Source organism: Rossellomorea yichunensis (assembly GCF_032337515.1).
GTDB classification, from domain to species: domain Bacteria; phylum Bacillota; class Bacilli; order Bacillales; family Bacillaceae_B; genus Rossellomorea; species Rossellomorea yichunensis.
In genome coordinates, this window is the sequence record NZ_JAVYAD010000004.1 from 115071 (window position 1) to 172741 (window position 57671).

Here is a 57671-nt window from a genome sequence, read left to right on the forward strand (position 1 = left end):
GCAGGACGAGCTGTAACGGGTACAAATCCCGGTCTTCAAGGTAGATCATCGCATCGAAATATGAATTCCATTGTGCGATGAACGCATAGAGCGCGATGACAAAGATGATCGGCTTTGACAACGGAAACACGATGTTCAAGAAGATCTTGAACTCCGATGCCCCGTCGATCCTTGCTGCTTCCTTCAACTCATTCGGAATCGATTTGAAGTAAGTTCTTGCAAGAATTATGAACCAAACGTTGATGGCATTGGGAAGGATGATCGCCCAAATCGTGTTCAGCATCCCTAAGTCCTTCACCACCATATACGTCGGGATCAACCCTCCGTTGAAGAACATCGTGATGAGAAAGAACACCATGATGAACTTTCGTCCGACAAGCCCTTCAGCCGAGAGGGAATAGCCGGCAAAGATGCAGACACTCACGGTGATGAGCGTGAATCCGACAGAATAGAGAATCGAGTTGATGAATCCTTTGACGATGGTACCGTCCTCGAAGATCCGTTTATATCCCTCGAGTGTCCAATCCGAACCGCTGATGAGGAATCCTTTTTTCACCAGAACATTCGGCTCAAGAACCGAGGATAGTAGAACGTATATCAAAGGGAATAGAACAATGATCACGATTCCTCCAAGAAGGATTTTGTTAATGAAAAGAATGAGTTTATCACTCCTGGTGTATTGGTACATCTCGTTTCCCCCTTTCTATAAAAGACCTTCGCCTTCGTTTAATTTCTTGACCACACGGTTTACGAAAACCAATAAGATGACATTGATGACGGCATTGAACAACCCTACTGCCGTGGCGAATGAATAGTCACCTGCCTGCAGCCCCCGCTTGTATACATAGGTAGAAATGATTTCCGAGGTTGGAAGGTTCATAGACGTCTGTAACAGATAGGCTTTCTCAAATCCAATCGCCATGATGCCTCCTGCAGCCAGGATGAACAGGACCGCCATTACAGGCTTCAGCGTCGGAAGATCGATATGCCGGATGCGTTGCAGAAGGGATGCCCCATCTACGGTTGCTGCATCGTGAAGCTGGGGATCCACATTGGCGAGTGCCGCCACATAAATGATCGATGCCCACCCCGCGCCCTGCCAAACTCCTGACCAGATATAGATGCTTCTGAAGGCATCAGGATCAGACATGAATGAAATCGGCTTATCCGTAAAAACCGACAGCATCGCATTAATCGGTCCTGTAGGTGATAGGAAGAGAAAGATCATCCCGGAGATGACGACGACTGAGATAAAGTGTGGTGCATAAAGGATGAGTTGAATATTCTTCTTCACCCCTGCTTTCCGGAGCTGATTCAGCATCAGTGCAAGTATGATCGGGATCGGAAACCCGATCAGAAGCTCGAAGGAACTTAATTTCAGAGTATTGACCAGGATATCCATGAAATTCGGAGACGATAAAAAGTCCGTAAAGTGCTTGAACCCCACCCATTCACTTCCATTGATCCCCCTGATGGGACTGAAATCCTTAAATGCGATGGATGCCCCATACATGGGAACATACTTGAAAATGATCGTAAGAATGATGGCAGGTGCAAGAAACAAATAGAGAATATAGTTTTTCTTCATATAATGGAGCTTGGTTTTGAGCTTCGAATTTTTCTTTGTTTCCGTTATGACTGGTGTATCTGCCTTGGCAAGTTCTTGCAATCTTTTGACCCCCTTTATATAAATCACTTTGTTCAGAAACAATGATCCTCCCCATTTAGGTGAGGATGTCCGTTGAGTTCACTTTACTAGAATCCCGGAATGAAAACGTTTACTATTTTCGGATGAAACAGTTTAAATTTTTTGGAAGTTTACTGCACACAAAAAAAACCTCTGGCAGCTGCCAAAGGTTTTTATTCCAAATCATTCAGTTCTTCATTGATCTTTTTGACCGCTTCTTCTGCCGAAGTTTTGACATCCTTCCCTCCGATACCCACATCTTCAAATAGCGCTTTGACTGCTTCGCTCACGACAGGATAGGCTGGGGTGATCGGTCGATTCCTTGAGTACTTTTGTGCCTGTTCCACGAAAATATTCTTCGGATACTCATTGAACTCGGGAAAGGCTTCTGCAACAGAATAACGAGCCGGAACATCCCCGGTGATCTCCACATACTTCTTTGCACCTTCAAAGCTGGTGACATACTGGATAAACTCCCATGCTTCATCGGGATAGTCAGTTTCAGACGAAATCCCGAGGGACCACCCTCCGTTTGGAACCGCCTGTTCGCTCCCTTTCGGCAGGGCGGTAATCCCGAAATCCTCACCCAGCCGGAAATCAGGGTTCATCATACTGAGACTCTCCACCATCCAGGAACCGAGGACCGTCATACCGAGCCTATCGGTCTCCAATGCTTCCTCGGGGAGTTCAACCTTGGCTACCCGGTGTTTCTGATAGAGATCCTGATAAAACTGTAGTGCTCTTAATGAAGCCGGGGAGTTCAAATAACCACTCGCTGTCTGATTGCCCGGATCCAGTACATCTCCGCCAAATTGCCAAAGGATAGGCATCTTGAAGTAGGATGGCGACTCCCCATCCGGAAATCCCTGGCCCGGGTCTATTCCCGTGATGTCAGTTGCTAAAGCAGAGATTTTCTTAGCAGCCTCGAGAACCTCATCCCAAGTCAGCGGGTCATGTGGATTTTTGGAAGGGAGGGGAACCCCTGCTTTTTCAAACAAATGGATGTTATAAAAGAGAGCCACACTTGATTCTGCAATCGGTGATAAATAGATTTCATCCTCGTATGTGATCCCCTTCAACGTAGGGGTTGCGAGATCCTCAATATGACCATCTTGTCTCATATAATCATCCAAAGACAGAAGACCACCCGCACTTGCATAAAGGGCAAGAGTCGGCGTATCGATTGTCAAAATATCAGGTGGGTCACCTGCTGCCATCTCAGTTCTAAGCTTCAACTCATAATCCCCATAAGGGATGGGGACCATCTCCACTTCGATCGCGGGATGCTCCTTATTAAAGTCTGCCACCAGCTCTTCATACGCCTGATTCTCAAGTTCTGTCCCCTTGTTTCTCCAGAATGTCAGTTGGATCTGGGCTTGTTCATCCAGCTTTTCTCCGTCCTTATCTCTGCTGGTTTCCTGGAATGAGGTAAAAGTGAAGATGCTGTAGATCCCTGCTGTCAACATGAGTAGCGCAGCCAGTACATAGATGGCAGTTAACTTATACTTCATCGTGCCTCCCCCTTATCCACTGTCATGGATTTCCTGTAATCAAGTGGCTTTAGCCCAAATCGCTTCTTGAATACAGTGCTGAAATAGCCGGAATTGGAATAGCCGACAAGATGTGCAATCTCGATGATCTTTAACTGTTCATCCATCAACAGGGTACGGGCTTTGTCCATTCGGAGGTTGACGAGATAATCACTGAAATTCTGTCCTACCAGTTCTTTGAACATCTCCGATAAATAGGCCGAGTTGATATGGAATTGATCAGCAAGGGAGGAGAGTGAAATTTCATTGGTGTAATGCTTGTCCATATATCGCCTTACATTTTCCACGATGGCAATTCCATTAGAGGAATGCCGGGTTTCACTCACCTTATCCGCAATCATTCTTGAAAGGTCCAGCAGTTGTCCTTTCACCCGGTACCGGGAAGTCAGTTCCCATATACCCAATTGACAATTCCACATCTTCTTCTCTAAATCATCGGTGTACAGATCATATTTCCTTGCCATTGATCCAAGCATAAAGAGCACCCGGCTGGCTGCAAAGGAATAAGACATCACCGATTGCCGGTCGCATTCAGCAAGGGTAGTCAGTAGATGTTTCTTGAAAGTCTCATAATCGCCCTGCTCCATGCTGTTTGACAACTTCCATTCCACATCGTCAGTGAATTCCACCGTCTGTTTACTCGTTGACCCGTCAATGAATTGGGACGTGGCATCAGCGGAACTTTGGCTCCAGGAGAGAAGGGAGGATATGTATCCGTTCTTTAATTGAGATAAACCAATGACTACTTTCCCCACCCCAATGACCGTTTCAACATTCAGATAGCTGCTGACATTCCGTTGCAGTTCCTGAACAAAAGTATGGATTGAATTCCCTCCCGTGTTTTGTAAACATAAGAAATGAATCATATTCTGATAGCTCGTGTCGTAGAAGGACATGATTCCTTCATGCTCATAGGATAATTCCCGGCACAACATCCTGAAGGGCAGAAACAAATCCCTAACCTGTTCGGGGTCACTACTTCGAATCTCTACGGTGATGAACTGAACAACCGTGTCCTCACCTGCCAGCACATCAAGCTTCAGCTGACTCAGTCTCTCCCCGGAAATATTCTTCCCTGCCCATTCATCCTTCACCAAATGAAGCAGGTACTGCTCTCTCATTTCCTCGGCGTGGAACTGGTTCATTCTGACCGTTTCCATTCTTCTCTGCTTCTCCGCTTCAATCTCGCCCCTGATCTTCCTGAGGGCAGCCGTCAATTCCTCGGGATCGACGGGCTTAAGCAGATAATCCTTCACTCCTTCGACCAAAGAGGAACGTACATATTCGAAATCCGCGTATCCCGACAGGACGATCACCTTGATATCAGGATACTTACCCGATAACGCTTTCACAAGCTGCATTCCATCCAAGACCGGCATCCTGACATCGGTCAGGACAACATCAGGCATCACTTCTTCGATAACCTGTAACGCTTCCTTGCCATTGGAGGCTTCGCCGGCAATAACAAAGCCTTCTTCTTCCCAGTCCACTTTCCACTTCAACCCTCTTCGGATTTGAATTTCATCATCGACCAGAATCACCTTCAGCATGAAGATCCCCCTCTCCACTTTTTATGCGTAAGACAATGGTTGTACCTTGATACTCTTTTGATGAAATATGATAGGTGAAATTTTCTCCGTAATACAGCTTTAAACGCCCCAGGACATTTTTAAGTCCGATGCTTCGTCCTTTGCTTTCCAGTACATGACTGGATTCATGAGGACCGTGGTCACGCTTCAATTCTTCCACAATAGACTCAGGGATCCCGATTCCATTATCCTCAATCACAATCTCCACCCAGTCATTCACTTTCTTCGTCGAAATACGAAGAACGGCCTCCGTTTTCTCTATGAAACTATATTTAACCGAATTCTCCACGAGTGGCTGGATAACGAACTTAATGATCGGGAGCGGAGAGGCTGCAGGATCCTCCTGAATGGAAACGGAAAGCGCCTCTTCATATCGCAGCTTCAGAATTTCCATAAACCTCCGTATATAGGTCATTTCTTCCCCGAGGGTCACCATGTCAGATTCCGTATTGAGGGAATATCGCATGATCCTCCCCAAATGGATCGTGACATCGATCACCTCTTTGTTCTTCCCTTGAGCTGCGAGACCACCGATGGTTTCCAAGGTATTATTTAAGAAATGGGGATTGATTTGCAGTAGCAGTGCCTTGTATTCCGCATCCCTCCTGCGTATGTTGGCTTCATATTCTGTTTCAATCAGGGTATCGAGGTGGTTGGCCGTCTGGCCGAACACATCCACCACATAACCAATCTCATCATTCGCTGTCTTAATGGAAGGAATCAATTGCTTCGCTTTCTTAAATTCTCCCTTTTCAACAAGCTTCATGGCACCGGTCAATTTCCCCAAAGGCTTTACGATGGTAGAAGAAAAGAGATAAGACGCCATGATCGTCAATAAGAATATCCATCCACTCGTCAAAAGGAGATTCCTCTGAAGCTCATTAACCTGAGAGAACAGTTCGGACTTGGTAATTTCACTGACCAGCACCCATTCTCCTACCTTTGCCTTCTGATAGAAAATCATATACTCTTCTTTCTCGAAAGGGACCTCTATTAATCCCGAGCTGTTCGTCTCTGTCTTAATAGTCTTTAAGCTTTCCTTTACTACATTCTCCGGTGTATCGACGCTGCCCGTCAGCACATTTCTTCCGAGGCTGTCCAGGAGATAGACTCTCCCGTTCTCACCCAGCTTGATCTTGCTTAAGGCATTCTCAAGAAGGGACGATGGAAAATTTACCTTGATCACCCCGGATAAATCAAGAGTATTGATATCAAAGAGTGGCAGAAGGTAACTGTTCACCTGATCCGCCATCAGATCATTATGGGATCGAAGCCAGCGTTGATCGTCTTTATAGAATTCATCGAACCAAATGGTTTTCTCCAGAGGAGGAAGATTCCCGGCAGTCCCGGTCCCATCGTTCAGGTAAACCGATGCGGACATCGACTTGGAATTGTTGATCATCATCGAAGATAACTCCGCCTTTAACTGGTTCTTCATCAAAAGACGTTCAGCATCTGTTGCCGCCCTTTCATCCTCCTCGGACTTGATCCATTCCTGAGTCGTTGGGTTCACCAGTACCTGCTTTCCTAAATCCTCTGCCTGTGACGTGATTGAATCAATATACAGCGAATACTGCTCCATCATTTCAATCGTCGAACCCGTCGTACGTTCTTCCATGATCGACGTAAACCAGTTGGGAATGAGAATCGATAGAACGAGAAAGGGAAAGGTCAGCAGCAAGGTGAAAATCATAAATAATCGGTTGCGAAGTGAGAAAAACATAGTGCCTCCAAGGTTAATGCAGAATAGGATTCTATTGTTTGAAAAGTGAAACTACTATTCTACTAAATTTACCATAGAATGGGTGGGGTAAAAAGGTAGAAAAATGTGGAGAGGCGGGAATACGAGAAAGTATCCCAGGAAGTATGAAAAGCGTTGCCTGCCCCCGCTACGTTAAAGATTTACCATGCTGGGGAGCAAGGCAACCAATTACAAGGCGTTTAGTTAAATCATCTGGGTTTAACCCATCACCACATAAGCAAAATTCTACATGGATCACTATTTTCATTGAAAGAAATAATAAAAAGAAGAGCCAAATCATTGCTCTTCCTGTCCAGGGTAAGTCGTTTTCATCTTCAATTGGGCTATTCATTCCCCGCCCCAGAACCAATCCACCCCTTCATCCTCGCAATCATCACCGCATCGAGACGATTTTTCGCTTCTACTTTTTGGATGATTTCAGAGATGTAATTTCGTATGGTGGGAGGAGAAAGATATAAGAGTTTACTCATTTCGCCTACGGAATATCCTTCCTCGAGATGGCGTAGGATGTCTTGTTCCCTTTTCGTAAGCGGATTCATTTCTTCGAACATCGAGTGGGAGAGTTGCGGACTGAATACTTTTTGACCTGTTTGGATGGTTCGTAAATTCACAGCCAATTGGGAAACGGGGGAATCTTTCAGGAGATAGCCATAGACCCCTGCCTGGATCGCTCGTTGCAAGTAACCACTTCGTGCAAAGGTTGTCACAATCACAATGCGACAAGGATGCCCTTCGTCTTTCAATGTCTCCGCCGCTTCAAGGCCGCTCACGATGGGCATTTCAATATCTACGATGGCAATGTCGGGTGACTTCTCTCTTATTAGGCGCAAGGCTTCGTCCCCATTTTCAGCTTCACCCACCAGTTCTATATCAGGTTCTAAGGATAATAGCTTTCCGAAAGCGCCTCTCACCATACCTTGATCTTCTGCGATTACGATTCTCATGCTTTCACCTCTATTCACTAAATGGTTTTTCGATTTTCGGTACAGAGATGGTTATGTTCATCCCCCGGTCGGCATTGGATTTCCAATGTAACGTGCCTTCAATCATACGGAGGCGCTCTTTCATCCCCATCAAACCGCTCCCCTCATGGGTTCTATTCACACTTTCCATGCCTACTCCATCATCTTCAATCTCCAGGATGAACGAGTCACTATTTTCATGAATGGTCATCCAGCAGTTTGCAGCTTGACTATGCTTCACGATATTGGTCACACATTCCCGAAGACACAAACCGAGTATTTTGCCATTCACGAGGGGTATTTTCTCTAAATCCAACGAATTCAGATGTGCATCTATACCTGCTGATTGAAGGAATTGCGATGCCTGAACCACTTCTTCTGATAGTCGGACAGACTGCATATCACTGACCAATTTCCGCACTTGAATCAACGTATTTCTGGAAATGTGTTGAAGCTCGCGTACCTCCTGGATCGCTTCATCAGGATTTCGCCGTATGAGCTGCTCCACCAGTTCACCTTTCAACGTTAACAGGGATAATGTATGACCAAGCGTATCGTGAAGGTCCCTGGCAATCCGTTCTCTTTCCTCTATTTTGATCAGTCGTGCAATTTCTTCATTTGCCCCCAGAAGCTCTGATTTCATTTGATTCGATATCTGTTGATTACGGAGGAAATACGGCAACCCAATGAGAAGGATGAGGATTGGGATCCAGGACAAATCCTGTGTTCCTAAGTCAAATTCAACATGATACCATACGGAAGCGATATAAAAGGCGACCATCGATCCAGTATAGACCGTGATCCGTGTAAACGAGGGAAGGAATCCGGTCACAATAGAAGGGTATAGTCCGAACCAGATATTCCACGGGTTAAAGAGGACGATCAATACCATCACACACATATGCTGCATTACTATGCCTAGTTCACGATATTTTACGTGTGAGGTGCTTCTCCAAAAGGCAAGGGCAAGCAATAGAAAAAGAACATACCCATACCACTTATCTCCAAAAGGCAGAAGCAGCATATAGAAAGAAGGAATAATGAGCAGCCTTGACCAGTTAAATTTGACGATAGATGGCATCGGTCATCCCCCTCTCCTCATACGTATTCTTACATCTCAAGCTTTTGTTCTTCTGACCGTCCTATCCATCCAGCCCGGAAGCCATGCAATGGAAAGAGTAGCCACAAATCCATGTAACGTATTCGCTACACCTGCTATGCCAGGCTCTGCAGGAAACGCCCAATCAAATAGGGAAAGGGCCAGTGCCACCCCAATCGTGATGAAAGCATACATCCATCGTGGTCTCGTCGTTTGTTTCTTTAATTTCATATAAATCACTGCCCCGATCATATTCACGACAATCGACATAAAGAGGATCGACCCGGGTGTTATCTTTTCAAATGTAACGTCTAACACAAAGCATAGCAAGTAATACACCACGATCGCTGCCACACCGGAAATCGCCCCCACCATAAAGCCAACCTTTAAACCATTCTTCATACATGCACCTACTCTCATAAACTAAAAATCTGCTTAAATCGTAGCATGTAGAGGTAGGAGGAAATAGTTATATATATCATTTGTTTGGAAGCGTGGGGACGGTTCTCGTGCTTCCGTCGGCACCCTTATACTATCGTCTATTTGTGGACTCAGGTACCTGTTACTTGGCTTGCAAGTTCACAAAATATCAGGGTAGTATCATCGATTCATTTCCATTATAATTGTATGAGGGAGGTGATAAAATGGAAAAGCAAATCATAAACATGTTATCCGATATTCAACGGAACATGAAGGTGTTCGACCAAAACTTGAAAGAGCTTGACCGTAATATGAAAGCGCTCGATGGAAGAATGGTAGGACTCGAAGGTAATATGCAAGGACTTGAAAGTAATGTGCAAGGACTCGGCCAAAAAATGCAAGGACTTGACAGTAATGTGCAGGGACTCGGCCAAAATATGCAAGGACTTGAAAGTAATGTGCAAGGACTCGATGGAAATATGAAGGAGTTCAGAAGTGACTTAAAAGAGATAAAGGAAACGGTTAACAGAATCGAAGTTTCACAAACAGAAGATGTCATTGCTTTGTTAAAAGTAGGTAACCAACGTTCTGAAACGGACTTTCATTATCTGAACACAAGAATCACAGATATTGATAAACGGGTTTTCACCCTCGAGAATCGAGCTGAAGGGTAATCGTCATATCTCGATATAATAGTAATGACGGTTCCCCTATACCTACTCTTCGTTCCCTCTCACCATGATCCACACTTCATTTCTTCGATTTTTCTTTTGTTAGACTTTCCACAATGAAAAACCTAAAATACCTGATCCGCTGCAAGTGAAAATTCATGAGGCACCTGGCCGATCGTAGACGATTCTGTAAGCCAAGGGATCAACCATAGTCTCAGTATGAATAGAGCCATTCTCACTATTCCATGAGAATGGCTTTATTGTGATGTTCAATGATAGATGCGCTTTGTGTATTTGTGTGGAGAAAATGCCTTTCCAGAGTACAAATCGAATTGAATTAACCGTTTTTATTCAACACTTTTTTGATCAACATCCCAATACCAAATAAAAGTAAAGCAGCAGCCGAAACAAAAACCATTAATTGTGATGCAGTTAAGGAAAGAGCAGAAGCTAATTCAATCGAATATGCAAGCGAGAAGGATGTAACTATTTTGGAAAAAATAGCAACGCTTAAAAACCTCTTAACACTAACGCCACTAACACCTGCACCCACACAAATAATTTCATCAGGTAAAATTGGAATAATGAAAAGTAACGCAAGAATAAGTAATTCGTTCTTTTGAACATATAGATGGTACTTCTCCAAATGTTTCTCGTTGACAAGTCTTTTCACTATCTTCATTCCACCAAATCTCGAAACAAAGAACATCGTTATAATCCCCAGTATTGTTCCAAAAAAGCCGAGAATAAAAGCCGTGAACGAACCTAATGCTGCACTGGCCGCAACCACTGTAACCATTTCTGGTAAAGGTAAAATGATTGGTTGTGCAAAGCATATAGCAAAATATATATATTTAGCAGTTGAAATGTTTTGTCTAAGGAAATTCTCGAAACCGATTGCGTCAGTCAGTACAAGGAAACTGCTGATATAGAATGTAAGAAACATGGCCAATACAGCTAAAAAGTTGACGATAGATATTACCCTGATAGCTTGGATAAATCCTCTTTTCCCAGTAGCAAGAGCTGCCATCGCTATGACTAAAATAAGTAAGAACACAGTGGAACCAACTACTTTTAAAATAGGTAAAAGATGTGGTAATCCTATGTTAAAGATTAAAATCGGTATTAAAGTCAATAAAAGTTGTTCTACATAATACTTGAAATTGTTTTTAATTATCATTTTACACTCCATATAAAATTCAGGTTTAGCCCATCTTAGGTTGTGAAGGAAACCTTGTTTCCCTTTTGTCCACATTAATCTATTTACTATAAATTATACCGTTTATATTGTAAACTTTATCAGCAATCACCAATCTGTGTAATTTAGTCAAGTTTTTGTCCTTCCATGACATCCTCTCAACCATTTTTCTTCTCATTGTTTTATTGTTACGTATGCCATCAACCCATTTAAGAAATTCTTCGCCTTTGAGAACATATCCACTACTTCACACTCTCTATATTCGCAGTATACCGTATAATTCTTCACAATTTCACGAACTTGTTCAGAAATTTGCCAATCGACTTTATCAGCATTATTATTCTTAGGCTTGATGAATTGCACGAAATTTTTCATTCCTTTAAATGGTTGTCCAATTAAAAGAAAAAAACCAAATCACTATGCGATTTGGTCTTTAAATTGATATGTTATTTCTTATATTCCTCACAAAAACTGAACTACTTAAACCAAGAAGCAGTCCCTCTCTAAATAAATTCACTCAACAATAACCAATAACAAGGATTTAGCGGCAGATTAGGCGGTACTGGAATAACGGCTGAATTATATCCGACGATAAAGCTTGCCGGATCAGTCGCAGATGCCCATCCCGCAGTGAAAGATTCATTTACAATGGTATTACCCGTACTGAAAACCTCTGTGCTGCCCAAATAGTTGTTATCGATTCCAGCGAGTCCTTTCCCTGCAGTATTTTGAACGGTATTTCCATAAAAAGCTAAAAATTTAAAAATATTCAAGTTGGGCCCAAACAGTAAGACAGGAACATTTCCTTCACTGATGGTCGTATTATCGATGATATACAATCCAAAATTCTCACCTGTAAATTCTTCCATGAGAAGAAGGTGACGCAGCGTAAAGGGGGAGGTCAATTGTGTATTATTCCTTATGACCAAATCTCCCTTTAGTGTACCTGAACTGGCTGCTATATTCGTAATAATGATGAAGCTGCACCTGACAGCCCCTGAATCAGAGACAAACGTATTGGTGTCAATGATACTCTGCCCTGAAGTAGAAGAAATACTGATATACCGATAATTATTGTTAAGCGCCGCAGCCGGTGCATAATTAAAGTCACAATTGGTGATCTGGAATTCAGAGGCAATCAGTGAAATACCGAACTCACATACAGAGAGTTCACAATTATCGACATAAATTCCGGTAGCTGACAAATTACCCACTCTTATGATGGACTCAATGGATGCTATTGATACGAAATCTTGAATGATGGACATGTTTTGGAAGACCACATTCGATACGGTGACATTAAACATGGTAGTTACAGTATTATTCGTGGTATCCACGATCGTTGCGCCTTTTCCTTGCCCCTCTATCGTTACCGACTTGTTTACATTTATCGTGGAATTTATCGTAAAGGTTTCAGCGTCTAGTAATAATCGATCCCCATTTACTGCCGCAGTTAAAGCAGCTTGGATCGTGGTAAATGGTCGAGTGGAGCCTACCAGCAGGGTATTCCCTGTTGGAGGAGGTATCGTCCTTGTTGTGGGAGGAACAGGTTGTTGTTGCTTATAAAAAGTATTACCTGTGGATATATCAATATATAGATCTCCATCATTACCAATATCGCAGGTTGGTGATCCCACTCCTGTTAAAACGGGAGTACCAGCCGGTCCTTGTGGTCCCTCAGGTCCTTCTGGTCCAGCTGGTCCTTGTGGTCCTTGTGGTCCTTGTGGTCCAGTTGGTCCTTGTGGTCCCGGCGGTCCTGGTGGTCCTGGTGGTCCCGGTGGTCCCGGTGGAGGAGGGTAAAAGTCACACCCCTCAGGAGGGAGTATACGATTCGGATCACACTGGATTCGGTTTTTTTTATACATTTCATCACCTCTAAAAACAATATTTAATATAATAGTATGATGAATTTAATGTAATGCTTGGACGAAAAAAGAACCAAGGGGACAAGTACCATGGCTTATATACAAAAGGGGCTATGGTACCTGTCTCCTTGACCTTATAAGTGTACAGAAAAAGAGCGATCCACTCAGGTTGCCCCCGATCGCTCTGCACTCCCACTTCAATATGGGTTTAATATCCTTGATTAATTGAGGACGGTTTTCGTGCTTCTTTTTCATCAAGCCGAACCGCCAGTATGCTTCACCCAAAAGACTCATCAACACCCCTTACACCTTCAAACTATCAATCTGAAACTCTGACACGTTCTTCGCGTACTCCGTAACCAACATCCCAATCCCTCCCCCTTTTCATCATTTAACCCTTAGCCAAGGGACCTGTCTCCATGGCGCAAAAATTTGTTGATTTGTTGTTTTGGGCATAAGAAAAAAACGCGTGGGGACGCGTTTTTTCTAGTTTGCAATTTTGTTTTTCGAGAAGCGCGGAGACCATTCCATTGGTCCACCCTTTCAGATAGAAAAGAAGCTCTAAACCCTTCACACCTTTATCTTACGCCCCTTCCATTTCACAGAATGAAAAATATTCACCCGGATGAAAGAATAAAGGAAAATCACTGCGAAGAATACAAACAGCAACGGATAAAAAGGAAAATACACCCACCTGAAATCCCCGACCCTGCGGGCAAACCATGCTGTTTGAACGAAATAGAGGATATACAATGCCCCATTGACGATCATAGGGGCGGTTCTCTCCTCCATAATCGAAGAGATCAATGAAGACGCGGTGGTTAAACTTCCGGTAATCCAGAGGATGACCATCAACATGACGACGGGATGAGTGGACTTGGAACCAACGGCAAAACTTTTGCACCAGCCTTCGATAAGGCTTCCCAAACCTTCCGGATACATGCGGAACGAAATGATCCCTCTGCCGCTCAGGCAGCGAACGGGAAGGTTCTGATCAAGAAAGGCCTCTCCCAGTGCCAGATCATCCATGATGGCCCCCTCGATTTTCTCATGCCCACCAGATAAGAAGTAATCGTCACGATTACATAGAATGCATGGACCGAACGATCCGGCGGCTTTGAACCGGGATCCCCAGACGGTGAATAAATTCATGCCCACCACGACGATGATGTTAAAGACAATAGAGAGATGTTCATACACACGCTCCACTGTGTGATAGGGCTGCAAGGCGAGGATACCCCTGGCTCCTTTCCTCTCGTAGAAATGCAAAAGATTACGTAATCCATCCACACTGGTGAATCGGGTATCGGCATCCAGGAACAGCAGCCAGCTCCCTTTCGCCTCCTTGGCACCGCGCCAGCAGGCAGACGATTTTCCTGCCCCTTTATTCTGCAGGACCGTGACACCGTAGCTTTCTGCGACCTCAACGGTCCGGTCCGAAGAATCGTCATCCACCAACAGAATTTCAAATCCCTTGAATTGCTGTTCCTGTAATGACATCAATAACGGGGAAATCCTGCCTTCTTCATTCCTGGCAGGGATAATGATGGACAGAAACGGCAACCCCGCCGTATTTCTCGAAGTGAATCTTGGAACCGGCAAGGACCAAAACATGATGATGCCAATGATAATCCCTAGGAAACCCAGGATGAGATTGATCACTTCTGAAGCCGTCATTTAATCTGCCTCCTTCCTCTAAAACTCACAAACGTGACAATCCTCGTTAGACCTTTATGTAGCTGCATTTCCTTACAGTAGTCTGCTTCATTTCTTCCCAAGTCCTGACGTAATGGCCGATATACGCCCGCGATTGTAGCGCTGAACAACAATAATCGGAAGGTTGAAGACAAGGGCATACAGGATCATCACCCATCCTGCCCATACGGGATTCCATATGAAGAACAGCGGAGCAGGGAGAATGGAGAGCCAATGGGTGAATTCCGCGCGTTTCGTTTCCGCCGCAAATACGATCAAGTCCTTCGACTTCGTTCCATGCAACCCCTTTTTACTGTATCCCTTTTTGAAAAAAATCGTACCGTCCAGAATAAGTCCCTTCCACTTCTTTACCCGGAATAAACGCTGCCACAATGCTCCGGACTGTTCAAAAGGGAACGTCCGGAACAAGAAGTGGTCTTTCAGGAACCACGTCAACGGCAGTTTCAAGCACATGCTTGAAATGAAGAGATGAAAGAACGTCCAGGCAATCACATCAATGAATATGATCCAATGTTCAGGAAGTGAGACGATCATGACATCACCCCTTTATTATCCAGAATCCCTCTCCACAATTTTCTCGCCTACAAGCTGGCCGCTTAAGGTAACCATCGGCATTCCTCCGCCGGGGTTCACCGTCCCACCGACGAAATAGAGGTTGTCGTAGCGTTCACTCTGCTTCGGATGTTTCAAGCCTTTATTCTTCTTACTGTCTGACACCGTCCCATAAATCGCCCCTCGGTCGGAGCCATACGTGCGCCTGATATCTTCAGGTGTCCACATATCCCTGGTGACAATGTTTTCACGCAAGCCATCGAGGCCCATTTTCTCCAGCTTGATCAGCACCCGCTCAGCGAATTGTTCATAGTCCTCCTGAGTATACGGATTTTCATCCCGGATAAAAGGAATATGAGGCAGCACTTTGATATTTTCATGTCCTCGAGGGGCCTGTGTCGGATCGGTCTTATTGACATTGACGAGATAAATGACCGGATCGTCCGGCAGTTCATGGCGGTGGAAGATCGATTCCATTTGTTCCTTCATATTTTCCGCGAAAAAGAAATTATGATGACGCAGCTGCGGATAATTCTTCTTCACACCCAGGTGCATGACGAGGCCGGAGCTTGCCGGTTCGAATTTCTTTTTTAATTTATTAATATAATCGCTGTCTTCCTCCAGTAATCGCTCGTAAACCGGTATGACTTCCATATTGGAAACATAATGATCTGCCGTCACCCGTGTCCCGTCTTCCAAAACGGCTCCGGTAATGTCGCCATCCTTCTTGTCTAGCTTGACGATCTGCCTTCCAAGATGGAAGGTTACCCCCACTTCTTCTGCCAGCTTTACAAGACCGTCCGCGAGCTTGTGCAATCCGCCGGGAACATACCATGCTCCCTGATCATGCTGCATGTATATCATCATATTCATCACTGCCGGCGCATCGTAAGGAGACGAACCGACATACTTGATAAAATAAGAGAGCATATCGCGAAATTGCTTATGACTGATCCGCTTATCGAGGGATTTATGTACCGTGGATAACAAGTCAATGTTTTTCATAACACTGAACAGTCCCGCCTGCTTGACGATTCCTCTTGCCGTATCCGCACCTTTAAATAAGGTTTTATCCGTCATATCGTAATGGGTCTTCGAATGCTCCAGCAGACGTTGATATTCACGAATGTCCTTTTCACTGAGAGAGGCGTTCTTCTCTCGCATGTCGTTCATATTTTCATATAAGTCTATGACATTTCCATCGGGGAAGAAGGAACGCCATTGATGATCCAGCCTTTCAATCTGAACATAATCCTTCATGGATTTTCCACTGGCCGCAAACAATCTCTCAAAGATCTGCGGCATCGTCAAAATGGATGGGCCAAGATCAAACCCAAAACCGTCTTGCTCGAGCCGGTTTAACTTCCCTCCAATATGATCGTTTTTTTCATATAAGGAAACTTCGTATCCCGCCTGTGCGAGTGTAATGGCAGCCGACACCCCGCCGAGTCCGCCTCCAATGATAAGTACCGTTTTATTTTTCAATGGTTACCGTTCCTCCTGTTCCGAAATCTTGATTGGAGTATGTATGTTTATCTAAAACACATTCAACATCCGCCTGTCCTTGTGCCAGTTTCAAATCAAGCTCTTCCTTACCCATCTCTGGATCATGGAACTAGACCCGGTTTGGCCTGCTTTTTCCAATACATCAAGTCTGTATCCTTTGCACTTATCTTATACCCTCAATGCCTCTAAGAAAAAACGTGAATGTGTTTTGGGTCATGGTTCAATATGGAGGGGCTTCAGCCACAGCTTTGATTTTCCCTGCGATCATTCGCCAGGCCTCTTCTGCTCTTTCTTTTGGTCCCAGATGGGTAAACGCATGGGAACAGCCCCTGAATATCGCCTTTTGAACGCTCACCCCTGCTGCTTTTAATTTCTCCGCATAACTTTCGGCTTCCGGCCTGAATGCATCAGACTCAGCTATTAGAATCAAGGCTGAGGCTAAGCGGCCGCTAACCTCGGCACGGACAGGGGAAGCGAGAAGATGCCCCGCTTGTCCCTTCTCTGGGACGTAACACATATGGATAAAATGGGCTGCCTTGGGAAAACGGGAACGCCACTTGTCTGGTTCCGGCTTCTCAGCATGAGGGGTGACAAAATCCAGCATAGGGCACGATAGCACTTGAAGCAGGGGCTGCTCGTCCCCCTTCTCTTCAAGGTAGAGGCAAAGGGCTGCAGCAATATTTCCACCTGAGCTTTGTCCGCCAACCATGACCTTTTCTGCCTCAATGCCCAACTCCTCCGCTCTTCCCTTCACCCATTGAATGATTTCATAGCCCTGTTCAATGGCTTTCGGAAAAGGATACTCGGGTGCTTTGCCATATTCGACATTCAGAACAACACATTCGGCCTGATTCGCCAGGTAACGGCAATAAGGATCATCCAATTCCTTATCATTCATGATGAACGCCCCGCCATGGAAGTTGATATAGACAGGGAGTTTTTTCTTTTTTGCTGCCAAAGGATAATAGAAGGAAATGTAAGTGGGCCCGACAGATGTTTCAACTAACACATCTTTTTTCGTTTGTACATCCTGCCGGGGGATCATAGGTGTTTTGTTGGATGGATGAGAAAAGAGACGCAGTAACTTTGCCATTATGGCACGGAACATAAACATTACCTCCCTTGGTAGTATAGTAGTATAGTAGTTTCCATTCTTCGACACGTGCTGCTCCGGCAATGGGGCGTGTCCGTCTTCTTCCCGGATAAAAGTATTAACGGTCGACATTTCAGGCAATATGTAGAGATTTTGATATGAATAGGTGATATTACCCTTCTTTATGGGTGAACTCAGGATGGTTCTTAGCTCATTTTCTGATAGATGTTGTGAACCCAGAATGTGGTTCATAACAAGTAAAAGGGGAAGGGTAAAGTGGGCATCGTACCCACTCCATACTATCCATTCAGCCCCGGATACACGACTGTCCCATCTTCTTCAATGATCGGCAAGGCTCCCCATTGACCGAGTTCGTGACTGATCACTTCGGCCTTTCCGTCAGAATCATCGATGATGTGGGAGACATCCCAGCCATTTGCTTTCAGCACGTTGCTGATCAACAGGCGGTGGCACCTGGCCGGGTGGCGTTCCGAGCACATATACGCCAATTTGGTCTCAGCCGCTGCCTCCTTCAACTCTTCAAGTCCATCCTTGAACTCCTCCGTCATCGTGTAATCTGCATAATTGTGAAACGATCGGTTGTTCCAGCCGGCGTTCAGGCCTTCACCAATCCCCCCCCCGACAAACGCCTCCTGCCCCCGAGCTTCGGGAAATGACGGTATTCTACTCCTGCTTCACCCAGCCACTCTCCCATGTTCTCCTTCTTGAATTGAGGGTGTTTTCGACTGGCGGGAAAAGCTCGGATATCCGCTATATATTCGATTTCTACGGCATCAAGCATGTTCAGAAATTGTTCTTTGGAGTGCGTCGAGTGCCCGATTGAGTAAATTTTCATGAAAGCTCCGCCTTTCTTACAGAATATAATCTCAGTGTAGTTAAAACGAGAGACGCGCGGCTCTTGCGTTTCCTATACCCGTCCGCTTACTTCAATAGTCTTTATTTACATAACTTTGTCCCATAGTGGAAGGGGAAAATTGATGTTGTATCTTCCTTCAAGTTCTTGCTTGATTTATTCTGTTAACCTAAGGGGAACAAAACTGATCTTTTGCGGTCATAAAAATGATAAAAGCCCGCAAAGAACAAGCGGGCAGCTTCATTTACATAAAACCGGAAAACCACAGTCCGAGAGTAGTTCCGATATAGTTGCCGATGATGTAACCTAAAGTGCCGACAACAAGTATCGGCCCAATTAGGTCTTTCCACCCTTTTGCAATGGCCATGGCTGCAGCAGTTGTCGGCCCTCCGACATTGGCATTGCTGGCTAGAAGGATTTCTTCAAGGTCATAGTTTAATAGCTTTCCAGCAGTCAGTGACACGGCCAGGTTCACTACGACAATAATGAACACAAAGAAGAGCAGCAGCGGAGCATTTTGAACAATGAGCGGGATCGATGCCGGAATGCCAATAACCACAAAGAACAAGTAAATGAGGAACGTACCGATTTCCTGGCTTCCATTAATCGATTCAAAATACTTAGGAAACAGGGCAAGTGCCAGGAATGTCAATGTCGTCAACACTAAGTACTTGTCGCCGAACAATCCATTCAGCAAATTCAAAAAGAAAGAAGTCTCTTCACCGGAAGGAATCAATCCGTCCAGGAATTCTGCGATTTTAAACGAAACCATCACGAGCAGGAAGGCAGTCCCTACAGACAATGCAATATCCTTCAGAGATATGTCCTTTCGCTCCCAAAAGCTTTCCGCAAGTGTCTTTCCCTCTTCTTTCATTCTTCCGCTCTCCACTTTTTCCACATGCGGTGCATTAAAGCGTCTTCTGAAAAAGCCCATGGCCGGAATCATCATCAGAACGATGAAATAAATAGCCATCATTAAATTGTCTGCGACGACTGCGGAAGAAACCATTTCCCCAGGCGCTTCGAATTTTGCTGCCATAGCTGCAAAGTTCACCCCGCCGCCAACATAAGATGCACTAAGCATCGCGCCAATTTTATCAAGGACCGGTATATGATCCTTCAATAAAAAGAAGCTGATGATCACCCCTGCAACCGTACCGATGGAGCTGATCAAAAAAAGAATCAGCAGCCGTCCGCTTTCCTGCCAGATCCTTTTAAAGTTCACATGAAAAAGCAGCAGCGGAATGGCGAGGGGTATGATAAATGTCCATACTGCATCATAAACCGGGGAAGCTGTAGGAATAATTCCGGTATTGGATAGAATAATGGCACCTATCAGCGCAATAATTGCACCAGAAATCTTCGCCGCCCAACTGTAGCGCTGCTCTAAAAAGATGCTCGCCGAAGCCCACACTACTATAATTCCCCATAACGTCACATAATCATCTGCTTTAATTAAAGTACTCTCCAACACGTTGCCCCCTTTTCACAATTTTTCCCACTATCAATATAGTACCTATATTGGGTGGAAAATTCAAAATATTCGCGACAGGATTCCACCCTACTTTCTCCTCTTTTGAAAAAATATAATGAAAAAACCTTTCCATAACGGAAAGGCTTTTACTTTCTTTAATTGAATACTTTTCCATTTATACAGCTCATGGAACTATTCAATTTCTCACTCTTTCAGTACCTTCTACCACTCCCTGAAGCGCAGTAAGAATAACTGAATTTGCAACAACCCCCACGTAATTTGCCCCTTGATCAAAAGCTTGTTGCGCTCCGGTACAATCAGCAGCAACAGTTCCAATCACAACGTTTTTTTCTGAAGCTTGCCCATATAATGTTCGAAGTACTCCTTGTACTTCTGGATGCTTAGCACCTTCTCCTTTAAACCCCATATCAACCGATAGGTCAGTGGTACCGATGAAAATAGCATCGATACCTTCAACACCCATAATCTCCTCAATATTCTCCACCGCTTCAAGGGTTTCTATATGTGGAATGACTAATATGTTTTCATCGGAGCTATCTAAGAATGCCTTCCCCCCTTCATTTCCATAGCGCGCTGCCCTGTGTGAATAAGCGACACCCCTGGTTCCTAAAGGGGGGAATTTCGCCCTTTTCACAGCCTTTATGGCATCTTCCTTTGAATTGACCATCGGTACTTGTACCCCTTTAGCCCCTCTATCCAAGGCCTTCTGGATACTGGACGGATCGTAGGAGACTCTCACAATGGGGACCATATCCACTGATTCAGCTGTCCGGATCATGTTTTCTAATTCAGAAGGACTGAAGGGACCATGTTCATCATCTATGACAACGAAATCAAATCCGGCGTACCCCATCATTTCGATGAAGTTTGGAGAATAAAATCCAATGAAACTTCCAAGTACCCTTTCCCCGCTTCTGAGTTTGTCCTTTACAGGATTGATCATTGAAATCACCTCCCTATATTTCATCCTTTCACTCCATCAGCCAGTTGCGTAAAGCAGTCGTCACTTCTTCTGGTCGCTCCAAACTGCTTAAATGACCACAGTGATCTACGACAACTAACCGGGACTCTAAAATATATGCCTGCATTTCTTCATGTAAGGACAATGGGCAAACCTGATCATCCTTTCCTACTAAAAGGAGCGTGGGAACGTTAATTTCCCTTAAGCCTTCCCGAAGGTCAGAACGCGTAGAAACAGCCTTTAATTGCTGTACATATACTTCTGGCCCGATTTCCTCCACCATACACCTTATGGTTGAAACTAGCTCACTATCTTCTTGCCTGCTGGGATGAATGAGATTCGGTAACAAATACTCCTCTACTATGCTTTGAAACTGCCCAGATTCCACCTTTGAAATAAGGTCCTTCCAGCTTTCCAACTGCTCTGGCTTAGGGCCATGTGGATTCGAGTCCAATAGGGCAAGTCTGGTCACTCTTTCTGGTGCTTGCCGAATGACTTCCATTGCAACAATCCCACCAAGTGAAAGCCCAGCTAGAGCAAAGCGTTCAGGGGCATGCTTCAAGACGGATCCAGCCATTCCCTCCATGGTGTCTGCTTCGGTTAACATAGAGACGGAAGGGTCGGAAACATCAGTCAGATGTTCCAACTGATGCGCCCAAAGTCTCTCATCACATAGCGTACCCGGTAATAATACTAAAGGTTCTCTCTTCATCTACTATTTTTCTCCCGCTCGCAGCTTCTCCGCCATTTGTTTCTCAAGTGCGGAAAAATTCTCAGGTTTGATCATTTTCCCTGATTGATCTGCATGGAAGCCATGTTCCGCTGCTTTCCTGACGACCTGTGGAGCCCAGTATGGATCTTTCCCGTTGAATACCTCATGCTGTTCCAGCACGGCGAAGATCCAAGCATCTTCATCACTGATATTTTCAAAGCCTCTCCATAACCCTGGCGGCAAGGAAATTAAATCCCATTCTTCAATAATGGTTTCACCCTCGATCTCATCTTCACTATTCCCCCAATAGAAGCGCCATTTTCCGGAAAGAGGGAGAAACGCCTCAATGTAATCATGTGTATGATAGGCGGGACCATTCCCTGGAGGTGCTTTCACCATGCCTATCTGAAACCCGTGGGGTTCTGTGATTTCGGGGGAATAGGCATCATTTTCACTGGCTGTATCCCCTATCAGGGCGTAATTCAGGCGTTGATGACCTGGTATGATACTATCAATAAACATGAGAGGAATAGCTTTTGATTTTAGATCATCAAATCGAACTATCCAGTTTTCTTCCATCTTTTCATTGGATACATATCGTTTCACTTTCGGTTGTTCTGTCGGCATAGTAATCTCCCTTTCTATTATTCAAAATGTTATTCATTGACTATTCTTACAATTTAAACGTCACTAATTTCAGTTCTGTCATCTCTTCCACGGAATATTTGATTCCTTCTCGGCCGGTACCGCTGTTCTTTACTCCACCATAAGGCATATGATCGACTCTGTAAGTAGGGATATCGTTGATCATGACTCCCCCGACTTGAAGTCGATGCAGGGCATCGAATGCTTTATGAACAGAGGTAGTATAGATCCCCGCCTGCAATCCGTATTCAGAATCGTTCACGAGTTCAATCGCTTCATCCAAAGAATCGTAGGGTGTGATCGTGACAATGGGGGCAAATGCTTCCTTACAATTTAGGGATAGAGCGGATGATCCCCCCGTGATCACAGTTGGGTGAATGATGGCACCCTCCCGCTTTCCTCCATACAAGATGTGCGCACCTGCTCCTGTTGCTTCGTTGAACCACTCTTCGATCCTCTCTGCCTCCCCTTGATTGATCATGGCCGATAAGTCTGTGCCTTCTGACATTGGATCGCCGATCACAAGCTGTTTCGTTCTTTCAATAAATTGATCAACAAAAGAGTCATAGAGTTTTTCCTGCACGTAGATCCTCTGCACCGAAATGCATACTTGACCGGCAAAGGAATAGGCCCCTTCCACACATCGATCAACGACAGCATCCATATCCTCCGCCCCATCGACAATGACAGCAGAGTTCGAACCCAGTTCAAGTGTTACTTTTTTCAGCCCTGCCTTCTCCTTAATGCCAATACCCACCTCCACACTCCCCGTAAAGGTGACCATTTTCACTCTGGGATCTTTTACGAGCTGATCTCCAATGACACTCCCTCTCCCCGTGACTACGTTTAACGCCCCTTCCGGCAGACCTGCCTGCTCAAAGATTTCAGCTGTAAGAAGGGCGCTTAAAGGCGTCTGATTCGCCGGCTTCAGGACCACTGAATTCCCTGCAGCAAAGGCGGGACCCAGCTTATGGGCCACAAGGTTGAATGGGAAGTTAAAGGGCGTGATCGCAGCGATGACCCCTAAAGGCTCACGGATCGTAAAGGCAAAGCGGCCCTTTCCACTCTTGGCGGCATCCATGGGAATGGTCTCACCATGAATCCTTTTCGCCTCTTCGCTTGCAAATTTATACGTTTCAATCGTTCGCGCTATTTCAGCACGAGCTGCCTTTATCGGCTTAGCACATTCCATGGCAAGGATTTCCGCTGCCTCCTCAGATCTCTCCTCAAAAATACGCGAAACCCGCTCAAGGATTTCCGACCGTTCCAAGGAAGTCAACTGCTTCATTTTCTCAGAACCTGATTGTGCACTTTCTAAGGCGTCTTCCACTTCACGCTCATCTGCCAGGGGGACGCTGGCAATAATGTCTCCACTGAATGGGGATTTTAACTCATAGTAATCCTTTGCTTCCTGCCACCTGCCATCCATGTAGAGTTTCTTTTTGAGTTGATTTTTCAGCAACCTTCATCACGTCCTTTCTCGTATCCTACGAATGCCTTTTGATAAATGTCTAAGATCTTCTTTTCGGTCAATTGGTACGGCGTGTTGGACAAAAGGCGATCAATCTGAGAGGCTTGCCCGGCAAGAAGAGGTAAGTCTTCCTCCTTGATCCCAAGCTCCTCTAGCGATGTCGGGAGGTCCAGAATCGCCAGTAATTCATATAGATACCCCACTACTGCCTTAAGGGCTTGATGTGGATTTTTCGAGTAATCCCCTAATTCAAGGTAGCTTGCAACCTCTACCATTTCCTGAGTGCACGTTTTCCCTGTCTCTTCGAAAACAAAGGGCATAAGGAGAGCGTTGGCAACCCCATGCTCGATGTGGTACTTTCCACCGAGCGGGTAAGCTAAGGCATGGACGGCCCCCACACCTGCATTGGCTAACGAAACTCCAGCCAACATGCTTACCCAGCTCATCCCGATGCGACCTTCCATGTCCTTCCCATGGTGAACTGCCTTCGTGATGTTCGAACTAAATAACTTCATGGCCTTTTCGGCATATATCTTCGTTAATGGGGTAGCTTTCACGGCAACATACGATTCAATGGCGTGTGTGAAAGCATCCACTCCTGAAGCAGCGGTGATCCGCGGCGGGCACGAGCGTGTCAGAGCAGGATCGATGATGGCTAGGTCCGGCAGAAGATGCCTGCTGACAATCCCCCGTTTTACTTCCTCTTCTTCATCCCCGAATATGGCATTCATCGTCACTTCCGATCCGGTTCCTGAAGTCGTCGGAAGCAGAATGCACTTGACCTGTCTGGATTCAATGGTTTTGGTTCCACTTAAATAAGGACTCACGTCATCTTTATCAACCAGAGCTGCCGTCGCTTTGGCAACATCCAGAGCGCTTCCGCCCCCGATACCGATTACGAGTTCACTTCCTGATTTCTTCACAAACTCTACTGACTTTTGTACCAAAGTAAAGGTAGGCTCTCCTTCAATATCTGTAAACACGTTACTCTCGATTCCTGCCGATTCCACTAATTCCAGTACACGATCAACGACTCCAACCCGTTCAAGACCTTTATCACTAATAATGACGACTCTACTAACATCTAATTTCTTAATCTCATCCGGTAATGAATAAAATGTGTCGAATCCAAAACGGACATTCCCAGGCATATGAAAATCCTGATGACTTATACTTGAAGGATCTTTCTGAATTGACGTTTGTACTGACATTGTATTGCCCCCTTATTTGAATGCGCATTCAAAACCAAATATTGAAAGATGATTTATTCGTATTTTCCGGATTTTGTATCGTCAGCATTAGACTCTGTACCTAAATAGATTTGCCTCAGTACATCCAACCCGTCAAATGTCATCCATTCTTCCACAATTTTCTCATTCCTCACTTTCAGGTGAGAAATCCCCAATACCTCTACTGTTTTTCCACTTGGATGTCCGAAATATCCAATCCCCTCATGAATCCCCTGCAATCTCCACCTAACGGCAATATCCCATTCGCCCTTCTGGACTCCCTCGTTACAGGTCACTCTCTCGACCATACATTTAGCACGTGGGAAAGAGGCAAACAAACTGACTAGCATTCCTTGGATCTGGCTGGTCCCAATCAAATCTTTATTGCAAATATAATGGACCACCGCATGATCTGCGTAGAAGTCCTTCACATGATTAAATAATCGCCATTCCCATACTTTGTTGTACATTTCTAAAATAAAATCACCAATTTCAAAACCTTCTGACTTTGGAGAATAAACGGGAGGCATCAGCTGCCCTTCCATTGTCCCGCTTGAACCGAAGTGGGATTGCAATGCCGGGGTCTTGTTCTCCGAATTCTTTGCCAGTTTCTTTGCCACTTCGATTGGATCAAATCCTAACTGCTTGACTAGATACAGATTGTCTCGTACAAGCCACTCTTCCACGATCCGGTTTGAATGGACAAAGCAGTCAACCGTGGTTCGGAAGAAAACTTTCTTACCTGTAGGGGGCCCGAATGAGGAATCCCCCAGGTTGGTTGCACTCGATGCAATTCGATGAGAAGAGAGAAATCCTTCCTCATCATTGCCTGACCATATGACATTTTCCCCAACCAGCCTTCGATCCGGAAAGGCGTGCAAAGCCTGCAAGGTCCCTGACACCACCTCATTGACCCCTCGTATATGGTCCATTCCCGTGTGCATGGTGACATCATTATGATAGGTTTGATAAATAATCCCGATCCCTTTCTCTTCCCAGATGCGATGGGTGATCTTGATGATGTAGTCCACAAAATCGAGATACTCCTCGTCAAATCCATTCATTCGTTGTTTACGTTTCGTATTCTTTGAAAATTCATTGTAATCCGCATAGCCAACCCGGTTCACTTCGTTCGAGTTGCCATAGAATACGTTGTCATGTTGAGGTGCTTGATGAAGAGGACGATCCATTTCTACTTTTTCCTCTTTTCGTTCATCCACTTTCGGCATCTTGATTCCTCCTCTTTTTTGAATGCGCATTCAAAATGCATTAAAATGATTTTCTTTAAATCGCTGTCCACCCTCCATCAACCTTGATGGTTTCACCCGTTACAAAGTTTGCCATGTTAGAAGCCAGAAATAGTACCGCTCCTGTCACATCGGATGGCTGTGCGAGTTTCCCTAATGGAATTCGATTTAGCACATCTTGATAAAATTCACGATCTTCAAACATGCTGGAGGTGAGTTCTGTTTCAATAAAAGTCGGGGCGACTGCGTTAACCTTTATATTGTTGGGCGCCCATTCAACGGCAAGAGCCTTTGTCATTTGAACCGCCCCTCCCTTACTGGAACAATAGGCTGCCCGCTTGATATAGCCAACGAATGCCATCTGTGACACAATGTTAATGATCTTCCCACTTTTTTGTGGAAGAAAATACTTCGCCGCACGCTGGGAGGAGAAGAAGCTTCCTTTCAGATTTGTATCAAGTATTGAGTCCCAATCTTCCTCCGTCACTTCCATGGCTGGTTTAGGAATATTCACTCCGGCGTTATTGACCAGTACATCCAGTCCCCTCATATGAGCTACGGCCTCATCCACCATTCTATGAATGTCATCAACATGCCGGAGATCAGCTTTCACATAAGAACAATCGGGGGAATAACGATTCAGCTCAAGGACAGCAGCTGACAGGGCTTCTTCATTCCTTCCTGAAATCACCACTGTTGCCCCCAGTTTGGCAAAGGAGAGCGCGATATCCTTTCCAATGCCTTTACTTCCTCCAGTAACCATGACCCTTTTTCCTTTCAATTCAGCAAAGTGCGTCAATTCTTATCCTCCTTTCTCGTCCTGCATACTCCCGTTGTTTTTCGTTGAATTAAATCGGGTTCTAATATGATCTGAAACCCCTCATCTTTCCCTTCTCCCTCTTCAATCAGGGAGATCAGTTTTTCCAAGGCGAGGGTTGCCATTTTTTCTTTCGGTTGGGTGATGGTTGTAAGTCCAATATATTGATTCTTGGCCAAATCGATATCATCAAATCCGACGACTGATAATTCTTCCGGTACCTTGATGTTTTCACTTGCTGCTGCATCTAACACGGCAAGGGCCATTTGATCGGAAGCAGAGAAAAAGCTCGTTGGCCGATCATTCTGTTTTAATAACTTTCTGGTGAATTGATATACTTCGTCGTAAGAGAACTCTTTATCATAGACAAACTGTTCATTTCCTACAATGCCCAAGTCCTTAAGTGCTTCTTTGTATCCTAAATTTCTCAAGTGCGTGGTGACATACTTTGAAGGACCTGCAATATACCCAATGCGACGGTGGTTTAGCTGATAAAGATGCTCCACCGCAAGTCTTGCTCCTTTGTAGTTGTTGACGGCTATATAATTCGCCTTCTCGTGTTCCAAAATACTATTGAAAAGAATCACAGGAAATCCCTGGTCATACAATTCTTTGATCCTTTGATTGTCCTTATCTGCAGAAGCAATGATGATCCCATCGACTCGCTTCCCTTTAAGGGTTTGAATATATTTATCCAGATTCTCTTCGTTATGATTGGTATTGCAGAGAATCACATCATACTGCATCTCCTGTGCTTTTCCCGTAATCACTTTAGCTGATTCTGCAAAAAAGGGATTCGTGATATCCCCGACAATCAACCCGATGGTTCTCGTTTTATTGCTGGCAAGGCTTCTGGCAATCTCATCTCTTGTAAACCCTAGTTCCTTTATCGCTTCAAGGACTTTCCTTCTTGTAGATTCCTTGATATGAGGATAATTGTTCAGGACCCTGGAGACCGTAGATTGTGAGACACTTGCCTTTTTCGCCACATCATATGCGCTAATTCTGCCGTTCATTCTTCAAAACCCTTTCAAAAGTTGCCTTCATTTATTAAATCCGGATGCATTTTGGTGAGATCAACTATCTTCATTTATGAATCCGGATTCATAAATCTATTGTAATTGAACATTCTGATAATTACAACAACACTATATTTCAAATACTTTCTTCAATGTTACCCTTCAGCGTAATTTGGGGATCTTTTTTAAGGGTAAGCTTAATTAGGACGGCACAAATGACCGAAGTAAATCCAATTACCAGGAAGCTCGAATTTCTTGAGAAGGTATCGACTAAGATCCCCATCATAACCGGACCTGCAAACATCCCACCTGCATAAATACTTTGAAACATTCCCATTCTTGTTGATTGTTTACGCGGAGAGATATTATGGATGCTTAAGGAAGTCAAAACAGTGAAATTCATACCAAACGCAAGGCCTGCAAACCCCTGTATAATATACAGTGATACTAGATTGGGTGCATAAGGAATAATTATGGCAATTAGCCCCTGCAACAATGCTCCGAAGATGGCTGTGTTGATTAATCCGAGTTTTTTATAAAAGAATGGTGCACAAAGGGCCGTTGCAAGACCATACATAATTAAATGAGTGTTCGCCAACCAGCTAATCAGGAAGGGATTGGCACCTAAATCTACCGCAACCAATGGTGTAAATGTATCTCTCGTACCAAAGGGAATCATGATAGAGATTGTTGCTAATATCCCTATAATCCATATCGTCTTGTCACTAATTTGTTCAGACAATATTTTCAAATCATATTCCGATTCAATCTTACTATCTCTAGTTTCGTTAATTAGGAAAGACAATATCAGTGCAATTAATGCAGCCATTACTGCAACGAGAAAGCTGTATTCATAACCATATTGTCCAGCAACAACCCCTCCAATCGTTGAACCAATCAATGAGCCTGCTGGTGAAGCAACCCCAAGTATGGCAACAGCCTTAGCTGCTTCACTTCTCCCAAAATAAGAAGCAAACATCACATTATAAATGACCCATGTAGAACCGGTAATGCCGTCTGAAATTTTCCCTAAGTAAAGTGTTGTTGCACTTGGATAAATAAAAGCTATAGACCAACAGACAATTGTGATTAATAGGCCTACTTGAATGAATAGCTTGCGCTTTAACAACATATCAGAGAAAACACCCACAGGCAGCCTGGTTATCAAAGAAGCAAGGCCTGCTACTCCAACAATGCCCCCAACAACTACCGGTGCTATTCCAATGTCTGTCGCAAAAGCTGAAATAAATGGATCGAATGCAGAAATACTCATGAAGAATAGTAAGCTCATTAAAAAGAATAGGACCTTATCAAAACGCAGCGTTTCTCCCATTTTATCACCCCTACTGGTATACTCTTAGTTCACCATTCTAAATAAATCTTACATGTTAATCATTCCTACATCTGAATAATCGCCAAAAAGATAATCTGTGCAATAAACAATCCAATCAACGCATACGAATATTTGTCCATACCCCCTGGAACAATGGAATGACCGTCTTCATCCGTTAAAGTTCCTTCTTTCAGTAGTCTGGCTCTTTGACCATTAAACGTGAATTCTTCCAGTTCAATTCTTCTATTCTTTTGAAATAGTAAGCTGCAAATGTAACCAATGATAAGAGTGATCACGCATCCAATAGGATAATTCCAGAGCCAATTCACTAGTCCAAGATTTCCAATATACGTCGTGATGGCAATTCCTAATACAAACCCAATGGCAACTCCATTATCATTCGCTTTCTTCGTGAACATCGCCAGAAGAAACATCGCCAGTATGGAACCTGAGAAGTATGAGAGGTAGCTACCCACTGTCTTTAAGATCGAAGCGGTCGTACCGCTGAATGCCATCAAAGTAAATCCGATCAACAATACCCCAAATACGAGTGTGAAGACCATCGAAACCTTTAGAGAAGCCGGCTTTCCTTTCGTGATGAACTTTTCATAAATGTCTTTAATGAAGACGGTTGTCACTGAATTTAAAACTGAGTCTATACTGGACATGGCAGCCGCAAAGATCCCTGCCATGATCAGCCCCAAGATTCCTACAGGGATGTTATTTGCAATGAAAGTAATCATAATGTTGTTGGAATTATCGAATTCCTTGCCATCAAAGAAGACGAAAAGCAATACTCCAATGAACATGAACACAAAATACATAATGTTCATCACAAAACCGCTAATACAGATAGACTTCTTTACTTCATTGATCGACTTTGCTGCAAACATCCTTTGAGTCTGTGTCTGATCCGTGGCATAGTATTTAAGCCACATAAAGAGTCCACCAATCAAGGCTACCCATACTCCATTTTCTAGTTTTGCATCCAGAGAGAAATCAAGTGCATCAAGTTTCCCCTCTTCCTTCACGACCTTCATCACCTCAAAGAAGCCAATATCTAAATTACTCAAAATAATGACAAATGCAGCAATGACCCCTCCCCACAAGACAAACATCTGAATCGCATCCGTCCAGATAACGGCTTTAATCCCGCCTAGTAACGTATACAGAATCGCCACTGCCACAACCATGGGAACGACAATCGTCAATGACCATCCTGTGAAGGTTTGGATGACCAGTGATGGAATAAACAAGAACGAACCTACTTGAATCACATTTGAAACAATAAACCCAAAGACAACTAAAAGTCTGCTTTTCCCTCCTAAACGCATTTCGATATATTCATAGATCGACGTTACCCTCAAATTGTAAAAAAACGGTAGAAAAATTGATAATGTCAAAATCAACACGATCGGTATACTAAAATTCAACATAAAAGCGATTAACCCTGAACCATACGCCCACCCTGGGCCGCCGATGAATCCATTTGCGCTCACCGTGGTGGCTGCTATCGAAAGAGCAATCGGGAATGTAGCAACAGATCGCCCACCTACAAAATAGTCATCTTGTGTGTGATTTCCCTTCCCCAGCTTATAACCCATAATAATCAGAGCAATCATATATACGGCAACAATCGTCATATCAATCCAACTCATATTGAACTAAGGCCCCCATATCCATATTTATTGAATGCGGATTCATAAAAAAGCAAGATGATCTACCTTTGCCTTTAGCAATAGACAAGTGAGTAAGATGCAAGGTGAGTAAATCGGTTATAGGTAGAGTTTCAAAAAACCCATTATTGTAAACGCATTCATTTTTTTCTTATCACTTTCCATCCAGCAGATGATCGTTCACTTTCTCTTTAGTAGTCCATTCCCTCTGGAAGACATCTGTTACAAGATGAAATGTTCGAACAACAAAACTAAAGCTCTGGGTTCATAATCTCTTGTGTACGCTCAAAGATATCCAAACCCTGTTGCTTAAGCCAATAAGGGATATCGATTAGAACCCAGTTCTCTGAAAGCTTCTCTCCTTGACGATAATACACATCCACCACTTGCATGTCCGCTCGTACATTCCCACCTGGTAATCCCAGAAACCCCCCGATTGGTGTATTTGATAGATTTGGCCATCCAAAGAAACAAGCAAAATTCCCTTCAGCAAAACGGCACACATGACCATTGAATTCCTTATCCTTAAGTCCCTTTCTAAAAGGATGCTGATGCTGCTGTTGATATCTTGGAATCGTATAACTCGCCCCAATCCCGCCAGGACCGTACCAAATCATATGCACCGACCAAGTCCGTTTCAAAACCTCAGGAGGGCACCCCATAGCTCCACTCTTATTCAATTCTGATAAATCATCGACCATTTGATTTACAAGATTCAGCGTTTTTACACCTTCTTCTTCTGGAGCATCTTCAAATTGCAGGCCATCGTGATTTCTTGGACCTGGATAAACAAAGTATGTACCTGTTGAAGGAGGCAGTGGATTCACTCCCGCCTGAATCATGAATCCGATGAGGTCAACGAATAACCCCGTTTTGGTGATCTTTCCATCCTCCACACAATGAAACTCTGCATATCTTAGGTTGATCATTTTCCCTGTTCGTCGAATCCCCATCCAATCCTGATCAAAGAGGCCCATAAAATGCCCCATGCTCATGACCCATCTATCACCAGTTATTTCGTTCGTTCCAGCCATGAATATGTCCTGACGACGCTGCAGCTTTTTTATGGACGTCAATAAAGGGACCCAAAAGGTTTCTGCAACTGCCTGAACTCCCTCCTGTTCACGGAAGGGGTAGACTCCCTGCCAATTATAATCTTCACTAGTATATTCCTTTAAAACCCTTTGTACGTTTTCTGGTGTGGATTTCTCGAGCTCCTCGAAGTAACTTCTTACAATTCTTTTCTCTTCTTGATAATTACTCATGGTTACCTCCCAACACATTTAAGGGGTGACTGTTTGAATGCGCATTCAAAAAATAATAAAACAATTAGTTTTTATATAATTGAATACTATCGAATTTTCAGAAGAATGTAAATAGTTAATTTAGAATATTGTTAAAATTTAAATTTCTTATATCTAGGTGATTTGTCTTCATTCATCTTGAGGAAAATCAAGCACGAGAACAAGTTCTTTGGATCACAAAGAAGATTTTGATTACAAAAAAACATCCATTCGGCACCAAATGGATGTTTTTTTGGAAGTCACCGTTATCCCTATTCCGAAGAACATCAGAATAAAAACAGTTTGGGATATCATTGTCTCCATATTCAAAAAGTCCGTGAACACTTCACCCAACTCCCACCACTAACCCGCTCCCTCCCAATCAATCCTCCATCCTCCACCACACCCAGCATGTCCATCATCACCGCAAACGGCACTTCATGCCCCGACAAAACCCCAGCTTCCTGACACCCCTCCCACATCTCCCTATAACTAATAAACGCATACCCATCCTCACGCCTCACCCGGTCGCCATCCAACAGTCCCATGACCAGCCCATACACCTTCAAACTATCAATCTGAAACTCTGACTCGTTCTTCGCATACTCCGTCACAAACATCCCATTCCCTCCCCTTTATCATTATCTATCTCTGAGCCAAGGGACCTGTCCCCATGGCGCACCTTTGGCTCACTCAAACCGAAGCACCAGAACCCCCCCCATGCATCCATCCCCCCCGAAACTTTCCAAACTCCCTCACAAACTCCAACTTCACCGTCCCCACCGGCCCATTCCGGTTCTTCGCAATCTTCACTTCCACTTCCCGCTCGTTCTTCGATTCCGGATAGTAGTAATCATCCCGGTACAGAAACAACACCACATCCGCATCCTGCTCTATATTCCCCGAGTCACGCAGATCCGACAGCCTCGGACGCTTATCATCCCTGGACTCCACTCCCCTCGATAGCTGGGATAACAGAATGATCGGAATTCCAAACTCCTTCGCCATCCCCTTGAGCTGCTTGGTAATATGCCCAATCGCAAGATCATGACGGTCAAACCGCTCCTTCACATTGATCAGCTGCAGGTAATCAATCACCACGAGAAACGGCTCCGTCGGGTACTCCCGCTTCAGATTCATGATCCGCTGTCTGATCTCCGGCAGGGTGATCATCCCATTTTGCGAGAGTTCGAGCTTCGCTTTGTACACGGCGTTCATCGCCCCATGCATCCTCGGCATCTCGTCCTTGGTCAGATACTTATAGGGATTCTGCCATTTCATCATGTTGATATCCGTGATGCTTGAGAGAAGTCGCTGCATGATCTGCCTCGAGCTCATCTCAAGGGAAAAGACCATGCTCACTCCCTGCTCCCTCGTGCATTCCCAAGCAAGCTGGATGGCAAAAGCCGTCTTCCCCATGGAGGGTCTCGCAGCTAAGATGATGAGCTCCCCTTCCTTCCACCCTCCCGTCAGCGCATTCAGGCTCTCGAATCCCGTCGAGACACCGGGAAGTCCGTCCCTCTCCATGTAAAGAGATTCATAGAGATCCATGATGATCTCGTCCTTCGTTTCTTCGTCAGTAATCGTGTTGGTATGCATGTCGATGAGTGCTTTGTAAAGGCCCTGTGCAGATTCCGGGGTGTAGGCGTTCAGGAAGTGATGGGCCGAATTCTTGATGAGGCTCAGTTCGTAATACTTCAGGACGATCTGTTCATACTGCTCGATGTTCACCGTCGTAGGGCAGTAGTTGGCAAGTGCCAGGAGAAACTGGACCCCTCCGACATTCTCAATGTCATCCCCAAGCTCCTCCACCACCATGACCAGATTGATCTCAAGCCTCTTCTTCTGAAGCCCCTTCATTGCTTTAAAAATAAGGCGGTTCTTCACCAGACTGAAATGCTTCTCCTCCAGGGTCAGTTCATCCAAGACACCAGGCTCCAGAAGAACCGCTCCAATGATCATGCTTTCCGCTTCATGCACTTCGCGAAGCAGCTGTTCATCATGCCCAGGGTGGTGCAGGTCGTGTCCACTCGTTTTGTCGTTCATTCTCAATTCGTATCGCTCCTTCTTTTTCCCACACTTCCATGGTTTTTAGTATTGTCGTTTCCTCCACCGGCGGTTCATACAGTTCAGAGATCGTCGGCATGTGCGGACACACTTTGATATGGGCTTCAATCCGACTCTTCACCCCGTGATAATCACAATTCTGCAGGTGCTGGAACCAGATCATCGCCGTCTCACGACTGAGCAGCCGCTGAGGGTAAGCCCCCTTGATCATCTTCACCAGCTCCCTGAACTCCTCGAACGTCATGCCTCCGTCACAAGCTCCTCCAGCCCGTCCAGCAGGTCATCTATGTGCTGCATTGATTCCCGAGGAGAAATGTACGCCTCAAGGGCCTTCTCCAAATACCTCGGACTGTTGATCGTCAGCTTCGGATTGATGCTCTCCTGCTTCTCAAACTGCTCATCCATAAACACAATCAGCTCATCCGTCGACAACTCGCTCAAACTGATCCGCTCCATCGCCACGTAATCCATCGGTGTCAACAGAAAGCCTCGCCCCCTCCTGCCAACGAAATGCCCGATCAGCGCTTGCAGCCTATCTACATCCTTAGCGTCTCTAGTGGCAGTGGTTTTGATGTTGTTGTTCTCTACTATCTCTTCTTTCTCTAAGTTCTTAAGTCTGTTTGCAGATTCTTTCCGTACCTGATTCACATCCTTTTCGCCGCACGAAGACCCTCCGGAACCAGCCCCATCATCAGGCTGGTCACCACCGGATTCCTCACATCCCTCTTCCTTCTTAAACATCCCCATCCAACTCAAATACTCCCCACAGGCGAAATCCTTCGTCGGCCTCAGCGTAAACACATACCCATGCTCATACTTCTCCGCCTTCAACCACCCACACTTCTCCAACCGCTTAATCGAACGCTGAATCCTCGAATGCGAATACTCATCAACCTTCTTCCCATTATAGAACCACAGATCCTCCCGCAGCTTTCGGAGCGAACGCACATACTGCCTCTCCCCAAGCACCACACCGCCAACCTGAACCCCGCCTTGATACGTCGCATTCAACAGAATCAACACATACAACCGAAGATCCTCCGGGTGATGAAACGTCTCCTTATCCAACATACCTGTCTCCAACTTTCTCCATCCATTCATTACAATCACTCCTCATTCGTTTTGGTTTCACCCTTTATATAGGGAGATGGGAGTGAAAGGGACACCCTATGGATAAATTTTTTATAAAAAAAACATTCGGGTGGGGTCCGAATGTTTGAAGGGGTGTTTATGAAACTGTAAGACGCATGACGAACTGTATAATTCAATAGCAAAAAAACACATGAACGATATTCTTTTAATTATATTTGGTACCGTACCAACATAATCACTATAGTTAGTGTGATTGTGCATAAAATAAACCAACAATCAAAATGAACAAAGACCTGAGCGCACGATTGTTGAATATAATTTATCTATTGAACAGTAATTTTGTATTGTGCAACAAGTGACTCCTTCTCTTCTGGATAAGCCACCCACTCAACTTGGTTAAGTGAGAAATTTCACATATTAGGTATATCCTAACTAAATTCTATTTTTTTGTGTGTTTCTAACTCATTTTTTTCAAAGAATATGGTTGTGAAAATTTATAACATAGCTCTAATGCTTCAGGAATTTTATATCTCCACTTTTTTCTAATTGTTTCTCTAATTTATTACAAAGTAAAAAAATAGGCACTAAATTAGGAACCTGTAAAATAATGCAACCATCTTCATCTTTAGTAAAATATCTTCCTAGAATATCATTTTTTTCTGGCAAAAATGATCCGTTAAAAAATTTATAACTATAAATAAAATCTTTATATATCATTGTTTTAGTACCGATTGTTTTATACATGTTATCGGTATAATTAGGTTTGTTATCAATAAATGAAAAATTTAAGATTGTAGAAACAATTTCTTTTAATATTTCAAATTTCTCGTTAGTTGATTTTGAATTATTATCAAAAATCATTGTTAAAGCACGTCTTGCAAGTTCATGATTTGAGTAGGTTGAAAGAGGTAATTTCGGAGCTTCAAATGCATTAAAATAACATGTAGCCGTGAATATTTTATCTTTTCGAGTGAATTTTGTGATAAGAACAGATGGATTTATTTCTTCAAATAAAATATCATTTTCCTCACAAACGTCCTCCAGTTTATGTCTAAATTCAGTATCTAATTCAAAATTAACAACAGGACACCATTTTTTCAAAAGAAAGTCATTATTTTTTGCATATTCAATTGCGTCCTTTAAATCAACAAATATCTTATTATTATCTGGAGCGGTCCAAACCTCTTTCCCAAAAATGGAATAAATTTCAATACTTCGGTTTTTCCCCCACCTTTTCTTCGTGACCATCCTTTTGTATCCATCAATTTTTCCATCTTTACGTAACCTTGTAAATGTAAATCTACTGTCAATAACTTTCAGTAAAAACCTCGCATGTTCTTCAAAGGTAAATCCTGAATAGCTCTGTAATTTTTTTTCAATTAAACGTAGGTGCATTTTTTCTTGAATTTCTTCCACTAAAACCCCTCCAATTCAACTTTGTGTGGTTACACATTTTTGTGAGGAATTGCAAATAAATTCAATTCGAACGATGAGCCAAAGGCTAACTTTGGAAGACAAACGAACGCCTCAAACTCGGCGGATCATTTTAGTCCATAGTGAAAGACCAATTCCAATTGCAGATAATTATACTAAAATCATAACAGAAGAAGGTGGATTGTTGTTATTATATTCCACAATTTTGGAAGTAATTTATTACGCTGTAAGATTCTCAATATAAGAGTTACTTCAAAGGCAAAACCTATCACTTCAAACCAGAAAACCACAACCCCAACGTCGTCCCAATATAATTCCCAATAATATACCCCAACGTCCCCACTACAAGGATAGGCCCAATCAAATCCTTCCACCCTTTCGCAATGGCCATCGCAGCAGCCGTGGTCGGCCCTCCGCCATTGGCATTGCTTGCGAGAAGGATCTCTTCAAGGTCATATTTTAATAGCTTTCCTGCAGTCAAAGACACAGCCATGTTCACTACGACAATAATGAACACGAATACGAGCAGCAGCGGAGCATTTTGGACAATGAGCGGAATCGATGCCGGAATACCAATCACCACAAAGAACAAGTAAATGAGGAACGTACCGATTTCCTGGCTTCCATTAATCGATTCAAAATACTTCGGAAACAGGGCAAGCGCCAGGAATGTCAATGTCGTCAACATTAAGTACTGGTCACCGAACAATCCATTCAGCAAATTGAGAAAGAAAGACGTCTCCTCAGCGGAAGGAATTACTCCGTCCAGGAATTCCGCGATTTTAAACGATACCATCACCAGAAGAAAGGTTGTCCCTACAGACAAGGCAATATCCTTTAGAGAGATATCCTTCCGCTCCCAAAAGCTTTCCGCAAGTGTCTTTCCCTCTTCCTTCATTCTTCCGCTCTCCACTTTTTCCACATGGGGTGCGTTAAAGCATCTTCTGAAAAAACTCATGGCCGGGATCATCATCAGAACAATGAAATAAATCGCCATCATTAAATTATCCGCGACCACGGCGGAAGAAACCATTTCCCCAGGAGCTTCGAACTTTGCCGCCATAGCTGCAAAATTGACCCCGCCGCCAACATAAGAAGCACTGAGCATCGCACCAATCTTATAAAGGACTGGTATATGATCCTTCAATAAAAAGAAACTGATGATCACCCCTGCAACCGTACCGATGGAGCTGATCAAGAAAAGAATGAGAAGCCGTCCACTTTCCTGCCAGATCTTTTTAAAATTCACATGGAAAAGCAGCAACGGAATCGCAAGCGGAATGATAAATGTCCAGATAGCATCATAAACCGATGACTCTGTAGGAATAACTCCCGTATTTGATAGAATAATAGCCCCAATCAGCGCAACAATGGCTCCAGAGATCTTCGCCGCCCAAGTGTAGCGCTGTTCTAAGATAATGCTCACCGAAGCCCATACAACAATGATTCCCCATAACGTTACATAATCATCTGCTTTAATAAGAGTATCTCCCAAAACGTCTCCTCCTTTTTTCAGTTTTTTCGCACTATTAATATATTACCCATCTTAGATTGAAAATTTAAAATATTCAAGGAAGGAATTAACCGGATAATTTTTTATCTTTTAGGGTATACCCAGCCGTCATTGGAAGGGTTACCAACTACCTTATAACAATAGAATTCAGAACACTCCTTAACATTATCTTTTATCGGATATTCTATATTTTTTATATGTATGGAAGACACCACTTGACCTTCTTTCAATAGTTGATTAAATTTCAAATTCAACAGGTCAGAAAGCTTCATTCCAGTGTCGATGCCAAGCACAAATAATAAATAGTCTCGATAACTATGGTTGGACAACTCTACTTTTATCCGCTCTATATCTTTTTCACTCTTAATCGGGCCAACTATATTCACATAATCACCTCAATACAGCAAAAATATGTTTTTTTTCATTTAGCTGTATTCTTTATAATCTAGGAAGTACTGATTAGCAAGAACCTTTGTTTGCATTTTTTAATACACTTCCGCAAGGAACATTGTGGCACTTAAAACTCTCGAGTTGACCATATTTGTATAAAAAATAGAAAAACGTATGAAATCTGATTAAAAATCCTTGATTTCATACGTTATATATTAAATATTTAAAGATACTCCAACTTACTCCTGATTATATTATCTATCAACTATTTATATTTGTTGCTATCATTCTACTTCTCAATAATTGGGTGATTTTTCACTTTTAAAGATTGAGCATCGACAAATCTAAGGTTCTTCTACTTAGATAAAATTCAAACATTTTTTTTGCTGGTAATTGCAAGACCTGGATATCCTGGAGTCCCAAAGAACTTAGGATATCCATTTTCACTGTACCTTTATTGACTATAGTATTAGTTTGAGCTGGTATTAAAAAACTATTTTTTACCTCATTTATATTATGGTCTATCAAAAAACTTTTGTAAGCAAGTTGATATAAATACTGTTTAGTAACGTCATTTACACCTGGTTGACCTCTTAGGGGCTTTATCTCTTCCAACTGTATATTATAATATTTCGCATCTAAAATAATGAATTTATAACTATCTCCTTGATGCCCTATAGTAATAAGATCAGGAACAAATGTATCCTTTGCAGACTTATCAAATGTACCTCCATCTGCCTTATTTCCTTTCCATAACGGTTTTTTAATTAAATCTATTAATCTATCTTCTGGATGATAACTATCGAGTAATGTTATAGGTAGTACTAATTGGTTTAGAGGTGTATATAATTTATTGTTAAAGACTTGTTTACAAACGTCTTCCCAAACCAAGTTGAAATTTTTGGTACCAAACACACTTATTCCATAACTATCTTCTAAAGATCGATTATGCGCTACATAAGCATATAGAGTTTTTAAGAGTATCTGCTTTCTTGTATTAAATTGAATACTCAATTCTGACTGTAGCATGTATAAGATATAATCAACATCTCCGAAGTCTTCTAATACATCTTCTGATAAAGAAATTGAAACTAAATCAAATAAATCAAGTAGACCTGATGCTTCAAGTTGCTTTGAACACTCTGTAAGTACACACTCATGGAGACGTTTAAAATAACTAAACTCATCGTCAACAGTTTTTCTAGTGAATAATTCCATATAATATGGTCTGTTATTACTTAAAATTGAAAAACTTTCATTAATTGTCTTATCCCATAAGATTTCTCCCTCGCCGTTCACTTCAATAATATTTTCACTATTGTTATAAATTCCGTTTTCATGATAGTCATTGAGAAGGAAGATTATTACTGCTAATAAATTGAAACTGTTATTTTCAGAATCGCCATTATACATATTAATAATCTGCTCTTTAGTACCATATTTGCTTATAACTTTTAAAACTTGTTTCATTTCTTCGAGCGATACAGTTTCTGTACTCAAATATTTCGGGTAACATTTTATAGTCCGGGAACCAATAGTAATCACTCCTACATATGTAAATACGTATAAATGTGAGTCATTACTACTTTCCTCATCAATTATTTCTATATCCTCATCTACTAAATCTGATAACTCTCGCTGCTCAGAATTATTTTTAACAACCTTTAAAACCCCAAACGCCTTCAAATTCTTTATAAATACTACAGCTTGTTCAGAAGATAATTTAAAAATCTTCTTCAATTCACTTTTGGTATACCGTTTTTGCTCCTTGACATACTCAGATACAAGCTCCATTTTCTTACACACCTTGATGATCATATAATTCTCGGAAATCATCACCAAAAATTTCTATACCAATTCTATCAAAGGCATCACAAACTGATGAATACATGCTACTATCACAACCGCTAAATAGTTTGTGTTTATGAAGTTTTGCAGCATCCTCATAGAGATACATAATGACCTTACTCTTAAAGGCCTTTTTGAATTTTTCTGGGTTGATAATTAAGTCATCGGTGTCATTAGTTTTAATTAATTTCTTTGACAAGAAAAAAGGTCCCATAAGCTTGTCTTCATTTACTTTATAATCTTTCACCAATTTTTCATTAATAGCTTTACGTAGACAATTCCATTCTACCTCTAGAGCGTGAGTACCAATTCCCAGTGTGGTTTTACCCTTGATAGAATCATCATTTTGATTAATTCCAATATACTCGAATTGCCAACGTCTCTTAAATGCTGTATCCATTGGGAAAACCCCTTGATCAGCACTGTTCATTGTAGCCCAAATAAACATATTATCTGGAATAGTGATTTTACTGAAATCATCAGGTGACCCTCCCAGCTCTTTAGCTAAATATTTCCGTATATCTTTACTAGTATGAATTTCATACTCACTTGTATTATCATCATCTCTATCAAGCAATTGAAAGATATCCCCAAAAACCGCTGCAACTTTGGCTCTATTTAATTCCTCTATTAAAAGTAGGTGTGGTTGTGGATCTTCTGTTACGCCACTCTTTAACGCATCTACATAAATACGCATAAATGGACCTGGCACATATTCATACCTAATTTCTCCCCTAGTATCCCCATGTTCATCAACTTCATCTTCAGTGACAGGTTTATACGTGCCTACAAAATGATTATATGTATACTCTGGATAAAAAGTAACACGTTCATAAGTTCCATTAGTGCCCGATAATAAAGTTTCACAATCACTTTTTAAACTATGACTTTTCCCAGTTCCAGGAGCTCCAAACACTATTCTGTTACGCTCAAATGGAGAATCAAAACCAGTATTAAATCTTATATTTAATGCATTTGACGGATTTAATTCATTAAGTATCCTTTGCAAACGATTAACATCCTGGTTTATTTCGCCTAATGTATTTTGCTCAAAGTTATTCATTTATTATTCCTCCTCCTCATACACATTATCTATTAGAGCCGTAAAATACGGTAAATAAGTGGCATTCAACTCTATATCTCTTCCTCTTTGTTCAAACAGATTGTACTGAATCAACAATTTACTAGTATATGTATATGCATTCCTGTTGTACGCGATTTCAATATCTTCACTACCAAATTCTCTATTCCTGTATCTCATAATAACGTTATCCAAATCTGCCATGGTATTATCTTGCATAGCAGTGCATAACATGAAAAACTCTTCCTTATTCATCGTTCTATAATTAAAGAGAAATTTTACCATTTCCTTATATATCTGTTCTTCACTATAAAATAAATGATAGAATTGTATTTTCGCGAATTTTTCGTAAATGTTCTGGATAATTGATATCGCTAAATCATTTTCAATTTCTTCTTCACACTTAACTTCAATTTTTAAAAATTGAATAAAACACTCTCCAGATTTAGTAAATAGATTCCTCGTATTAATCTTATGTAATCTGCTACCGCGCCATTGGCAATTCGCTCGATTGATAATACCAGCTTTAATCATAAATGGAACTATCATTCTGGTTTCTGAGTCACTACAACCGCCAGCAATTTCAATACTTCTTTGTACATCTTGATATTTTATCAATCCCAGTTCGTCATTTTCTTCAATCCATTTAAAAAAGTCAATAAATGATTGCTTGTACTTTGGTGTATATGAGAATCCGGAACAACCTGAAACACCTTTTAATATCATGTCACTTCACCACTTTATAATTTTTTAGGACCAACTCGTATATTAATAGAGGTGGTACTGCATTCTTTTAAATGCTTATACATTGATTGGTACCCTACATAATAGTTCTCTTTCTATACTTCCACGGACTTCCATACCCAATGAACTAATCACACTTTCTGCAATAAAACGAGCTAATATCGGTGGAACAGCATTACCAACCTGTTGATATTGTGCATCTTTACTACCTTTAAATATGTAATTATCTCTAAAAGATTGTAGTCTTGCAGCTTCTCTTATACTTATAGCTCTGTCCTTCTTGGGGTGTGACCACATTGATTTTCTAACATTTACAACAGTGTCAGATGCTCGATTATAACTCATTTTTTTGTAAATAGTATTCTGAGTTCTTTTAGAATCTGTAAATGTTGTTTTAAGAGAATCATCTAAATCGTGAAAATTTTGGCCTTCTTTTAGCGTCTTAAAACGAGTGATTACTAACTCAGTAGAGTTTGTAACTACATGATTATGCAAATTATCATAACTAGCATTCAGGTAACAATTTAACTGATTATTGGGTATTCCCGTAGAATTCTTTACAATTAAATCATTAATCACGTCTATTCCAGGTTCTATCTCTTCAAGGTCACCTATTGCATCTTTTATAGTAAAATATTCATTTTCTTCCTTAAATATAGGAGTAGGTAGCTTAACATCATTACCTTCCAATAATTCTTGTCTTATTCCAATTAATACTAGCCTTCTTCTAGTTTGCGGAACACCAAACTGAGCTGCATTAAAAATACAGTCATCTTCATTCAACTTATATCCTAAACCTTTCAGTTTAGCTAATACATATTTAAATACATTGATTGTATGTAGCTCCAGTACCACTTGCCCATTTCTACAATCAAACTTGTTAAATAGAATTTCATTATCAAAGACTTCTTTCATTTTAGAGATAATTCTCTGAGTTTCCAACACGGAAAATAACGGTTTTAAAATATCAGTTTGTTTAATTTCCCCTTTTAAGAATTGGGATAACACATTTTTTAAATCAAACCATAATTTCTGAAATTCCACATGCCAATACTGGCAAATTTGATCTTCCCACCTATGTAGTAAGTTTTCAAAATATTTTTTGTTTATAGAGATATATTTTTCAATATCATCTTTATGTGGCTTACTTGCTTTGCGATAAATCATATGTAATTTAGAGAATAAATCATGACTTATCAAGAAAGGGGACAATTCAACCTGTTTCCCCTCTTTTTTTACTATAAATATAAAGTCCTTCAGATAACCGAATAGAGGTGTTTCTTCCCCAATGCAAATTTGTTCCACATCTAATTCTATATTTAGTGATTTTAACTCTTGTATGTCATCATTTTCAGTCAGAAAAAATTTATGTTTACTAGAACTCATATTTTTTACATTTTCCATTACAAAAGCTTTTGGCCTAATACATTCAATAGCCCTTAAGTATTCTTTAACTAATTGATTATTATTAGAAATCAATGTGTTTTTCTGTCTATTTGCATTTGAAAATCCTTGACAAGGCGGACCTCCAATTATAATATCTATTCTTTCAAAGTTTTCTTTCAACCTCCCTGATTTATCAAAATACTCCAATTTAGTGATATCTGAAATTAATTTTACGTTCCTATGATTTGTCTTGTAAGTTTCTTTAGCGAATTTATTTATCTCAACTGCCATTTTAATTTCATATTGGTCTGTTTGGATAAATCCGTCACTAAGTCCTCCAGCGCCAGCAAACAAATCTAACACATTAAGTTTTGCCATCTTTGTGTTTCCTCTCTAAAAATTACTAACTGCATGTATATAAATGTTAAAGGGTGACCTAAGCCACCCTACATTGCATATTCGTCATTCTTAACCATAAAGGAGGTTGAGTCTATTTTTTTCTGTTTTAGAGTTTCCCAACATTCTTTCTTTTTACACCATTGAGTAACATTAGAATTTCCATCCGGTGTATCCGTTATATGATCAAAAACAGTCTGTGCTAAATCCCTAAAAATAATGAGCAATTTCTGATCTATCTCTTGATTTTCCCATATGGTATTAAAATCTATTTCGCCCTTGTTTATATAAGAAAAATATGCAATTGAATACGTAACAATATTTGCTTTGTAGCCGCCAAAATCCAAGTCTTTTACAACTTTATCTACTGCTTTAAAAAGTAATGCTTTTGCAATCATGTGCTTATAAAATTTTTGATCAGGTAGAATGTTCTCTTCCTTCATGAGCTCAATAAACTCCAAAAAATTAGTTTCAGCACCTTTACTAACTATGTATGGATACTGCCTCCATGACATCTCATATTTTGCGGTTTCTGTTTTTTTAATTACTTGTTTTTTAGGATTTTGATCCTCAAATGCTTTCTTTCTCGCTGGAGTACCTTGCCTATTTACCTCAACTAAGTATTGACCCCGAGCACGTTCGTAAAACCACTTTGTCGTCCCCTTCCCTTTAAATCCTTTGGTAGGTACCCAAATGGTTCTGGACAGGTTTTCTATAGCCACTTGGAATGGATCATTGGCACTTAAGTCAGATACAGAAATTTTATTCTGACTATTAGCATATTTAGAAATCGATGAGACAATCTCTGCACTTTCTACATTATCTTTTATCACTGTTAATTTGATTTGTACAAAGACATTATCCAATGGGATCTTCTTTTTCAAAGCTTGATACAGAGAAGCTGTTGTCTGTCCACCATTGACAACTTGCCAGCCAATTAATTCCTTTACGTAATACATATTCACACCATCTGTACGAACTATATTAGCATCCTCTGCGACAGTTGATATCCCATTATTGTATGCCATAAACATAAAAGGATCATTATTAATAGTATCTCGAATTCCTCGATTAATTTTTCCTCTGGCTTGAAGAAAAGATCGAACGTTTTTTTCTATTAATCTTTGCCCCCAATGATCATAAATACGGGCTAATAACTCTCCGGACATAATACCAACATAACAGTCGTAAAAAGGATTATTATCTGGGGTTTTAACTAGTGAAACTTTTTGATTAAAATCTTCCTCGAAATTTATTTTCAACTGCTCTAGTCCTTTATTTTCATGTACAAATTGAAATAATCTTTCAATATCCCAAACGTGAAAGGTAACTTTAACATTATCAATTATTTTATCTTCAGGAATTTCGTTCACAGCAATACCATTGGTTAAATAGTAGATTTTCAGTTTTCTAATTTCTTTATAGTTTCTTTCTAATATGTCTGCAAATTCGAATACTTCTTGATTAGATTCTTCTATTTGGTTTTTGAATCCACTCACTGACTGTTGAAAAAATTTCAATCCTTTATTACAACCTTTTTTTAATGTAGCCCCATTGACTTTTCTCGTTGGAGACAATTTATCAAAATCAGCAACAAAAATTGAAATGGAATCGAAATCTTCTGTATATTCGTAAGCGTTTATTTTAATTCCTTTTCCAGTCTTTTTGTAGTTACAGATCTGATAGTCAAAACATTCTTCAGCATCAACTAAATAATCACAAAACTTCTCCATGAAAATATTTTCTGCTGATTCCATTTCAGTTTCAGTAGTAATTAATACATCTTCAAGAAAGTTTTTTGCAAAAGATATAGTATCTCTCATACTTATCCTCCCTTCAATTTAAATTTATCACTTCATTTTTAAAATCTACTTTAAATGGTTCACATGCTGAAAGTTGTATAGTATAGGAAACATCACCTACACCCTGTGGTAGATTATTTGATAGTAATCTAGGGAACCCTGGTTCAATTTTAAAGGAGAACATATCTAAAACTAAATATCCTTGTGAGTATAATTCAGATTGTTCCTGCAGATAACCAAGATTAAATAATTTTTCCTTAAAGAGTTCAACTAAGAAAGGCGCATCACATAACATATGCATAATTTGCATTATTATCTCTGGTAAAGTTTCACCACTTTCTACCTTTCTGAGTCTAATTGCTATTAGATATAGGTGATTAATGCCTTCATCGTCTAATTGCATTTCATTACTTATGGATACTTTATAATGCTTTTTTGAAGTAAAGGTCTTTATTTCTAATGCTCGATCAGAAAATACAAAATCATGAGGTTGTCTCTCAGGTCCTATCCAACTATTGATTATTGTATTTGAATCAGCCGATGAATTTGCTAGTAGTTCTTTTAATACCTGCAACTCACCATAAATCCCTTGTTGAGCTTGTACTGATAAACCTTCTCTACCATTAAGAGAGAAGAAATATTTCCATCTCTCCAATGTTCTAATCAATTTTTGAAACATATCATGATGCTTTTTCAGGCCTATAAGTTCTTGACAAATATCGTTAATAATAGCTTCAAATATTTTATAGTCGTTTTCATGTTGATGTTGAAGGACTAAGAACCACTTGTTATGCAATCCAGCAATTTCAATAGATGTATTATATTGATCTATTATTAATCCGTTCCAAGTGGGAAATTTACTAAATATTTCTTCTGTCAATTTTTCATTTAGTAAAATAAAAAGATACTTGGTATTTGTTTTCAAGTTTAATCCTATAAACAAAGGGACGTTCGAATTACTATCAATATAGCGCAATACTAGATTATTAACTGGTTCTACTTCCTGACATGAAGTCTCTCTTAATAAATCCCCAAATAGATCACTAATATTAGGCATTTTGCTCCTCCAGCTCAGAATATACATTATTCACCACATAGTCCACAGCAACTTCCGGGTAATTTGTCTCTGGGAATACAAGTGCAATTCCAATTGGTTGAATTCCGTTAGTATCTACATTTTTAAATTCTCCAGATCCTCCAGTATCAATTGGATATATAACTAATAGTCCTTTTTTAGGATCTCGTAACTTCGCCCTGATTTTTTGAGCCTTGGTTTGAAAACTACCTTTGTCTTCATCTTTAAGAAACTTCAACTTATCCATTTGATCCTTATTAAAGTCAAGATATTCATGTTCTGCAGACATTAACCGTTTGACTGAAATAGTTTTGTCTGTTGATGACCAATTTGTAATTGTTCTAGTGATACCTTTTCTTAAATCTCTTAGTCCTCCTAACTTATTGTATTGGTGATCCTCTTCACCTGTATTAATTACACACACGGTCCAATCTGTTAATTCTCCATTCACAAGCTGTTTCTCTATATATTTCTTTAGAAATAAACTATTTGCTCTTGGAGCAGATGGCGCGGTTTTGTATTGTGAGAGGAATTCCGTAACACTTTCACCCTTTACATTTGGCCAGAAATAATGATGAGAGGAACCACCTCTTTGCATTTGCCAAAATTCCTTTTCTGGTGCTCTAAGTTGTTTTATAAAACGATCCGTCACGGAAAAGTTATGAGCAAATTTATCTGGATCTATATCAAAAACCGTTGTTTCACTAACTGTATTTCTATAAGACAATTTTTGTCTTTGCCCCGACCTCATTTTTAACTGGCTAGTAACCAACATAGTAGGGTGTGTCTGTACCCTTAAACCAAATTCAGCTGGTGTTGCTCTTATTGACGCCATGTAATCGATTTCCGCTCTTAATTCTTCAGTTGCTATAGCTATATGTCTAAACCATGAGGCAAGATCAGAAGTCGTGAAAATTCTACAAAGGTCTAAATACCCTGGGCGGTAACCGAACCAACGACCCATTTGCATAAGCGTGTCATACATCTTACTTGCTCTAAGGTAGTAGCTAACTGTTAGCCCTTCCAATGTTAATCCACGAGAAAGTTTATCTCCACCTATCGCTATAACATTTAACCCTGTTGATTCATTATCTTTATAGTCTAAAATATCACCACTAGAACCATTGATTTCATTTACTATTATACTTTCGACTGTTGGAATCAATTCACTAACGACTTCATCCCATGAATGTATAGGTTCTTTAAGTTTTTCAGAAGTAGGTACAATATCATCAAAGAATAGTTCCTTTAACTGTTGTAAAATTGAAGTAGACTCACTTGTTTCTCCATATCTAATTCTATTCTTAATAGTATACATTTCTTCTTTCACTAACTCGGCCACATGATGTTGCACATCTTTAAATCTCGTCACATGAATGAGCATGGAGTTGTGTACTTTCCTTTGGCCACGAAGCCTTCTAATAGTTGTAGACAGGACAAAGGTTAATATGGCTTTTTTTAAACTGTCAGGTAAAGCAACAGGGATGTGATCCTTTTTGTGTTTTAAAGGAACAAAGTTTTCATGGTATAGAATTGGTTCAATTAACAACATATTATCTTCTTCATCTTCCTCATTTAACCGAAAAAATTCAGAGGGCCCTGTATAATTAGATGGCTTCGGAAGACTCATAATAAAATCTTTTGGAAATAGTTCAGATCCATATTTATCCGTACCTGCAGTATTATGCACAAAAATATTAGCAAAAGGAGTTGCTGTATACCCAACATAAGCTTTCTGCTCAAACGTGTTATATATCTCTCTGATTAGTCCATTTATCTTTGTAGGATTATAATCATCACTTAGTTGTCCATCCTCATCATAAAGTTCAGATGTATTAATGGAAGCTTGATCAGCTTCATCATCAATTAATAACATAGGAACATCAGGAACAGTTTTATGGGGGGCATCTTCTGAAGCCATACGTGCTAGTAAGCTATCATTTCGAAAGTAGTTAAGCACATTCTGTAAAACGCTTGCATTTTTCTTTACAACTAATAAAAAGGGTTCTACCCCTGGTTGAACATTTACTTTCCTAGCAATCGATCTACTAAAATCTCCACTATCATCACGGGTAGTTAATGTATTAATTCTTAAAAAACCTTCACCAGGTAAAGTGCTGACCCCAATTAACTTGTTATTATTAGGATTTTGACTTAAGATACTCGTTTCGTATCCTAATACTTCCTCATCCAGCCTCATTTGTGTCTGACTTCTAAGGCTATTATGCATACCTGCTAAGACTATTACTAGTTTATATCCCATATCAATAGCTTTATTAATTAAACCAGTGAAGTTTCCCGTTTTTCCCGATTGAACGTGTCCGACCACTATTCCCCGCCGATCATACTTGTTCCCTTTTATTTTGGGATCTTCTAGTTGGTCAAGTATACGATCAGTTGTTTCGTCCAGACTTTGTATAACCTTTTGAGGCCAGTGTTTCTTCTCATTTAAATAACGTTCGTATCTACGCCAGAACTTCAAATCTTGCTTACCTTTTTGCTCATAGTACCAAGGAATATGTTCCATATCATTTTCATTAGTCAGAAGAGCATCTTCGTCTAAGCTAATATTTATTGATTCTAGTAAACTGGCGCGTAAACGCTCTTCTTCTAGGCCAGGATACATCGGAAGAGTCCTGTCAATAGCTTGTTTTAGAGCATCTTCGCTATTAATGTTTTGTGTTTCAAAAGACTTGTATAGCAATAATCCCATTGTTCTAGCATCATTAAAATTCGTCATAAAATAGCCTCCTATATTATTCGTAATAACCTTCTAAAGATAATGAGACTAATTCTGGATGATGCTTATAAGGTTCAATATTATTTAATTGGTACAGAATTTGATCATCCGTATAATTTAATAACCTCATAGCATAAATAAGATCCTTTAGACCATTAAGTAAGTTATTTTTTTGATCCTTTGTTAATTCACTTGTGGTATTCTCATTGGTTGATTCAGTTGTAGGATTATAGGCCATCAGATTTACAGGAGCATTCTCCTCAATTAAAGACAAATAACTATTCAGTAGTCTCTCATCTATAGAAAGATCTTCTAATAATTTTAATAACATTGGATGAGATTTATTAATTTTATAAAACGACTTACCATGTTTATAAATTTGCTCCCATAGATGTGCATTCTTATATTTCATTTGATTATTTCTCTCACCGATTACCTTTGTGCCTCGATGGTAAAAGGTTTTATAAGAAGCGTTTCTAGTTAAGAGTCCTATTCTTTTAATCTCTGGTAATAACTCTTGTGGTGGTCGAGCAGTTGATTTCTTGATATCTATCTGCCAATTAAAATCAGATTCACTCGTAATATCGATTATAATTCTTGCTAATTTATAGGGCTCTTCTTTACGAAATAAATTTAACCAGGTCCCTGCAACTAAGAGTCTTTTATTTCTGTATATATAAAATCCCTGTTGTGCATTCCACCCTTTAGGACCTTCTCCATAATCATATTGATGTTTAGTAATTTTAGAATGATGGGGTAATACGAAAGCCGAGATTTTTATCTTTTGATTCCCATCCATGAATGGTTCGTCTATTAATTCTTGAGTAGCATCTACATCAAGAAGATACGGATCCCACGGCTCAATTGGGCGTCCATTTATTAAAATGGCAATTGAATTTTTACCCTTGAGAAATCTATGAAATACCATACTTAAATGTTTTTCTAATGCATTAACTTTTGACAAAAATGCATTATAGCCTTTTGGAGTATAATGATCACCAACTACACGATCTAGGTTTTCTAACAGAACAATCGTCCCGTGAGTTTCTTCTGATAAATTCCCTAAGCTTGATAATGAAATTTCATTGTAAGCTTTCTTTAATAACGTCCATTTTCCAGTCTCATTAATAATATCTAAATCCCAACAACGCACGTAATCGTTACCACTTTTTCTTTTCGTTTTTACAGTAAGTCGTCTTGCTTGAGAGAACGCTGCGGTTTTAAGCCCCATACCAAAACGTCCTAAATCTTTAGGATCGCGAGTTTCAAGAGGGCTTTTCGAACCAAATTTCATAGCCTGAGTTAGTTCCCCTTCATCCATACCCCTACCGTTATCTTCAATTCTTATATAATTATTTTTCTCATTCCAATGGAATGTAAGTTTAATCTTGCTCGCATCTGCAGCAATACTATTATCTATGATATCTGAAATTGCTGTTTCCAAATTGTATCCAATAGACCTCAACGATTCTACTACCGAGGATGCCTCTGGTTGTACATTTTCATGATCATACCCAAAATATGACAAGCTACCACCACCGTTCATCAACTCTAGTTATAATATAACATATTTTTCAAGTGATTTTTTTACAAAAAAGGTCCTTTATACTATATCCAATAACATTAGCTATTGAATTCATCTTTATCTTTACTACTAGCATTCTCGTTAATTAGAAAATAGACTATCAACTAAAAAGAAACTTAAAAAGCCTGGATATATATAAAATATCCAGACTTATCATAATTAAGTTAAATGGTCATACTTAGCTGCCCTTTATCTTCTATTCTTATTTCTTCTGAAGCTTCTTCAAAATTTTCTAATCGATTCTGTAATTGCTTTGCAATTTCATATCCTAGTAACGGTGGTACAGCGTTACCCACTTGCTTATACTGACTTGATTTTGTACCTATAAACGTGAAATCATCTGGGAATGATTGTATTCGAGCACATTCCCTAACTGATGGCACTCTATTTTCCTTATAATGAAAATAGTTTCGATGTCCAGTATCTATGGTATGTGAAGGCAGTTGGCTATTCATTCTTTGGAAAGCCTTATTGTATTTTCTTATTGCCCAATATTCTTCGGGTAAATCTTTTATAGACCCACCATCGTTAACCATTGATATAATATTAATCGTTTGTTCAGTATGATTTGTTTGATTATGGTTTGTAATAACAGAGGATTTAGATCGCATAAAGTTTTGATAATTATTTGTAGGCTCTATGTTATATTCATATTCATCCCGATACTCTGACATATTATCTAATGGTGGTAGATCGGAAAGTGCATCTGAGGTTGAAACAAATTCTTCTTTTTCAGGAGGATAAGTAAACTGGCCATCTAAAACTCCAACAAAAAATACACGATGACGATGTTGTGGAACTCCATAGTTGGCTGAATTTAATACCTTGGGCTCCTCAATACGATATCCCAGTTCCCCAAACCTTTTCATTATATCTTCTTTAAACATGCCTTTATTGAGAGTCATTAAACCTTTAACATTTTCAATAACAAAAAATTTAGGCATTACTTGTTTTACGACTCGATAGTATTCCATGTATAGATGATTTCTTTCATCGTTTATATCTCGTGTTCCAACAGTGCTAAAACCTTGGCATGGAGGACCGCCGATAATACCCTCAATCTCATGCTCTTCGAGTAACTTATCAATTTTATCCTGGGTAAAATCGTGAATACTCATTTCATGTGCAACTGGATTAATACGATTAAAATTATAAGTATTGACAGCATCTTTCCAAAAATCTATAGCAAAGACAGATTCATAACCTGCCATCTCAAAGCCTAAACTAAACCCACCTACACCACTAAACAAATCTATAATCTTTGGTTTGTTCATTAAATATCCCCTCCTTAATTGCAACTGCAATTGCTTTAGCCAACAGAGGAGGTACCGCATTTCCCACTTGTCTATATTGGCTAGTTCGTGATCCATAAAATACATAGTTATCGTTAAACGATTGCAATCTTGCAGCTTCCCTTACCGTTGGAATTCTATCAAATATTGGATGGAAATAGTTACTATGTGCATTCCCAGTGTCAATTGTTACTGAATAATCTTCTTCATTTAATCGTTTATAAGCAGATGAATGTCTATTGTTCCTTTTATTTGAAAATAACTCTTCAGGTATATCTCTCCAGTTCCCCCCCTGAGGAACTTTGGAAATTCTTTCTTGTTGGATCTCCGCAGGATACTTTATTTCATGATTATAGACCATGTTTTGCTTATGTCTTAGATACTTTTTATATTCAGATTTTGGTTTAGATTGAAGCTTATAGGTAGATTTATTGGATTGTCTTTCTGATTCTAGTCCATATAGCTCTTCCAATGCATCCTTAACAAATACTGATTTTTTTTCGGTTAACTTTTCAAATGTAACTTTAGGTAAATCTTTTCTAGTTGCAACAAAAAAAGCTCGCAGTCTTTTTTGAGGTACGCCAAAACTAGAAGCATCTAACACATTACTATCTACGTTATAGCCTAAATTATTTAGAATTGTGTAAATTCGATCTTTCGCGTAACCATTGTCTCTGGTTAAAATTCCTCTGACATTTTCAATTACTACTGCTTTAGGTTGAAGCACCTCTACAAACCGAATGAATTCATAAAATAATTTATTTCTGGGATCTGCCATCTCTTTCTGCCATCTATTTGCTGATGAAAAACCTTGGCAAGGAGGTCCACCAACAATGACATCAATATCCCCTAATAAATCAAACATAAACGGGATATCCTCGTTCTTGACATCCTGAATATCAGCAAATATCCCTCTAGCATTTTCGAAATTTCTATCAAACGTCTCTACTGCATCTTTATTAAAATCTAGCCCTCCAATAATATCAAAGCCAGCTAGACGAAAACCTTCACTAATTCCGCCACATCCACAAAATAAATCGATAACTCTTGGCATTATACTCACCCTTTCTAAAGAACAATCACAAGTAAATTTCTTTATCTTCCTTAACTATTTCAGCTAATTCCACACCAATATAGTCAAATGTTTTTTTTCTTGAATTATGGTTAAAAACCTTTTGTAAGTATTTAATATCTTGGTGCTTTTTAAAATGATGATAACCATATGTTTTTCGCAATGTTTGTGTGCCAACGTTACAGTTAACACCAACTTTTTTAGCTGCATCACTAATAATTCTATATGCATGTGAGCGATCTATTGGTTCATTCCCTTTTCTACTTTCAAAAATATAACTGTCTTGAGAATAATGTGTTAAACTATTGAAATAGTCTCCTATACACATTCTCAACCCATCATTAATGGGGTATTTTGTATTTCTAATATGTATAAAAGAAACGATCTGTTCTTCTCTTATTAAATGCATAAATTTCAGGGTCAGTAAATCCGAAATCTTCATTCCAGTATTTATCCCTAAAACAAACAAAAAGTAGTCGCGGAAGCAATTACTCAATAGTTCATTTTTTATTAAATCTATATCGGATTGATTTTTTATAGGTTCTACTAGATTCATATACACACCCCCAATACAGCAAAAACACACTAAATATATCATTTTGCTGTATTCATTATATTTCATTTTTCAGCTAGACGCAAGAATATACGTTCGTTTAATCAATAAAAAATAGAGCTACTCTTGTTAGAGTAACCCCATTTAACTCAAAGCTTGTGATAATTTTTCGTCAAGCATAGACATAGATTCTTGGTTTTTCGTTGGATATGCTTGAATAGCACATATGGATTCTCCAAATTTCACTGATTCGCCTGGATAACATCTCAATTTTCAGACATCAGGTTTACAGTTTTAGCTCTGCAAATAGAATAGTTATAAAACTCTAATTCGGTATCAATACTTTTTAATTTCTTGTTATAACACTTATCCTAAGAAACAATCTGTGACTACTATGTCTTTAGAATGATTTTGTCTGATGGTATATACTTCATCTCTCTCATAAATCTCCACATGCCAATAAAAACTTCCATTTTCTCTATTAGTTTGACCTAATTTCTTAATACTATTTTCAAATTGTGAGTAAGGGATAAGGATAATTGTTTCTGAAGATCCACATCCAAAAGCAATATAAGAATTGTCCGCTTCAATAAGAAACTCTTGTTGAGGAGGATGAAAAGCAAACCAATATCTCCTTGCTGTCTTTAACACATATTCCTTTGACACCAGGCACACTAAATTGATATTGATATTGATATTGATATTGATATTAGAGCTCGAATATAAACAACGTCCTCTTTTAATAAAAGAGGTCTTAAAATGTTTTTGAATTCTAGATATGCATGCCTCTCTAAACTCAACATCTTTATTCTTTTTATCCTTTTCCTTCTTAATACTGTAACCACTTTGTTCCGAGGATACTCTATCGAATTTCTCTTCGTCTATTTCTATTTCACTATCACTCTGTATATCTTCAGTTGTATTAAAAATAATATCAATAAGTGGATCTACTCTTGTGTATTCCATTGGCTTCAATATTTCATTGATTTGAAGAGATGTTCTCGTATCATTTAAATTTTCTTTTAACATCATTAGCTTTAGTAAAGCATCAGTGCTTATCAACCTTATGTCCCATGCATGTTTAGATCCCCTTATCTGAGCTTCGAGGTCACCAGTATCTTGTCTACCAACTACTATTAATATTGAAGATTTATTTTTTTTACATCTTTTATCTTCTATTAATCGGTTACGATAATTTGCCACAGTATCCAAATTAATTCGATAAGTATCTGTTGTTTTCACTTCGACAACCATTTCATACCCATCTTTTGATGTCCAAATTCCATCATATCCAATATCCTTATTATTTTTTGTACCCCTATACAATCCATCTTCTACGTTAAAACCTAACCTCACACCAATTTGATTTATGATGTCTTGTAAAATTAACCCCCCATCTTTATATGAATTTGCTAAACATTCATCTGCATATTTTTGTAAATATCTTGATGGTATCTTCCCCATAAAACTTCTAAATTCTTGAGAAGTTAAAGATCCATCCCTTAATTTACCATCTCCACAAAAAGACAAAATTTGCTCGATAGACTTTGACTGAAAGAAATCTTTATTGCCTTCCCATAGATTAAATATCATATTTTTCATTGCATATACCACCTAAGTATCTAAATTATATAAAATTGACTTGCAATTAATTTATACTCATACATCGTATCCGTCAGGGGATCGTTCTCCCCTCGCTTCTAGTAATTATGTAAATTCGCAAAAGGATACAGTTTCATTTCCTCATTCGGGGATTCGCATTGTAATCCTTGATCAGAGAAGTATATGACCATCCCTGGTACGAAGTAGGAGTCGTCTTCACCAAACCCCGATTCATTGCCTTCTTTCCAATCGCTTCTTCTCCCTGATCACTTCAATCGACTCCCACTGTTTCCGACGCATGAGAACCGTTTCTATGTTTCAATATATGAATTTATTTAGCACCTTTCATTTGCAAAGAGGTACCGTCCTCCGTACGAAATTACTTTAGTTTACTGAGGGGGATGGATTTACTCTGTTTTGTGTCAGCTTTATATTCTGTATTGCAGTCCTTTAAAAACCTCCCTGACATGCCAATCTAAAAACGAATGATCCGGATAATAATACGACTGTATCGGCTCCCGAAGCAGCTGTCCATTAAACCTCAACAACCACTCTTCAAACCCCTGAGTTCCATGTGCATCCTGAGACACAACCATCTTACGCTCAGGCGTCAACGTGAACACTCCCCTATCAAATAGTTTATGATGCAAAGAACACAAAGCTATTCCATTTTCCTCAGTATCCGGACCACCAGCTTGGTGCCACTTGATATGGGCTGCTTCAACACCGACAAGTGTGTGGGCTAGTCTTACATTAAAACCACAAACAGCACAACTGTACCCGTAAGCCCTTAAAATCTTCTCCCTGAATTTTGGATCCCTCTTCTTTTTCGTATAAACAGTGAAAAGATCCAGTCCAACCGCATCTAAGATATCTTGGTGGATCGTATCTGGAAAATGACTGTCTAATATAATATGAGCAATCTCTTGGACCAGCCTGGGGTCATTTTTTAGAAGCTGAAATACTTCCGGTGTGAATCCCCCCGCAACTTCATCCGCTAGTAATTGACGATTACTCGGACTCTTCGCATTCGCCTCTTTATCCAAAAGCCATATCCCATCTCTTTTTAAACGTACAAAAGGTTCTTCAGGATGATAGGATTTCCTAAGCGGACCGAATTCCCTCAGCAGTTCTGTCAGCTTCTCCCTTGTAACCTCATAACTTATGAATCTGGGTTTATCTGCTTGTAGGTGTCCCAAAGCAAACAAAATCAACAATGGTTTATGGGGAGCTCTCTGGTCCCCTTTCTTCCATATGGACAAGTTATTAATTCTTTCCTTTAACTCAAAGCTGTTCATCATTTCCCACCAATCATAGAGCTTTATTTCTTCCTATATAATAGGTAAGTTGGAACTTCCAATGAATCAATCCTTTACCTCAATCAGGAACATCTTATCCTTAAATCCCCCACGTTTCTCAGCCTTATCTTTCCGTACCGCTTCTACTTCATCAATAGTAGATCCATGTTGCTTAGACAAAGCCCTGACAACTTCCAAGAGATCAGCAAGCTCTTCCACAGCTTCTCCATCCGTTTCAGCCGCACAGTATTCATCAAGTTCCTCATAAG

At 40.5% G+C, this 57671-nt stretch carries 52 protein-coding genes and 1 pseudogene (2 of these 53 cut by a window edge); 1 reads left to right on the forward strand and 52 read right to left on the reverse strand.

Annotation, left to right across the window (positions count from 1 at the left end; all coding sequences use genetic code 11):
• The 9 genes from RSX31_RS11610 to RSX31_RS11650 form a co-directional block, all read right to left on the reverse strand.
• Positions 1–688: the 5' portion of a carbohydrate ABC transporter permease gene (locus tag RSX31_RS11610; protein WP_148967672.1), read on the reverse strand. Its footprint begins 191 nt before the window's first position; the window shows 688 of its 879 coding nt (coding positions 1–688); it begins with the start codon at positions 686–688; the stop codon falls past the left edge of the window.
• Positions 689–703: 15 nt separating this feature from the next.
• Positions 704–1669, reverse strand: a complete 966-nt coding sequence (locus RSX31_RS11615) for an ABC transporter permease (RefSeq protein ID WP_397540980.1) — start codon at positions 1667–1669, stop codon at positions 704–706.
• A gap of 191 nt (positions 1670–1860) precedes the next feature.
• Positions 1861–3198, reverse strand: coding sequence for an ABC transporter substrate-binding protein (locus RSX31_RS11620; RefSeq protein ID WP_315634627.1), 1338 nt, complete (start codon positions 3196–3198; stop codon positions 1861–1863).
• Entirely contained in the window at positions 3195–4787 is a 1593-nt protein-coding gene (locus tag RSX31_RS11625; protein WP_315634628.1) for a response regulator transcription factor, read from the reverse strand. Before RSX31_RS11625 ends, RSX31_RS11620 begins: the two co-directional genes overlap by 4 nt.
• Entirely contained in the window at positions 4762–6549 is a 1788-nt protein-coding gene (locus RSX31_RS11630) for a sensor histidine kinase (RefSeq protein ID WP_315634629.1), read from the reverse strand. The genes RSX31_RS11625 and RSX31_RS11630 overlap by 26 nt, the downstream gene beginning before the upstream one ends.
• A 166-nt stretch (positions 6550–6715) precedes the next feature.
• On the reverse strand, positions 6716–6919 hold the full coding sequence (locus tag RSX31_RS11635) for a hypothetical protein (protein ID WP_315634630.1): 204 nt from the start codon (positions 6917–6919) through the stop codon (positions 6716–6718).
• Positions 6912–7532 (reverse strand): response regulator transcription factor, encoded by a 621-nt coding sequence (locus tag RSX31_RS11640; RefSeq protein ID WP_315634631.1) that lies wholly within the window; start codon positions 7530–7532, stop codon positions 6912–6914. Before RSX31_RS11640 ends, RSX31_RS11635 begins: the two co-directional genes overlap by 8 nt.
• A gap of 10 nt (positions 7533–7542) precedes the next feature.
• Positions 7543–8631, reverse strand: coding sequence for a sensor histidine kinase (locus RSX31_RS11645; RefSeq protein ID WP_315634632.1), 1089 nt, complete (start codon positions 8629–8631; stop codon positions 7543–7545).
• Between the two features lie 36 nt (positions 8632–8667).
• Positions 8668–9051 (reverse strand): hypothetical protein, encoded by a 384-nt coding sequence (locus RSX31_RS11650; protein WP_315634633.1) that lies wholly within the window; start codon positions 9049–9051, stop codon positions 8668–8670.
• Positions 9052–9293: 242 nt separating this feature from the next.
• Here RSX31_RS11650 and RSX31_RS11655 point away from each other — a divergent pair, with 242 nt between their 5' ends.
• Positions 9294–9743 carry a hypothetical protein gene (locus tag RSX31_RS11655; RefSeq protein ID WP_315634634.1) on the forward strand — a complete coding sequence of 150 codons (450 nt, stop codon included), beginning with the start codon at positions 9294–9296 and terminating at the stop codon, positions 9741–9743.
• A 334-nt stretch (positions 9744–10077) separates the two neighbouring features.
• Here RSX31_RS11655 and RSX31_RS11660 read toward each other — a convergent pair whose 3' ends face one another.
• From RSX31_RS11660 to RSX31_RS11870, 43 genes and pseudogenes are all read right to left on the reverse strand, one after another.
• Positions 10078–10920: a TVP38/TMEM64 family protein gene (locus tag RSX31_RS11660; RefSeq protein ID WP_315634635.1), complete on the reverse strand. Its 843-nt coding sequence runs from the start codon at positions 10918–10920 to the stop codon at positions 10078–10080.
• 192 nt (positions 10921–11112) lie between these two features.
• Positions 11113–11301 carry a hypothetical protein gene (locus RSX31_RS11665; protein ID WP_315634636.1) on the reverse strand — a complete coding sequence of 63 codons (189 nt, stop codon included), beginning with the start codon at positions 11299–11301 and terminating at the stop codon, positions 11113–11115.
• Positions 11302–11441: 140 nt separating this feature from the next.
• A complete protein-coding gene (locus RSX31_RS11670; protein ID WP_315634637.1) occupies positions 11442–12803 on the reverse strand; it encodes a right-handed parallel beta-helix repeat-containing protein in 1362 nt (453 codons plus the stop codon).
• Positions 12804–13373: 570 nt separating this feature from the next.
• Positions 13374–14480, reverse strand: a complete 1107-nt coding sequence (locus RSX31_RS11675) for a glycosyltransferase (RefSeq protein ID WP_315634638.1) — start codon at positions 14478–14480, stop codon at positions 13374–13376.
• Positions 14481–14567: 87 nt separating this feature from the next.
• The gene (locus tag RSX31_RS11680; RefSeq protein WP_315634639.1) at positions 14568–15053 is read right to left on the reverse strand and encodes a glycosyl-4,4'-diaponeurosporenoate acyltransferase CrtO family protein; all 486 of its coding nucleotides are present in this window, start codon (positions 15051–15053) and stop codon (positions 14568–14570) included.
• A 15-nt stretch (positions 15054–15068) separates the two neighbouring features.
• A complete protein-coding gene (locus RSX31_RS11685; RefSeq protein ID WP_315634640.1) occupies positions 15069–16556 on the reverse strand; it encodes a phytoene desaturase family protein in 1488 nt (495 codons plus the stop codon).
• Between the two features lie 241 nt (positions 16557–16797).
• Entirely contained in the window at positions 16798–17685 is an 888-nt protein-coding gene (locus tag RSX31_RS11690) for an alpha/beta hydrolase (protein ID WP_315634641.1), read from the reverse strand.
• A 284-nt stretch (positions 17686–17969) separates the two neighbouring features.
• Positions 17970–18131, reverse strand: a complete 162-nt coding sequence (locus RSX31_RS11695) for a hypothetical protein (protein WP_315634955.1) — start codon at positions 18129–18131, stop codon at positions 17970–17972.
• Between the two features lie 42 nt (positions 18132–18173).
• Positions 18174–18239: pseudogene (locus RSX31_RS11700) on the reverse strand (hypothetical protein); the annotation flags it as partial.
• Between the two features lie 47 nt (positions 18240–18286).
• A complete protein-coding gene (locus tag RSX31_RS11705; protein ID WP_315634642.1) occupies positions 18287–18526 on the reverse strand; it encodes a DUF488 domain-containing protein in 240 nt (79 codons plus the stop codon).
• A gap of 262 nt (positions 18527–18788) precedes the next feature.
• Positions 18789–20015, reverse strand: a complete 1227-nt coding sequence (locus RSX31_RS11710; protein WP_315634643.1) for a DUF819 family protein — start codon at positions 20013–20015, stop codon at positions 18789–18791.
• 199 nt (positions 20016–20214) lie between these two features.
• Entirely contained in the window at positions 20215–20982 is a 768-nt protein-coding gene (locus tag RSX31_RS11715) for an HpcH/HpaI aldolase family protein (protein ID WP_315634644.1), read from the reverse strand.
• 28 nt (positions 20983–21010) lie between these two features.
• Positions 21011–21712: an alpha/beta fold hydrolase gene (locus tag RSX31_RS11720; RefSeq protein ID WP_315634645.1), complete on the reverse strand. Its 702-nt coding sequence runs from the start codon at positions 21710–21712 to the stop codon at positions 21011–21013.
• A gap of 3 nt (positions 21713–21715) precedes the next feature.
• Positions 21716–22339: a cupin domain-containing protein gene (locus RSX31_RS11725; RefSeq protein ID WP_315634646.1), complete on the reverse strand. Its 624-nt coding sequence runs from the start codon at positions 22337–22339 to the stop codon at positions 21716–21718.
• A gap of 46 nt (positions 22340–22385) precedes the next feature.
• On the reverse strand, positions 22386–23786 hold the full coding sequence (locus RSX31_RS11730; RefSeq protein WP_397548094.1) for an aldehyde dehydrogenase family protein: 1401 nt from the start codon (positions 23784–23786) through the stop codon (positions 22386–22388).
• Between the two features lie 26 nt (positions 23787–23812).
• Positions 23813–25039, reverse strand: a complete 1227-nt coding sequence (locus tag RSX31_RS11735) for an iron-containing alcohol dehydrogenase (RefSeq protein WP_315634647.1) — start codon at positions 25037–25039, stop codon at positions 23813–23815.
• Positions 25040–25092: 53 nt separating this feature from the next.
• Positions 25093–26286 (reverse strand): ester cyclase, encoded by a 1194-nt coding sequence (locus RSX31_RS11740; RefSeq protein WP_315634648.1) that lies wholly within the window; start codon positions 26284–26286, stop codon positions 25093–25095.
• Between the two features lie 55 nt (positions 26287–26341).
• Entirely contained in the window at positions 26342–27103 is a 762-nt protein-coding gene (locus RSX31_RS11745) for an SDR family NAD(P)-dependent oxidoreductase (protein WP_315634649.1), read from the reverse strand.
• Positions 27100–28137, reverse strand: a complete 1038-nt coding sequence (locus RSX31_RS11750; RefSeq protein ID WP_315634650.1) for a LacI family DNA-binding transcriptional regulator — start codon at positions 28135–28137, stop codon at positions 27100–27102. The genes RSX31_RS11745 and RSX31_RS11750 overlap by 4 nt, the downstream gene beginning before the upstream one ends.
• A gap of 139 nt (positions 28138–28276) precedes the next feature.
• The gene (locus RSX31_RS11755; RefSeq protein WP_315634651.1) at positions 28277–29473 is read right to left on the reverse strand and encodes an MFS transporter; all 1197 of its coding nucleotides are present in this window, start codon (positions 29471–29473) and stop codon (positions 28277–28279) included.
• Positions 29474–29538: 65 nt separating this feature from the next.
• Positions 29539–31131 carry a sodium:solute symporter family transporter gene (locus tag RSX31_RS11760; RefSeq protein ID WP_315634652.1) on the reverse strand — a complete coding sequence of 531 codons (1593 nt, stop codon included), beginning with the start codon at positions 31129–31131 and terminating at the stop codon, positions 29539–29541.
• Between the two features lie 269 nt (positions 31132–31400).
• Entirely contained in the window at positions 31401–32414 is a 1014-nt protein-coding gene (locus RSX31_RS11765; RefSeq protein WP_315634653.1) for a nuclear transport factor 2 family protein, read from the reverse strand.
• Positions 32415–32758: 344 nt separating this feature from the next.
• Positions 32759–33052, reverse strand: a complete 294-nt coding sequence (locus RSX31_RS11770) for a hypothetical protein (RefSeq protein ID WP_315634654.1) — start codon at positions 33050–33052, stop codon at positions 32759–32761.
• A gap of 73 nt (positions 33053–33125) precedes the next feature.
• Positions 33126–34478, reverse strand: a complete 1353-nt coding sequence (locus RSX31_RS11775) for a replicative DNA helicase (protein WP_315634943.1) — start codon at positions 34476–34478, stop codon at positions 33126–33128.
• Positions 34432–34662, reverse strand: coding sequence for a hypothetical protein (locus RSX31_RS11780; protein WP_315634655.1), 231 nt, complete (start codon positions 34660–34662; stop codon positions 34432–34434). Before RSX31_RS11780 ends, RSX31_RS11775 begins: the two co-directional genes overlap by 47 nt.
• A 77-nt stretch (positions 34663–34739) precedes the next feature.
• Positions 34740–35600, reverse strand: coding sequence for a hypothetical protein (locus RSX31_RS11785; RefSeq protein ID WP_315634656.1), 861 nt, complete (start codon positions 35598–35600; stop codon positions 34740–34742).
• Between the two features lie 498 nt (positions 35601–36098).
• On the reverse strand, positions 36099–37007 hold the full coding sequence (locus RSX31_RS11790) for a hypothetical protein (protein ID WP_315634657.1): 909 nt from the start codon (positions 37005–37007) through the stop codon (positions 36099–36101).
• 286 nt (positions 37008–37293) lie between these two features.
• The gene (locus RSX31_RS11795) at positions 37294–38520 is read right to left on the reverse strand and encodes a DUF819 family protein (RefSeq protein ID WP_315634658.1); all 1227 of its coding nucleotides are present in this window, start codon (positions 38518–38520) and stop codon (positions 37294–37296) included.
• Positions 38521–38621: 101 nt separating this feature from the next.
• Positions 38622–38924 carry a site-specific integrase gene (locus tag RSX31_RS11800; RefSeq protein WP_315634659.1) on the reverse strand — a complete coding sequence of 101 codons (303 nt, stop codon included), beginning with the start codon at positions 38922–38924 and terminating at the stop codon, positions 38622–38624.
• A 325-nt stretch (positions 38925–39249) separates the two neighbouring features.
• Positions 39250–40722, reverse strand: coding sequence for an LlaJI family restriction endonuclease (locus RSX31_RS11805; RefSeq protein ID WP_315634660.1), 1473 nt, complete (start codon positions 40720–40722; stop codon positions 39250–39252).
• Between the two features lie 4 nt (positions 40723–40726).
• On the reverse strand, positions 40727–41839 hold the full coding sequence (locus tag RSX31_RS11810) for an AAA family ATPase (RefSeq protein WP_299742112.1): 1113 nt from the start codon (positions 41837–41839) through the stop codon (positions 40727–40729).
• 3 nt (positions 41840–41842) lie between these two features.
• A complete protein-coding gene (locus tag RSX31_RS11815) occupies positions 41843–42583 on the reverse strand; it encodes a hypothetical protein (protein ID WP_315634661.1) in 741 nt (246 codons plus the stop codon).
• A 75-nt stretch (positions 42584–42658) separates the two neighbouring features.
• Entirely contained in the window at positions 42659–44365 is a 1707-nt protein-coding gene (locus RSX31_RS11820; protein WP_315634662.1) for a DNA cytosine methyltransferase, read from the reverse strand.
• Positions 44366–44433: 68 nt separating this feature from the next.
• The gene (locus tag RSX31_RS11825; RefSeq protein ID WP_315634663.1) at positions 44434–46206 is read right to left on the reverse strand and encodes an AIPR family protein; all 1773 of its coding nucleotides are present in this window, start codon (positions 46204–46206) and stop codon (positions 44434–44436) included.
• Positions 46207–46219: 13 nt separating this feature from the next.
• On the reverse strand, positions 46220–47242 hold the full coding sequence (locus RSX31_RS11830) for a PD-(D/E)XK motif protein (RefSeq protein ID WP_315634664.1): 1023 nt from the start codon (positions 47240–47242) through the stop codon (positions 46220–46222).
• Positions 47235–50000, reverse strand: coding sequence for a Z1 domain-containing protein (locus RSX31_RS11835; protein ID WP_315634665.1), 2766 nt, complete (start codon positions 49998–50000; stop codon positions 47235–47237). The genes RSX31_RS11830 and RSX31_RS11835 overlap by 8 nt, the downstream gene beginning before the upstream one ends.
• A gap of 16 nt (positions 50001–50016) precedes the next feature.
• Positions 50017–51528: an ATP-binding protein gene (locus RSX31_RS11840; RefSeq protein WP_315634666.1), complete on the reverse strand. Its 1512-nt coding sequence runs from the start codon at positions 51526–51528 to the stop codon at positions 50017–50019.
• 221 nt (positions 51529–51749) lie between these two features.
• The gene (locus RSX31_RS11845; protein WP_315634667.1) at positions 51750–52859 is read right to left on the reverse strand and encodes a DNA cytosine methyltransferase; all 1110 of its coding nucleotides are present in this window, start codon (positions 52857–52859) and stop codon (positions 51750–51752) included.
• Positions 52828–53931 (reverse strand): DNA cytosine methyltransferase, encoded by a 1104-nt coding sequence (locus RSX31_RS11850; RefSeq protein ID WP_299742089.1) that lies wholly within the window; start codon positions 53929–53931, stop codon positions 52828–52830. The genes RSX31_RS11845 and RSX31_RS11850 overlap by 32 nt, the downstream gene beginning before the upstream one ends.
• A gap of 25 nt (positions 53932–53956) precedes the next feature.
• Positions 53957–54505 carry a tyrosine-type recombinase/integrase gene (locus tag RSX31_RS11855; RefSeq protein ID WP_315634668.1) on the reverse strand — a complete coding sequence of 183 codons (549 nt, stop codon included), beginning with the start codon at positions 54503–54505 and terminating at the stop codon, positions 53957–53959.
• 363 nt (positions 54506–54868) lie between these two features.
• Positions 54869–56104, reverse strand: coding sequence for a hypothetical protein (locus tag RSX31_RS11860; RefSeq protein WP_315634669.1), 1236 nt, complete (start codon positions 56102–56104; stop codon positions 54869–54871).
• 428 nt (positions 56105–56532) lie between these two features.
• Positions 56533–57402, reverse strand: coding sequence for a phosphorothioated DNA-binding restriction endonuclease (locus RSX31_RS11865; protein WP_315634670.1), 870 nt, complete (start codon positions 57400–57402; stop codon positions 56533–56535).
• 66 nt (positions 57403–57468) lie between these two features.
• Positions 57469–57671, reverse strand: partial view of a nucleoside triphosphate pyrophosphohydrolase gene (locus RSX31_RS11870; RefSeq protein WP_299742080.1) — the 3' portion only. Its footprint extends 121 nt past the window's final position; 203 of the gene's 324 nt are visible here — the last part of the coding sequence; the start codon falls outside the window, past its right edge; its stop codon occupies positions 57469–57471.

Coding starts and splice junctions, on each gene's coding strand:
- RSX31_RS11690 (WP_315634641.1), bottom strand. CDS start 17,685: ATGTTCCGTGCCATAATGGCAAAGTTACTGCGTCTCTTTTCTCATCCA.
- RSX31_RS11705 (WP_315634642.1), bottom strand. CDS start 18,526: ATGAAAATTTACTCAATCGGGCACTCGACGCACTCCAAAGAACAATTT.
- RSX31_RS11630 (WP_315634629.1), bottom strand. CDS start 6,549: ATGTTTTTCTCACTTCGCAACCGATTATTTATGATTTTCACCTTGCTG.
- RSX31_RS11820 (WP_315634662.1), bottom strand. CDS start 44,365: ATGGCAAAACTTAATGTGTTAGATTTGTTTGCTGGCGCTGGAGGACTT.
- RSX31_RS11730 (WP_397548094.1), bottom strand. CDS start 23,786: ATGGATGGCAGGTGGCAGGAAGCAAAGGATTACTATGAGTTAAAATCC.
- RSX31_RS11675 (WP_315634638.1), bottom strand. CDS start 14,480: ATGACGGCTTCAGAAGTGATCAATCTCATCCTGGGTTTCCTAGGGATT.
- RSX31_RS11780 (WP_315634655.1), bottom strand. CDS start 34,662: ATGATCTGGTTCCAGCACCTGCAGAATTGTGATTATCACGGGGTGAAG.
- RSX31_RS11770 (WP_315634654.1), bottom strand. CDS start 33,052: ATGTTTGTGACGGAGTATGCGAAGAACGAGTCAGAGTTTCAGATTGAT.
- RSX31_RS11625 (WP_315634628.1), bottom strand. CDS start 4,787: ATGCTGAAGGTGATTCTGGTCGATGATGAAATTCAAATCCGAAGAGGG.
- RSX31_RS11645 (WP_315634632.1), bottom strand. CDS start 8,631: ATGCCATCTATCGTCAAATTTAACTGGTCAAGGCTGCTCATTATTCCT.
- RSX31_RS11825 (WP_315634663.1), bottom strand. CDS start 46,206: ATGAGAGATACTATATCTTTTGCAAAAAACTTTCTTGAAGATGTATTA.
- RSX31_RS11725 (WP_315634646.1), bottom strand. CDS start 22,339: ATGCCGACAGAACAACCGAAAGTGAAACGATATGTATCCAATGAAAAG.
- RSX31_RS11855 (WP_315634668.1), bottom strand. CDS start 54,505: ATGAATCTAGTAGAACCTATAAAAAATCAATCCGATATAGATTTAATA.
- RSX31_RS11640 (WP_315634631.1), bottom strand. CDS start 7,532: ATGAGAATCGTAATCGCAGAAGATCAAGGTATGGTGAGAGGCGCTTTC.
- RSX31_RS11830 (WP_315634664.1), bottom strand. CDS start 47,242: ATGCCTAATATTAGTGATCTATTTGGGGATTTATTAAGAGAGACTTCA.
- RSX31_RS11805 (WP_315634660.1), bottom strand. CDS start 40,722: ATGGAGCTTGTATCTGAGTATGTCAAGGAGCAAAAACGGTATACCAAA.
- RSX31_RS11635 (WP_315634630.1), bottom strand. CDS start 6,919: ATGAATAGCCCAATTGAAGATGAAAACGACTTACCCTGGACAGGAAGA.
- RSX31_RS11785 (WP_315634656.1), bottom strand. CDS start 35,600: ATGAATGGATGGAGAAAGTTGGAGACAGGTATGTTGGATAAGGAGACG.
- RSX31_RS11835 (WP_315634665.1), bottom strand. CDS start 50,000: ATGACGAATTTTAATGATGCTAGAACAATGGGATTATTGCTATACAAG.
- RSX31_RS11765 (WP_315634653.1), bottom strand. CDS start 32,414: ATGAGTAATTATCAAGAAGAGAAAAGAATTGTAAGAAGTTACTTCGAG.
- RSX31_RS11815 (WP_315634661.1), bottom strand. CDS start 42,583: ATGATATTAAAAGGTGTTTCAGGTTGTTCCGGATTCTCATATACACCA.
- RSX31_RS11620 (WP_315634627.1), bottom strand. CDS start 3,198: ATGAAGTATAAGTTAACTGCCATCTATGTACTGGCTGCGCTACTCATG.
- RSX31_RS11670 (WP_315634637.1), bottom strand. CDS start 12,803: ATGTATAAAAAAAACCGAATCCAGTGTGATCCGAATCGTATACTCCCT.
- RSX31_RS11775 (WP_315634943.1), bottom strand. CDS start 34,478: ATGAACGACAAAACGAGTGGACACGACCTGCACCACCCTGGGCATGAT.
- RSX31_RS11760 (WP_315634652.1), bottom strand. CDS start 31,131: ATGAGTTGGATTGATATGACGATTGTTGCCGTATATATGATTGCTCTG.
- RSX31_RS11845 (WP_315634667.1), bottom strand. CDS start 52,859: ATGAACAAACCAAAGATTATAGATTTGTTTAGTGGTGTAGGTGGGTTT.
- RSX31_RS11755 (WP_315634651.1), bottom strand. CDS start 29,473: ATGGGAGAAACGCTGCGTTTTGATAAGGTCCTATTCTTTTTAATGAGC.
- RSX31_RS11740 (WP_315634648.1), bottom strand. CDS start 26,286: ATGCCGAAAGTGGATGAACGAAAAGAGGAAAAAGTAGAAATGGATCGT.
- RSX31_RS11810 (WP_299742112.1), bottom strand. CDS start 41,839: ATGAATAACTTTGAGCAAAATACATTAGGCGAAATAAACCAGGATGTT.
- RSX31_RS11655 (WP_315634634.1), top strand. CDS start 9,294: ATGGAAAAGCAAATCATAAACATGTTATCCGATATTCAACGGAACATG.
- RSX31_RS11720 (WP_315634645.1), bottom strand. CDS start 21,712: ATGAAGAGAGAACCTTTAGTATTATTACCGGGTACGCTATGTGATGAG.
- RSX31_RS11850 (WP_299742089.1), bottom strand. CDS start 53,931: ATGCCAAGAGTTATCGATTTATTTTGTGGATGTGGCGGAATTAGTGAA.
- RSX31_RS11650 (WP_315634633.1), bottom strand. CDS start 9,051: ATGAAGAATGGTTTAAAGGTTGGCTTTATGGTGGGGGCGATTTCCGGT.
- RSX31_RS11865 (WP_315634670.1), bottom strand. CDS start 57,402: ATGAACAGCTTTGAGTTAAAGGAAAGAATTAATAACTTGTCCATATGG.
- RSX31_RS11660 (WP_315634635.1), bottom strand. CDS start 10,920: ATGATAATTAAAAACAATTTCAAGTATTATGTAGAACAACTTTTATTG.
- RSX31_RS11735 (WP_315634647.1), bottom strand. CDS start 25,039: ATGTCAGTACAAACGTCAATTCAGAAAGATCCTTCAAGTATAAGTCAT.
- RSX31_RS11715 (WP_315634644.1), bottom strand. CDS start 20,982: ATGATCAATCCTGTAAAGGACAAACTCAGAAGCGGGGAAAGGGTACTT.
- RSX31_RS11860 (WP_315634669.1), bottom strand. CDS start 56,104: ATGAAAAATATGATATTTAATCTATGGGAAGGCAATAAAGATTTCTTT.
- RSX31_RS11750 (WP_315634650.1), bottom strand. CDS start 28,137: ATGAACGGCAGAATTAGCGCATATGATGTGGCGAAAAAGGCAAGTGTC.
- RSX31_RS11680 (WP_315634639.1), bottom strand. CDS start 15,053: ATGATCGTCTCACTTCCTGAACATTGGATCATATTCATTGATGTGATT.